Below are 57,671 nucleotides of genomic sequence, written 5' to 3' on the forward strand. Positions count from 1 at the left end.
TAAACTTAATATACCCACCTTTATACCAATTCTTACTAGCTTTAATAAAAGCTTCTCCTAATTTATAAGTAAAACATTCTTTTTCTTTTAAAGCTTCTTTGTAATCTGGATAAGATTCTAAAGGAGGTAAAGCTAAATTTGGATTTTCTTTTATTTTTTCCTCATAGGCTTTTTGTTCAAATTTGTGTTTGTCTTTTATATATGATAATACAAAAGGCATTCTTATATAGCCTAATATGCTTTTTGAATTTGTAATTAAGGCTTGTCCTAGTTTATAAGATAAATGATTTTGGATACGGGATTTAGCTGTACCATATTTAGTTTGGAAAGATAATTTAGATTGGATTTGATTAAGTTGAGTTGATTTTTCTTGTATATTACTTTGTAATTGATTGATATGGTTTATATTGGATTTTATAATACTATCTTTTTCTTTAACAGCATTGTTAATAGTATTATTAGAAGTTTGAATTTGTAAATTCACTTTAAATTTTAAAATATGCATAGCAACATATGCAATATAAGGATATTGCAAACAACTACTTTTTAAATATATATCAAACAAATCAGAATAAACAACCCCTATCCACCCCTTTAGAAATAAAGTTTTTAAATACTCGCCCTCTCTTGTCAATAATATTGTTTTTAACATCTCATTTGCTTTTGAAATTTCATTATGATTTAATAAAATATCAATAATATGTATCCTATATTTATCATTTTCATAATCATATACTAATGCTTTTTCCAAAAATTCGATTAAATTTTCTTTAGAAATATTTATTTTTTTAGACACTATAAATAAATGAAAATAGCTAAATGCTTTTTGCGAGTTAGATGTATTAAATTTTTCTATATTTTCTTTTATAATATCATATAACTCTTTTTCATTAAAAACAGAATAATTATTAATAAATTCTTGATTTCCTATATAGTTAGCTAATCTTACAACAGCAGAATTTGTTCCATACAATATTTTAGCATGCGACATAAACATCACATCGTAAAAAAATAATTCCATATTCGAAAGTTGGTTTGAATTTCTAAAATCTTCCATCACAAAAACATTTTTAAAGTTACAAAATTCCATAATTTGACGAATGGATAGCAAGTCATCCCCAACTAATACAATATTTTTATCTTTATTTTTTTGTATAATCCCGATAGCTATTTCGCATGGTGTTGCATGATAAATAGACTGTAAATTAAATTTCCTAAACTCAGCATAATCATAAATAGCGTCGCCGCTTCTAATATGAATACATATAAAATCTTTAAATTTCATACAGGTTTGCTTTGCTCTATAACTATTTTTTTTACAGATTCTGAAAATTCAATATCATTCCAAATATTTTGCATATATTTTCTATACTCTAAATCATCTATATCTTTAAAAATTCTTGTTGATAGATCAATAAGAGGTGCTGAAATATAATCATATTTATTAAATTTTAATTCTTTTAAAAACAAATCAAAATTTGTATAAACTTTGTCATCAATTCTAAAAATTGAACCATTTATACTCTCTAAAAAATATTTATCGATAAAATTTTTAGAAAATATTTCAGTATGCGACTCAACACATAATCCTAAAATACTAACATTATCATTTTCAACTTTTCTAAAATTATTAGTATCAGAATCTTTAGTAAAGGGAATATAATTTTTCCATGTAAATTTAACTTGTTTATTTAATATTTTAGCAAGATACATAGCATTCATCAAAGATATTAATCTAGAACCAGTACCATCTGTTCTGCTAGCTATAATCAAGCTCATACAATTTCCTTAAAAAATTTTTCAAAACAATTATATTTTTTACTATTATTTTGCTCGAATGCTTGACTTATCAAAGATGATTGAAATAACAACAATTTCTCAAAAATACTTTCTTTACTTTTTGCAAAATCATTAATTAATATTTTATAATTTTCATAAAATAATTCTCTATTATCAATATATAAAGAATATCTTAGTTTAAATTGAATAATTACTTCACCTTCCAATAACTGTTCAGCCAAAATAAATACATTTTTTACATCTTTAATCTCCACTAAATTTTTAAGTATTTCTATCTTTGTCTTAATGCAATATTTCTCTATGTCTTGTTTATCTTCAATAAACTCTTTAACAAAAATATAACAGTTGCTATTATATGCACAAAGGGCAAAATTATACACTACATCTTCCGATATAAAACCGTTTTTTATAATATTTAACCATTTTTTAAATGCTTCATAATATAATTGTTTATCCTGTGCTAATAGAGCTTTTTCTTTTGCAGCAAACGCTTTGCCATGTTCTTGTTTTGACATTTTTATTATAGAATTATAAATTCTAGAACAACTGCCCATATCTCTATGTATAAAAGTTTGTGTAATATTTTTACTATAAAAATCATCTAACTCGCATTTGTTATTAAGCAACTCATCTAATTTTACCATCAATTCTGACTCATTATTAACAACTGGTCCAAATCCATTTCTTCTATAATCAAAATTATAATCCCTTGGATGATGAACACCTTGCAAGTTTTCCTCTTCATCAAATTGATAAAAAATAGTAGGTTTATTTTGTATAGCCATTTCACTACATGCTGTACTATAATCAGTTATCATAAGATCTACACTGGCAAAAATATTTTGCAAACTCATACCATTATTTCTTACATCCACTTGAATATAAGAAGGTGCTTGAAAATAAGATAGATATGGACGGATTTGAAAATGAGGAAAAAAGTAAATTTTATAATCATATTTTTTTACAAGCTGCTCAAGCTGAGAACTTTGTATAACACTTTTCCATTTTTTAAAATACTCGCATTCTAAAAATTCCAAATTTATTTCTCTAATCCCTGTATTAGGAATTATATTGCCAACTATATTTTTTCTCCATGTTGGCATTATAAGGATTTGTTTGTTTTCTTTTCTACTTTTTTTTAAAAGAATATCATGTCTTGCAAAACCTGTTAATAGTACTTCTTTTTTTCCAAATTTATAGCGACTATAATTACTTGCTATATTATGGTGTTCTAAAGTATTTGCAGTGGTTATCATTTTAATCCAAGGATTACAATTAAACCAAGCATGCACATCACTTGCAAATGTTACCCCATGTTGTAAGAAGATGAAATCCTTATTAAATTGTTTTAAATATCTTCCAAGATAAGCATCTAAATGAGAGCTAATGACTTTAGAGGCTTTTTTTACAATCCTTTCAAATTCAAAACTTCCAAATTCTATTAAATTAAATCCTTCTTTTTCTAATCTTTTCCAGTCTGAACTTTCTTTTCTTAAAGCAAATATTATTTTTTGCTCTGGGTGATTTTGCATAATGTATCTATATAAATGCTCTGCATTATCATCAGCTTCATAGTCTCTATCCATTAAAAGCCAAATATTACTTTTTGGTAATCTTTTTTGAAATTCTTTTCGGATGTCTTGGATGTTTACATTTTGAAGTTGCGTCTTATTAAAAGTTATTCTGGTCTTTACTCCATCTATAAAAAATTCCAATTTACCCTTAATATCAACAGGTATAGAAACCCATAATCTTTTTTGATAACAAAATACTCTATCTAAAAAATCGTATTTAACTATCTTTTCATAATCTGCATATATTTCTTCATTATCCATCCTAATACTTTCTATATCTTTATCATCTCCAGTGTAATAAGTAATTAAAATTTGCTCTTTATAAGGGTCATAATCTTCTATATAAGCTATTTGAAATGGTGGTTTTTCATTTTTAAAGCAATTTAAAATTCCTACTTTCTTATCAAAATATAAACCTGCTAAATTAAAATCAAGAATTGTTTTAACGTCTATATAAGAAAAATTTTGTTCTAATAATTTTAAATATCTTTGTTTTTCGCTTTCACTCATAAAAGATAATTTTTCAGGAGAATTAATAAGATTTTGAATATTAAAAACCAAATGCGCTAAAATAGAATTTTGAACATACAATGGTATTTTGTTTAATTTGGAAATTTTACAAAAAACATTAGCTGTTCTAATCAAAGAATCAATATAATAATGAATTGTTTTAACCTGAAGATTGGTTGTCGATCCTTTTCTCTTTCTTGCTATATATAATGCATCTCGAAGAATAGCTATATTTTTTGTATTATTTGCTACTAAGTACATCAAAACAAATTGCGCATCTTCAAAAGAACTAAAACCCTCTTCAAATAAATGATTATTTACTAAAATAATACTATAATCAAAAAAAGATCTTGTTGATGTTGTTATACCCCATCTCATAGAAGATATTTTTTCATACAAATTTGAAGTAAATTGAAAATTCGTAAAATGCTCTTGAAACACTCCTGTTTCATCTTGATATATTTTTATATTACAGCCTATCATACAAACATCATCATCTTGATGAGTTAATAAAAATTTATCAACCTCATAAAAATAATTTCTATCTAAAAAATCATCAGGGTCAGTACAAGTAAGCCAAGTTATATTTAAATCATTTTCTTTTAAATATTTTAAACCTAAATTTCTAGCACTTGCTTGTCCGCCGTTTTCTTTGTATAAATAAATTATATTTTTAGGATACTTTTTTTGATATTTCTTAATTATTTGTGCTGAATTATCCGTTGAACCATCATCAACACAAATTAAATAAATATTGTTTTTAAAATCTAATCTTTGATTGATTATTGACTTAAAAAAATCATCTAAATATTTTTCTACATTATAAACCGCTGAAATAATTGCGTATTTGCTATAAGCTTTGTATTTTTTTGCTTTAAAATTATTTATAAGCTTATTTGCAATTCTGTAATTATTTAAAAAAGCATCCTTAAAAAATAATTTTGGTTCACGCATTAATTTTTTTATTTTTCTAGAACTATACAAGTAAAAATCCTTAATATGAAAACTAATATTTTCAATATTAATATTTTGAATAAAAGTACTTGTTTATATAAAAATAAAAACTGTTATAAAAAAAATCTAAAATTACTTACCATTAACTACATTAATTTTATAATGTTACATATTGTAAATATTAGTTTTCAAATTTAGACTAAAAGCAAACAGAGGATAAAAATTAAAAGCTAATCTTTATAAAAAGTTAGCTTTTAAAGTAATATAAAAATAACAAATAAATTATCTTGTTTATTTTTTCTCTTTTAAAGAAATGTGTAATTCATTAAGCTGGGCAAAACTAACTGCGCTTGGTGCATCAGTCATTAGGCATTGCGCTCTTTGAGTTTTAGGGAATGCTATTACATCTCTAATTGAACTTGATTTTGTAACTAACATTAACAATCTATCAAGACCTATTGCAAAGCCACCGTGACTAGGCGCACCATAGCTTAAAGCGTCTAGTAAAAAGCCAAATTTTTCTTTTTGCTCTTCTTCGCTAATGTTTAATAACTTAAATACTTTTTGTTGGATATCGCTTTTGTGAATTCTAATACTTCCACCACCAAGCTCAACCCCATTTAACACTATATCATAAGCAACTGAGCTAATTTCATCAATTGGTGCATCAATATTTTTTGGCATTGTAAATGGATGGTGCATCGCTGAATAAGTGCCATCATCATTTTGTTCAAACATAGGAAAATCAACAACCCATAAAAACTCAAATCTATTTTCATCAATTAATTTTAGTTCATTTGCTAAAAATAATCTAAATCTTCCCATATAATCTAAAACTGTTTTTTTAGCACCAACACCAAAGAATACTACATCTCCTACGCTAAAATCAGCTTCTTTTTTAAGAAAATCTATTAATTCTTTACCTTCATCATCAAAAAATTTAGTTAAAGGTCCTTTAGGTCCATCTTCTTTCATTTGAATGAAAGCAAGTCCTTTTGCGCCAAATTTTCTTACATATTCTTCAAAACCTTGCATTTGGCGCTTTGAAAAAATATTATCACCATTTTTTACAACTATTGCTTTTACACGATTTTTTTTACTATCTTTTGCTGGCTCACTAAAAATAGCATTATTAGACTTTGCAAAAATATCTGCTACATCAATAAAAGGCATATCAAATCTTAAATCTGGCTTATCGCTTCCATAATTTTCCATTGCCTCATTATAAGTCATTCTTCTTACATTTTGCGGCATTGCTATCCCAACACTTGCAAAAGTTTTTCTTAAAAATTGCTCAGCATTTTGCATAACCATTTCTTGGTCACAAAAGCTCATCTCAACATCTATTTGAGTAAATTCAGGCTGTCTATCTGCTCTTAAATCTTCATCTCTAAAACATTTTGCTATTTGAAAATATTTATCAAATCCTGCAACCATTAAAAGTTGTTTAAATAATTGCGGACTTTGTGGCAAGGCATAAAATTCGCCCTCATGTACACGAGAAGGTACCAAATAATCTCTTGCACCTTCAGGGGTAGCCTTAGTTAAAATAGGAGTTTCTACTTCCATAAAGCCAAGTTCTGTTAAAGCATTTCTAGCTGCAGTTGTGATGATTGAGCGTTTTTTAAAATTATCTAATAATTTTGGATTTCTAAGGCTTAAAAATCTATATTTTAACCTTAGTTCTTCATTTACATTTAAATCATTTACATCAAAAGGCAATGCTTTTGCGCTATTTATTAATTCAACTTCACTGCAAACTACTTCAATTTCTCCTGTTTTAAGCTTAGAATTTACTAAACCTTCTCCTCTTAAACGTACCTTACCCTTTGCACAAATTACATATTCATCTCTAAATGAACTAGCAAGTTCGTGTGCTTGTTTGCTTACTTCTGGGTCGCAAACTAATTGAATTAAACCTTCTTTATCTCTTAAATCTAAAAATATTACACCACCGTGGTCACGATAGCTATTTACAAATCCTGCTAGGCAAACTTCTTTACCTACTGAATTTTTATCTAACTGTGTTGAATAATGAGTTCTCATTTTTTTCCTTAAAAAAATATTTTGTTAAATTATAAAAAATTAAATTAATACCAAGTTAAAATACATCTTCGTAAAACGAACCGTTGATTTGATTGGTATTTAATAAATAACTTTTGTACTTTTCATAAAGTTGTTTATCTACATTAAATTTTAAGACATTTGACCAAAAACTGTCTAAAGTACCCTTATAAACTAAACCATCAATATTATAAATAGCTTTAGCTAAAACAATTGTAGGGCAAGAATATGCAATTGAGCTTAAACCTACGGTAGAATTTGCAACCACACAGCCACTTGCATTTGTAAGTAAGGTTGGCAAATGCCCTGAATGTAAATAAATAATTTTATCTTCAATATTAAATTTTTTTGCAAATTTTTTCATAACTTTTGAATAATCAACATAACCAATATCCATTGGATGATGTTTAAAAACTAAATATGTGTTATTATCAGCATTTTTTATAAAAGATTTAATAACGCTAATAATAAATTTTTTTATACATTTTTTTTCATAATGAATTTTTACTTGAGTATCGTTAAAAACTTGCAAAACACATAAAAAATATTTTTTATTTTCTAAGGAAATTTTTGCATCACTTATTTTATATTTTTTTAACCTTATATAATGTCTAATCCAGTAAAAACTCTCACTTGGCTTTAGGGTTCTATGATGATTTTTATTATTAAAATAAAAAGAAAAAATAAAAGAAAAAAGGTAATAAATAAAGGTATAAAAGCACATCTTATAAAAAGAATATTTTAATAAATTATTTATTTCTTTATTTTTAAAATTATATTTTTTATAAAAATTAGCATCTTTGCTCATTTTTGAATTTGCATTTACCCCATCTTTTTCTAAAGTTATAAAATTTGGTCTTAAATAGCCTTCTTCAAAAACATAAACTTCAATATCTAATTCTTTTGCGATTTCTATTGCACATTTATGAATTTTTCTTGTATCGTTGTAACAAAAAATAATTTCAATATTATTTTTTAAATAAAATTCTTTTATAAAATCTTTATAATTTTTAAAAGATTTTGTGTAATTTACACTTTTAAATGGATAAAAAATAAAATCACCACCATTAAAATTAATTTTAAAAATTCTATTATTTTGTAAAGATAGTTTTTTTGCAAAATAATTAAAAAAAGGTCCTATTGGACCTTGTAGCAATAAAATATTCTTATTCTTAAAACCCGATATCGCCTTACTTAACTTCATTAAATATCCAGTACAACCTTAGTAGTAACAGCAATTTGATATAAAATTTGACTTAGCAAACTAACCACTTGAAGATTATAACTATCAATCTTAGGCAAAACTAAAATAGAATCTCCTTTTGCTAATTTTACTTTATTTGTTAAAAAGCCGCTGCCTTTAAATTGCTCTGCTTTACCATTAAGATGGATTATTAAAATTCTATTTTTATCTGCTCTTTGAGAAAAGTCCCCTGCTATTTTTATGTAATCTTTTACCTTATATTTATCTAAAAATACAAAAGCACCTGGAACTTGTACCTCGCCTGAAACAACTACTAGATTATTTTTTGATGGAATATTTATAACATCTGCTTCTTCTAAAATTATATCTTTATATAAAGATTTGTCTTCAATAACAATTTGTCCTTTAGGTTGCACTTTTTTTGCCCTATCAATAAAGGCTAAAACATTTTGCGTCCAAGTAGCTTTGATACCTGCTTCTTGCGGAGTTTGAGAAGTTGATGTTAGGGCTAAAGTTTCAAGTTCTTTTAATGAAGCTAATAAAAGATTTTTTTGCAGAGAAGAAACACTTTTTCTAAAAAGCTGCACCGATGAAAGCTCACTCATATCGGTAAATTCTAATTTGTCTAAAACATCTTGCAAGCTTGTACCTTTACTCACAACCATATTATGCAAACTTTTATGCTCTCCATTTATTGTAATATTTATTTTATCTGCATTAAAATCTGGATTAAATTCAATCTCATCAGCACTTTTTAAAATAACATCTTTAAATTCACTTTTTTTATAAGTATTTATTGAGATTTTATTATTTTCATCATAGCTTTTTACTAAAGCTGTTGTTGCTGTTGGTTTTATATTTGCAACTCTTGCAATATCCGCTAAGCTTACAATATCGTTACCAAGCTCAAATCTGTATGGTTTATAAACCTCTCCGCTAACGCTTACATAAGATTTTATTGAATTAACAAAAATTACATCGGAATTTCTAAAAGTGATGTTTTCAATCCTACCATTTAATAAAAAATCATACAAATCAAGCTCTTTAATAATTTCATTATTTCTTAGAATATTAATATCTCTAAAAGAGCCATAATTTAAATTAATACCACCAGCCTTATCAATAAATTGAATAACACTATCAGAGCTTAGTCCAGCGTATAAGCCTGGCTTTTTTACATTTCCACTTACAAAAACTAATACTTCTTGATAAGTTTGCATATTTGCATAAACAAAAACATTATCTTTATAAATTTGCTTTACCTTATCTTGAATTATTTTTACTAAATCTTTATTATTAACGCCTAAGACATTTATAACACCAACTTGTGGAATAAAAATATTACCCTTTGAATCAACCTCAGCCTTTAAGCTAAGTTCAACTGCTCCCCAAATCTTAATATCAATAACATCAGCAATATTTACTTTATAATCAGGGTTGTAAATATTTTTACTTACTTGTTTAAAATTTCCAGAAAATAAATGCTCTCCAAAAACAGCTTTATTTTCTTTTACTTCTAGTAATTCTTCTTCACTATTATTGCTTGGTTGAATATTTGAAACATCAAGTGCAAAAAGCATTAAAGCACAAAATAAACATATAATTTTTTTCATTAGTATCTATGCTCCTGTATTATAGTATTTGTAATTTTTATACAAGCAAAAATTAAACTTAAAATTACAAATAAACTTAAAATATCATAAGTATAATTCGGGTAAACTGATTTTAAAAATATTTGCGGATTTGTAATTTTAATTAATTGTTTAACCTTTTTTAAAGCATCAATTCTTGCTTTTTCATACGAGGTTAAAGCTAATTTGTAAGCATCTGTAGCGAATTTTAATTTAAAAGTTAAATTCTCAAACTCAAAGGCTAAATCATTTAATTTTTCATCATTTTTGCTTGAGGCTATTTTATCTTGTTCTAATTTTAATTGTTCTTTTAAGGCTAAAATTTCACTTTTTAAATTCTTAATTTGTGGACTATTGTCATTTAAATAAGTTTTTAAGGTATTAATTTCTATTTGTTTTTTACTTAAATTACTTTTTAAAGTAGCTACCAATGCCCCTTGTGCTTGTGCTTCATTTGTTGGGTCAAAAATATTATTTTTATCTTGAAAAGCCTTTAGATTATATTGAGCTTTAAAAAACTCATCTTGAATTTTTTCTAACTGTTCTTTATTAAATTTTACCTCTTCGTTTGCTATATTATGAGAAATATCATTTATAAATTTTTCACTTTCGCTTAAAATTAAATTATTTAATTTTTGTGCATATTCTGGGCTAAAAGCTTCTACACTAATAGTTGTTAATCCTGTTAAATCATCATAATTTACACTTACAAGACTTTTATAATAAGATAAAAAATCTTCGTCATAATCAAAATTTTTAAACCATAATCTATAATCTTTGTGCATTAAAATATTTTCTTTTAATTGCAACTTATTTTCTAAAATTCTTAACATATCAAGAGATAAAATATACTCTTTTAAATACATTATATCTTCTTTAGATGATGTTGCAACGGTAGCATTTACTAAAGATAATAAAGATGAAGTATTTTGAGCATTTGTTGATTTTACAGCAATTACAGCGCTACTTTTATATCTTGCATCAGCAATAAAAAATAAATAAAAAGCATATAAAAGCGTTAAAAGTAAAACAAGCTTAAATGAAAACGCCTTTTTTAAATATCTTTTTGTTTTCTTCTTTATTAAATGTGAATATATTTTTATTTTCTTCATTAACAACTTTCTTTATAAATTTCAAGACCTTCATCTACATCATATATTTTAGCCTCATTATTTGCTAAAATTACAACCTTATTACACCATCTTTTAATTTCATCAGCACTATGAGATACCATAATAACCTTTGATGTAGATAATTTTTTTTCGTATAATTCTACACTTTTTTGCTTAAACGAAGGATCACCTACCGCTCCTGCTTCATCAATTAAATAATAATCAAAGTCAAACGCCATACTAATTCCAAAAGAAATTCTTGATTTCATACCGCTAGAATAATTTTTTACAGGTTCATCAAAAAAAGAGCCAATTTCAGCAAATGCTCTTACAAATTCTATTTTTTCTTTAATTTCATTACTATTATAACCATAAACCCTAGCTATAAAATTAATATTATCTCTAGCACTAAGAGAGCCTTGAAAGCCGCTTGAAAAGCCAATTGGCCAAGAGATTTTTTGATTAGTAATTACCCTACCTTTATTAGCTAATTCTAAACCGCCTAAAATTCTAAGCAAGGTGCTTTTACCAGCTCCATTTTTGCCCAAAAGCCCTATAGAACAATCATCTGGAAAAGAAAAATTAAGATTTTTAAAAATATAATGTCTTTGCTTATTTTGTAAAATATAATATTTTGTAATATTTTCAAGTCTAATCATGTTTATTGCCCTGCTAATTGCAATCTTTTATGATAATACATTGCTAAAGAAAAAAATAATAACACTAAAATAAACATTAGTGAATATGATAAATTTACAACGCTTATTACAGGATATTGTACATAATAATTTTCTTTTAAAGTTTCAATTATGTGCAAAAGTGGGTTTATAGCCATATATTTTGCATATTGAATTGGTAAAATCCATAATGGAAAAATAGTTGCGGAAGCAAAATAAAAAACCCCTGTTAATGCAGTACATAACATTTTTAAAGATGGCCTATTAAAAGAAATTATCGCCATAAATAAACCTAAAGTAAAGGCAAATAAAATCACTAAAAAAAATGAAAAAATAACCATTAAAAAATTATTTGGTATAAAATTATAATCTAATATAAAACAAAAAAAAGACATAAGTAATATAAAAATTACAAAATAAATCATACCTTCTAAAATAGCTCTTGCTAAAAAAACATGGATTGGTTTTACTGGCTTATAAACAAAAAGAGATTTATTCGCATCAATACCATTTATTATATTTGTTACAATATTTCTAAACATAAAATAAGGCACCATCCCCATTATTAAAAATAATGAATATGGAAGCTGTGGCAATACCCTATTTCTTATATAACTTAAAAAAACAAGTAAGCAAAGTATATGCAACATAGGTTCAACAATAACCCAAACATAACCTAAGGTAGGGTTTTTACCAAATCTTGTTTTTAATTCTCTTAAAATTAATGCTAAAATTATATTTTTCATTTACACCTGATTATTTTTTTAATCATTGTAAAACTTTTTTTATGCTATAAAGTAAATCAACATCGTTGCTATTTTTAAGCAGCCAATCTAAATACGACCTATCTTTGAGTGCTACATCGCTTAATTTTAAGCCTTTGTACTTGCCGAATTTTAACTCATCTATAAAAATAGCTTCTTTGCTAAGTAAATAAAGTTCATTAGCATTTTTTACTTTAAGCATTTCATTAAATAAAAGCATAAGTATTAAAACATCACCCATTGCATCATGAGCCTTAATGTCAATTTGTAATTGTTTAGCACTTTGTTCTTCTAGTAAGTAAAGTTTTAAAGCATATCTTAAATACTGCAATCTATGATGGGCTAAATCTTTAAATAAATGCCTAGCACATCTATATGTATCAATTAATTTATATTTTGGCTCAAAGCCTTCTTTTTTAAGCATAGTAATATCAAAATCAATATTATGTGCTATTAAATAATTCTCATCACTATTTAGCTCGCATAAATTTTTATAAAAATCAGTATCTATAAAATATTTTTTATTAGCAAGCATTTCAGGCGTAATGTGATTTACTTCCATTGATTCAATGCTTGGCATTTTATCACTTTTACATAATTCATAATGTTTTTTATAATCAAGTAAAAAATTTGCACTAAGACAAGAATCATAATAAGTAGCATCAAAGCTAAGCGATGCTACTTGAATTATTCTATCTTCTGGCAAAACACCTGTTGTTTCTGTATCAAAAAATATATATTTCATTAAATCCTCTTAAGGTAAAAACTTAATCTTTCTTGCATAATTTCACTTTTAAAAATTTCATCTTCAAAATAAAATTCTTTAATATCAGCTAATTTTAAAACTTTTACAATCACTTGTGCAATACTATCAGCAATTCCATAATAAATTGCAATATCGTCTAAACCACCAAGTTTGTATATTAATACAAGTCTTAAAGATTTTTGTACATCAAGTTTAAAAGGGATATTATTATTTAATTTAAAATCAAGACCGCTAGCAATACCAATCTCGTAAGAATTTGCTAATTTAAGTATCTCATCTAAACTTTTAAACTCTTTATTTAAAATAAAACTAGCAGCTAGAAAAATATCGCTAAATTTACTTGCAATTTTGCTATCTGCTTGTAAATTTATATTAAATTCTTTTTCATAATTTGCTAATAATTTTTGCCCTAATTTATTTGTACTAAGAAAACTTGCAATATTTTGCATTTCAAATTCAAATGAAAGAATTTTTTCATTATCTTTATAAATACCATCATCCTTAATACAGGTTGTTCCTTTTTCAAAATTATTTATTATATTTTGCGCTCTTTTTCTTTTCCCTTGCGCATATGAACTTGCCATTGATAGCTCATAAACTCCGTAATTATCCCAAAAATCTCTTTCGCTACAAGCAATACACCCGTGTCCTGCTGCAACCGGCCAAGAAGTTTTAGAATTAAACTTAGTTTTAGGACAGTTATTAAAAGTATAAGGTCCTTTACAGCCAACCTTAAATAAACAAGCACCGTTTTTAGCTGCTTCATCGCCAAATTCTTTTACAAAATCTCCACTTTCAAATGCTACCTTTCTTTCGCACATATCATGTAAGCATTTTGCATAAGCAAAGGCAGGACGATTATTATTATCTAAACTAGGAGCACTATTAAAAAACACAAAATGCATAATACTAGCAATAATATTACTCTCGCTAGGCGGACAACCTGGAATTAAAACTGCATCTTTAAACTCATCTGCTATTCCATAAGAAATAGTTGGATTTGGTGCAGCAGCTTGAATACCACCATAACTTGAGCAAGAACCTACCGCATAAATTGCTAGGGCATTTTTTGCTAATTCTTGCATTTTATGCATTGCACTATGAGCAAAAGCACCAGAAGTATAATATTCATTAGCACTAATAGCACCTTCTACTATCAATAAATAAGGTTCTTTGCTTTTTAATAAACTTTCTGCTAAAAAGCCGCTTGATGCCATATAAGTTTCGTGATAAACAAGGTCAATATAATCAAAAATTAAATCATCAAGACCTATGCTTTCACTTCTAATAAAACTTTCACTACAGCCTGTGCATTCACTAAAATGTAACCAAATTACCTTTAATTTTTTATCTTTAATGCGTTCATAAATTTCATTTTCATCTGCTTTTACACCTAATGTTTTTAATACATTTTTAATTTGTTCTAAATTCTTGCTCATATTTATCCTTTTATTTAGCTTAAAAATTATAATTAATTCTATTTTAGCAAAAAATTATAAAAATTAGTAACTTTTCTACACATTTTTAACTTTTTAAAAAGCTAAAAACGGAGAAACACATAATAAAATTCCAGTTAGAATTATAAAATATAAACTAAAACCCTTTAAATCGTTTAAACTTGGAATTTTATAAACTAAAAATGCAGGTATCAAGCATCCTATTAAACCAAAAATTGGAGAACAAATACTTGTAAAAAACAAAATTGGAAAATTAAGTACTATTGCAAACCAGCAAAGTAAAATACCTATTAAAATGCTTAACATATCTATGCGTTTTTTCATATTGCTTGTATTTGTAAATCTTGAAATAATATTATTTAAAATGCCATTTGTTGCTTCTCTAAAAGCTAAAAACACTCCAAAAAACGAGGTTAAAACCGCAAAAACATTTAAAAGCATACCAAAATAAATATGCCAATTGCTTTGATTTGAACTAAAACTTTTTGCAACTATTGCTAGGGCTGAGATGTTTTCTTCTTTTGCTTTTAAAGCACTTTCATAATCAATTGCTAAGGTAAAAGATACTGCATAAAAAAATACAATAACAAACAATAAAATAAAAGAAATATTCATAGCTCTTAAAGCTTTTTTTCTTGCTATTTCAATATCCTTAAAATGCGCTCTATAACTAATTACCATTGGCGATAAAGATTGTAAAAATAATATTGAAGTAAGTGTAAAAGGTAAAGTAACTATAACATCCTTAATTAAAATTTTATAATCTCCAATTGCCTTTATGTTAGAAAAATCCCACATAGGTATCATAAGTAAAGCAAGTACAGCAATAACAAGCAATACACTAACTGCCATAAAACCTGATAATTTAAATAAAACACTTTCAGCGCTCATAGCAATAAAAGTTAAAATTAATACTATTACTAAACCATAAATAGGATTATTTGCTAGATTTTCTTTACTGATATTAAAAGTTTGCAAATAAGCTGCACTATCATTATTAACAGCCGTTGTATAAACAAACATCCAAATAATTATCATTAAAAAATATAAAATGCTTAAAAAAATAGCTGCATTTTTTCCTAAATAACTTTCTATTGCATCAGGATAAGAACTTGCGTTTTTTGCCCTTGCAAGAGTGTTTATAAAAAGTTTTTGAAATAAATACATAGCAGGATAGCCAATAATAGATGAAAATAAAAACACCCAAAGTCCCACAACGCCAACTTGAACAGGTAAAAACACAATTCCTGCACCAATAGCCATACCAATACTCATTACAATCCAGCCTATATCAATTCTATCAAATTTCATACGCTCATCTTTCATATTCTCCCCTTTTTAAATAAGTTAAGAGTATTTTAGCTATAAAAATTGTAATTAAATTAAAAAAATTAAAAATATTTATTGTCTTCAAATAACAATTTTGCAAATTCAGCTAAACCCAAAAAATCAATCTTTTGACTATTTGAAGATGCTATATATATTGAATTAGGGATAATCTTGGCTAGCTCTTTAAATAAGGTATGAGTTTCTTCTATTTTGCTATCACTTCTTAAATAATCTTGAATGTAATTTTTAAAATAATAATCTTGATTTTTTCCTATAATGCTATACGCTAATGCTTCTTCTTTGCTTAACATTACATATTTATAACCAATATAGCAAATGCTTTTAGTGGCATCTTCTTCAATTAAAATAGGAATATTTGGCTTAAAAATGCGAGTGTATATTTCTAAATCTAAACTATTTAAGCTATAAGATAAAACTTTTATAGAATCTTGCTTAAATTGCTCAAAGGCTTCAGGGCTATTACAACTATAAGAAAATAAATAAATGCAAGTAATTAATAATAAAACTATCTTTTTCATGGCCTACCCCCCCCCTATCAACTAATTTAGATAATAAATAAATCTTAATTTAATTAATATTTAAAAATAAAGTATGTAATTAATAAAAATTATTATTTAAAAAAATATAAAGCAATTTAGTTAATGAAAAGATAATAATAAAAGAAAAAGAAACTGTAATTTAAATTTTACTAAGTAAATTACAAAATTATAAATTTTTATTAAATATTTCTTTCTTAAATAAAGAATATTTAAGAAAGAATTTTTACTTTAATGTAAATCTTTATTTAGTTGAATTAATTTTTGATTAAAGCTTACAATCATTGCACCGCTTATGCTATCTTGTCTAAAATGCAAGCCATTTAAATTGCTTAATTCTCTTGCTTTAAAATATTCTTTATCAAAAGAAAAATTAGGATTTGCTTTTTGTAATTGCTCACTAAAAATAAGCTTAAATTTCATACCAGATAAAACAGCTACTGAAGCATCTACAACACAATCATCTCCTAAGCAAATTCCAGTAACGCTATTTGCCCCTAATAAACATCTTTTTCCTATGCTAATTGCACTTCCATCAGTTCCACTTAAAACGCCTAAAATACTTGCTCCACCGCCAATATCAGTATCTTCTCCTACAATTACGCTTGATGAAATTCTACCTTCAACCATCGCAGCTCCAAGAGTTCCTGCATTAAAATTTACATAAGAAGCACCTGGCATAATAGTGCTGCCCTTTGCTAAATGCGCCCCTAATCTTACCTTTGAGCTATCTGTAATTCTTACACTTTCTTGCGGGATAATACTTTGTAAAAATCTTGGGAATTTATCAATATAATCAATATTTGGATAAGTTTTAGAAAATTTTAATTCTATTTCATTTTCTTTTAAATATTCAAGCTCATAAGCTCTATTATCGCTCCACGCTAAGCAAGGCATAATTGCAAATGCCTTTGTAAGATTTAATTCTCTTGGCTTTTTATAATTTCTTGATAATAAATGTAACTTAATATAAACATTACTTAAACTTTGTGGATTTTCATCTTTATTTAAAACTACTAAAAAAAATCTCTCTTTATCAATATACTTTAACGCTGTTTTAAATACTTCAATATTTGTATGTTTGTTAGTATCATTTTCAAAACATTGAAAATAACTTAAAATTTTTTCTAAGTCTTCTTTTTTTAACTCAAGCTCAAATTCACTTTCATCTTTAAAGCGTGCAAGTTTTAAAACATCAAATAAAATACTAAAAGTATTATAATTTTGCATATAATTTACATTTGCAAAATCTATATAAATCATCTTTTTACTAATTTGCCCAAAACTAGCAACGCCTAATGCAAAGGCAAGTGGCTTAAAAAAATCCTTATTTGCTTGGATTTGTTCACAATGTAAAGTAAATTCACTAGTGTTCATTCTTTCTCCTAAATAAAATAATTTGTCTGATATAAAGAAGCTAAATCAATATAAAATTCCTCTTCGCTTCTGCTTTTAATAATACCATTACTTGGAAACACTCTGCTATAAAAACTATCAATATTTTTGATTTTATCTTTAAATAAATAGCTTAATAGCTTTGCTGAAATTTCTTTTCTAACCAATACAGTTGGTGGCATAATTCCTAATGTTAAAAGCTTTCTAATACACTGCATATCGTATTTTATATGATGATGCGCTCCGTGCGGACAGGATTTTACACTAACCATAATATTACATTGATTGCAAAATGCAAATTCTGGTAAAATTATTAATTCTAATTCTGTTTTTTTGCTTAATTCATTTAAAAAAGAATTAAAAGTAAAATTATCATACAACAAACCTATACCTGGATGATTTTGTTCAATTACAAATTTATTTGCACCAAATGACTTTACAAGCAAACATTCATAATTTGGGTCTTTTGAAAAAAGTTCTAAATTTTCTAAATAAATAGTATAGATTTTATCAAGTGGCAAATAATTTTTAGTGAAAAAATCAAAACATTCTTTTTTTATTTGCATACTAAATTCATCTTTAGCATCAACAACAAATATCAAAACTAAATCAGCCTTATCTATAGTCCATCTAAGCATACGCTCGTGCGCTCTTGTAAGCGGACTTGCATCAAGCATAATTGCAGTGATTTTCTTTGCGTTACTTTTTTTAATTTTATTTTCAACATCTTGTTTTATTTTTTGATATGGATTATTGTAAATATTAACTTTTGCACAAAGTCCAGGATTATTATTTTCAATATAACAAAGATTAGGGCTAAAAATACTAGCAATTTTTTTCTTACTACTAAATGTACTAACATCTTCTAGGCTACCTACTATCTCATCTTCACATTTTAATAATAATTTTTTACTAAATTTTTTATTACTTAAATCACCATTTAAAGCAAAACTAGGGTAAAAAGAAAGACTATTAAATAAAAATTCTGAAAATTCGCCCTGCTCTTCATCATTAATAAGCCTATCAGTATTTGATAAAGCTTTTATTTGTATTAAAGATAAAATCGCTAATTCATTTTTATTTATATTTATGCAAGAAATTTTTTCACTTGTCAATGTCATATTTTCTCCTTTTTTCCCACAAAGTCTTTCTTGAAATACCAAGTTTTTTGCTTAAATCAGTATCTGTGTATGAATCTTGCCATTTTAAAATCATATTTTTTAAATAATCATCTACCGTTAAAATGCCTTTGTAATCATTATTTTCTTTATCTTCTAAACAAAGCTCGTTTAAACCTTCAAAATGATTTTTTGAATTTGTATGAAAAATAAAATTTTGCCCCTTGCTTAATTTTAAAATTTGTTCTAATTTTGAACCTTTTAAGACTTGAAAATTAGTAAAATATCTAATCTCACTTGCGCCAACTAAAAGTTCGTTTAAATTAAAAGATGAGCTTAAATCAGTAAAATGCAATAAAATATTATTTGAAAAAGCATAATTAAATACATAAGAATCAGCTAATATTTGATTATTTGTCTTAATCAACAAAGGAAAGGTTATTTTTTTTACTGGATGGATTTTTAAATCAATTACTGATTTTACATAAGAATTTAAAGCCTGATTTTGTAATTTTAAACGATTGTAGTTGTAAAAATATTTAATCTTTCTTAAAACCTCTTCAATCATAAAAGGTTTTTGAATGTAATCATACGCACCAGCAGCAATAGGAGTGCTAACAGTATCTGAACTAACATAAGAAACTAAAAGTAAAATCATACTTTGTTTGTGATTTTGAATAATTTTCATAAAGCTATCAACATTAGTTGAAAGCAAAATCACATCATAAAAAATATTTTTTATATCATTAAAAGAAGTTGCAATATCACTTTCATAACCTGCTTCATTTAATTTAATAGCAATACTTTGAGCTAAATATACTTCATTTTCAACAATCAATATCTTCATAACAACTCCAATCAAATAATCTCATATTACAAACAGCACTAACGCTTATGCCTTCGCACCTTCCTACAAAACCTAATCTTTCTGTGGTGGTTGCTTTTATGTTTATATTTTTACATTTTAAAACTTCTTGTAAATTTTTTTGGATTTCTTTTTTAAAGGGGTTAATTTTAGGTACTTGTGCAGCAATGCTTATGTCTAAATTAGATAAATAAAACCCATATTCTTTACACTTTTTATAAACTATTTTTAAAAGCTCAATTGAATCAGCCTTTCTATAGCTTAAATCATCAGGGCTAAATAATTCTCCAATATCGCCTAAATTACACGCTCCAAGCATAGCATCAATTATTGCATGGCTTAAAACATCAGCATCAGAATTTGCTTTTAAAGCATATTTGCTATCTGCACAACAAATCCCACCTAAAATAAGCTTATCATTAATATTTTTTTCACTTAACTTCTCTCCAACATTTGAAGAGCAAAACTCATGTACATCATATCCGTATCCAATGAAATTATCTTTACTAGCACTTGCGTAATTTAGGTTTTTTAGCTTTTTTAAATCGCTTTTAAAAGTAAGTTTAAAATTATTATAATCTCCTTGAACCCATTTGCATTTATAAGCTGCAGCACAAAATGCGGAACTTTCATCACTATAATTTTCTAAGTTTAATTTTTTTAATATTTCTACCTTAGAGATTTGCGGAGTTTGCACTAATAAAAAATCGTCTCTATTTTCGTATTTGTTTTCTTTGTAATTATATAAGGTATCTACAAGCTTTATTGCACTAAAAACACAATCGTAATTTTTATATTCTAAAAGTAAATTATTTAATACTTCTTCTTTTACAAGCAATCTTGCAACATCACTAATCATTACATATTGGCTAGTACATTCTTTTAAAGCATTTTTAATACTAGCTCCTCTTGTATTAGCGCCTTTTACAAAAATAAAATCATTAGATAATTTTTCATACTGATAAGGCTCATTGCAAGTAATAATAATTTCTTTAAAAGCGTACATTTTTTTAAAATTATTTGCTACATAAAGCCAAAGTGGAACTTTATCAATATATAAATTCTGTTTTTTAAACTCACAATTAAAGCGTGTAGAATCACCAGCTGCTAATAATATTAAACTTAAATCATTCATTTTTCTTTCCTTCTTGTGTTATTTTGTAACATTTTTGAGTTAAATATAGTAATTATTAGCAAAAAAAAGAAAAAAAATAAAAAAAATATTACAATTTGTAACATTTATAAAGACAAAATTATCTTATCTGCTTTAATTTTACTTAAAATTTCATCGCCAATTTTATATTTTCTCTTTAGCTTTTCAACTTTTACACTAGCTTGTAAAATATTATCAGCAAAAGCAAGGTCTAAATGATAGTAGCCATCAATAATTTTCATATCAACTATTTTAGCTTTAAAAGAATTTTCCCCTTCTTCTTCTAATTCAATAAAATTAATTTTAAATATTAAAAACACATAATCATTAACTTTTAATTGTAAATCATACACAGCAGAATTTGAAATTAAAACATTTATTTTAACGCCATTAAGCTCACAAGTAACTTTTGCACAAAGTTTGCTTAAATTTATATTAATAATCTTGGCTTTTATAACATTTCTTGCCGATAATAGTGGTCTAAAATCATCATTTAATTTACTTTTATATTCTGTGAATTCATCATATTTTTCTATTAATTTTAAAGCAAAAAGGCTTAATTTTGCTCCTTCTTTTTTTGATTGATTATTAAATAAGGGCATTATAGAATTTTGATTAATTAAATTAAGGCTATCCCAAGCATTTTTATAAGAAATATTAAGATTTTTTGCTGCTTTTAAAATACTTTTATCAAGTAAAATTTGTTTTAGTAATTTTATATGTTTAGCGTTTATTTTTACATCATTGTTTAATATAAATTCTAATTCTAAATTAATCTTCATTATCTCTCCTTATTTATTATTTTCTGCAATAATAGTAATTTAGATTACACTTAAAAAGGCAAAAAATGCGTAAAATATTAAGCATTATTATATTAGTTAATTCATTATTTTGCAATGAATTTGACTTTTTTGAACAAGAATTTAATAAAAAAGAAAAAATAGATAAATTTTATTCTTATAATGTTTTTATGACTAAATTAAATTATGCATTTTACAATATGAGTCTTAGACCGATTACAAATATTTATAACGCAAGCACCCCACCTTTAATAAAAAAAGCTTTTGCTAATTTTTTTGATAATATTAACGCACCTGCAAGGTTTTTAACCTTATTGCTTAGTGCAAAATTCAAAGAAGCTAATGCTACTTTTTGGACATTTTTAGGCAATAGCACCTTAGGTTTTGCAGGTATTTTTAAACCTTATAAATATAAAAAAGAAAGTGATTTTGGTTTAATGTTTGCTAGATGGGGCATTCCTGCTGGAGAACATATAGTTTTGCCCTTTATTGGACCTAGTAATATAAGGGATATGTTTGCTTATGGTTTAGATTTTTTATCAACTAGTAGATTTTATTTAAACGAAAATACTAGAATTAGCCTTTTTGCTCTTGAAGTTATTAATAAAACTAGCAAAGATTATAAATTAATAAATGAAGCTTATAAAAGTGTAAATCCTTACATTGTGATAAAAGACTTTTATGAAGCTAAAAGAAAGGCCTTAGAATGAAATTTTTAGCAATATTTGTATTTTTAAGTACTATGCTTTTTGCATACAATATTAAAACTTTTTCAACAGATTATGAAAATGATATAAACAAAATAACAAAAATTTTACAGCAAAAAGATTTAAACAATAAAGATGAACTTATTTTTAATGTCTTAAAAGATAAATTAGATGAAGAATTAATGCTTAGATTGGTTTTATCAAGTAATTATAATCTTTTAAGTGAAGAGAAAAAAAATGAATTTAAAAATCTATTTTTTAAAAAACTACAAGATGATTTTTTAAGCAAAATTAATTTATTACAAGCTGATAGCATTAAGTTTTTAGATGCTTATATTGATGAAAAAAAGTGCATTGCAAAAGTAAGCGCTAAGTATGATGATAAAATGCAAGAAGCGGTGTTTAATTTTAGAAAGATAAAAGATGATTGTAAGATATACGATATAGCAGTTTTAGGAACTTCTTTAATAGCTTCTTATAGAGCGCAGTTTTTAGATATTATCAATCAAGATGGTATTGATAAATTATTTGAAAAATTAAGATAAAAATGCAAAAAATAATTACTTTTTTAATTAATAAGGCGAAAAATGTTTTTTACTTAAGCTTATTTATTTGCTTATTGTTTTCATTTTTTGCTTTTAAAATACAAATTGAAGCAAAATCTACAAGCTTTTTTTTAGAAAATGATAAAGATTTAATTAAATTTAATAAAAGCATTCAAACATTTGGGGAGCAAGACTTTTTAGTACTTGCTTATAAAAATAACGATAGTGTTTTTACTCAAAAAAATATAGATTTTTTAAAAAAAATTAAAAATGAACTTGAGCAAATTAAGGGTGTTGATTCTACTCTTAGTATTTTAAATGCTCCGCTTTTTTTAAATGACGAAAAAAATATTTTAGCAGGTGCAAACATAAAAAAAGCTCAAGAAGAAATTATGCAAAATAATTTTTATGTAAGCAACATAATTAGCAAGGATTTAAAAGTAGCTGATTTTTTAATTTATTCAAAAAACCCTAATGCAATTTTAAGTGATTTAAGACTACTTGCAGAGCAAAATGGGCTAATCTTAGGCGGAATAAGTGTTATTGCTGATGATATGGTATCTTATGTTAAAAGTGATTTAAAGTATTATGGCATAGGGCTTGTAATCTTGCTTAGCCTTGCTGTATTTATATTTTTTAGGTCTTATTATTTTGTATTTATTTGTATGTTTATTTGTCTTATTTCTTTATTTACAAGTACAGGAATTTTGTATTTGCTTGATTATAAAATAACAGTAATTTCAAGCAATTATGTAGCTTTAGTTTTAATAATCACAATTTCTGTTGTAATTCATCTTTTATCACATTTTGCAGAATTACAAAATTATAATCTTTTTAGCGATAGAAAACAAAAAATAAGACATACTTTATTAGCAAAAGCAAAACCAAGCTTTTATGCAATACTCACAACGGTTGTGGGTTTTTTATCTTTAGTATTTTCAGGGATAAAACCAATTAGCGAACTTGGTGTTATGATGAGCATTGGCATTTGCATTTCCTTGCTTTTAGCATATTTATTTTTACCTTATTTACTATTAGTAAAACAAGATTTATCATCTGTATATTTTTCTAAAAAAACAAAATTCCTTGCTTTTTGTGCAAATACGGCTATTTATCATAGAAAAATTATTTATTTTATTTGTGTTTTAGTAGTTTTTAGCGCCTGTATTTTAATACCAAAGCTAAGTGCTGAAAACTCTTTTGTAAATTATTTTAAAGATAGCAGTGAAATTAAAAAAGGCTTGTTATTAATTGATGAAAATTTAGGTGGAACCTTGCCTCTTGATGTAATAATAAGCTTTAAAAATGATAATAATAGCTCTTTAGAAGATGATGAATTAAGCGAATTTGAAGCTGAATTTAACAATAATAAATATTATTTAACACCAGAAAAAATTTCAATTATAAGTAAAATTCAAGATTATTTAAAAAATAATAAATACATAGGCTCAAGTCTTAGTCTTGCGAGTTTGAGCGAATTTGCAAAAAATATAAATAATAATAAAGAATTAGATACTTTTTTAATGAATGCTTTATTAAACAATCTTGATGAAGATACTAAAAAACAAATCATCTATCCTTACTACAACGAAAAAACAAAAGAATTTAGAATAGCCTTAAGGATAATTGACAGCTCAAAAGAGCTAAGAAGAGCAGAATTTATAAAAGAATTAAAAAGTGATTTAAGCAAAATAGCAAAAGAAAATAATTTAAATATTGAATTAAGCGGAGTTATGATTTTATACAATAATATGTTAGCTTCGCTTATTTCATCGCAAATAGATACTTTAAATGTAGTTGTATTAAGTATTTTTGTATTATTTTTAATAATATTTAAAAATATTCGTTTTAGTATAATTGGAATTTTAGCTAATGTTATCCCATTATCTTTACTATTTACTATAATTGCTTTTTTTGATTTAAAATTAGATTTAATGTCTATTACAATAGCTGCTATTTCAATTGGAATTGGAGTTGATGATATAATTCATTATGTTCATAGATTTAAACAAGAAATTAAACAAAATTCCTTAGAAAAAGCTATAATTAAATCGCATCAAAGTATAGGTAGTGCTTTATACTTTACGACTTGCACTATTTGTTTAGGATTTTGTTTGATGGTTAGTTCAAACTTTATTCCTACAATATATTTTGGGCTTTTAACCCTTATGGTTATGATTTTGTTATTAAGTGGGTCGCTATTTTTACTTCCATCGCTTATAATTACATTTTACTTTAAGGGATATTTTAAAAATGAAAGCAAAGAAGGAAGGCAAAAATAAATGCAAAAATTTGAAAATATAAACTGGATTTTTAAAAAGAATTCTTTTGCAGTGGTATGTTTATTGATTTTCATTGCTTTATGCAGCTTTTATATAAACTATTTAATTATCACTGAAAAACTAGCTGCAAATAATGATATTGTGGCAAATAAACTTAGCGGACAACTTGCTCAAAGCGTAGTAGAATTAGAATTAATTGCAAGCTCAAAAGATAGCTCCAATCCATATTATGAAAAATATTTAAAGAATTTTAATGCAATATATATCGTAAATGCAAATGGTGATGTAATTGATAATATTAAAAAAAATGAAAACGAAAGTTACATTAAAAAATTTATAGAAATTAACAAAGATAACATAAAAACTCAATTTTACCAAAGCGAATTATTATATTCTCAAGATATAAAACCAAGCTTTTTTATAGCAATCAAAAAACAAATTAATAATTCTAGTTATTTTATTGTTGGACAAATCACATTAAAAACACTAATAAACAACATAAATACAAATACAACTGACTTTGTTATTATTGATAAACATTCTAATATTTTATATAGTAGTAGTGAGCAATCTATAAATCAATTTGCTAATTTAAATGCTCTTGGAAGATTTTTCTTATGGCAAGATATTTTATATTTTAAAAACTACACATTTAAGCAAAACACAAATGCGATGAATGGTTTTTTTATACTTTCATTTATCCCAAATTCATCTTATTTAAATATTAATTTTTTAATTTCTGTTTTAATTATAATTTTAATCTTGCTTTATTTGTGGAATATATATTTAGATAAAATGTATTTAAAAATAGCACTTTATGATAAGTTAAATAATATCTTAATTTTACAAAAAAGTGCAAATTTAGAAGAAGAAAAATATAAAGATAAATTACTTTTTAATGACCTTCAACAGCTTGAAGAACAAACAAATAAACAAATCTCGGACTTAAATGAAATTAGAGAAGAGTACAAAGAAGCAGAGCAAAGAATTAGTTCTATGTTTAACAACAACTCAATTCCAATGCTAAAAATAGACGCTTACACAACTAAAATTCTAGCAGCAAACGCAGCAGCATTAGATTTTTATAATATAAAGTTAAATAACATAATAAAATTTAACCTTTATATGCTTGGTAAAAAATCATATTCTAATCAAATTGACCCTATTAATTTTGCTTACAATATGCAAAATAATATTAAAAATCAAGGTTTATTTATTACAACCACTCACTTTGTTGATGAAAAAATACCTAAAAATATAAGAATATATCCATTTATAATGCGTTCATCTCGTGTTAGTTATGATTTTTTAATGATTCTAGATAGCGAATACCAAGATAATATGAAAAATACGATGTTAGCTCTTGATAATAGCTTTGTTGTAAATATTAATTTTATTTTAAATTCAAATATGCTAAAAATAACAAGCTTTAGTCCTAATTTAAATAAAATTCTAGGAATTCAGCCATATTTACAAATGACTTATAAAGAATTATTATTTGAAGACTGTGAAAATTTATATTTAAATTTATTGTTACATATTAGACAAGTTAAGCAAAATAAAACAATAAATAATCTTGTAAAATTAGAACAAATTGTGTATTTAAGACAAAACAATAAATCTTATTCTCAATTTAAAGCAAGTTATTATATTTATAGAGAAAATACTCACGATACAAATATTCATATAATAAGCCATCTTGCTTTATTAAAGTCTAACTTAAATCCTGATAATATTCGCTCTGTGCTTCCTTATAATGATGTGTATCAAAATATAAATACTAAAATTGGGGTTTTTGATGAAAACTTTAATTGTATTAGTACGAATAAAGAATTAAGAAATTTATTAAGAACACCAAGCAATGTAAAACCAAGCATTAAAGAAATTATTAACAATGAAAATATTGAAGAAATAATAGGCAAAATTAAAAACAATACAATAGACGATGAAACAACGGTATATTTAAAAGATTTAAACAACATATTACACCCTTGCACTCTATTTTGCACTCAAAGTAAGAATTCAAACAATGAAATAATCTACTGTATAGTATTTAGACAAAATGAAGAAATACCTGATTTGGACAAATTTATAAATAAAATGCTTACAAATAATTTTATAAATCAAGATTTTTTCTTAAAATATTTAGATTGTTATATAAATAATATAAAATACAGAGTTTTAAATAAAATATCTTTTGGGACGATGGATTTTGAAAATTTATTAAAAAACATAGATTTAGCATTTAATATCTTTGATGAAAATACACAGGAAAAAATGAATTTATTAAAACAAATATGTAAAAACATAAATCTTCACGAATATGAAAATATAGAAGAATACATTTTACAATATTCACAATTAAATTAGGAGAAAAGATGAATAAAGCAGATATTTTAGTAGGAATTCAATGGGGAGATGAAGGCAAAGGTAAAATAGTAGATAGACTTTGTGCTGAATATGATTATGTTTGTAGAAGTGCAGGCGGGCATAATGCTGGTCATACAATAGTTGTAAATGGAGAAAAATACGCTCTTCATATTATGCCAAGTGGGGTTTTGCACCCAAATTGTAAAAATATTATCGGTAATGGCGTTGTATTAAATCCTGAAGTTTTAATTAGCGAAATGGCACAATTTGACAATTTAGAAGGAAGATTGTTTATAAGCAATAGAGCCCACCTTAATCTACCACATCACGCCTTAATTGATAAAGCAAAAGAAAAAAGTAAAGGCGAAAACGCAATAGGAACAACAGGCAAAGGTATAGGACCAAGTTATGCTGATAAAATTTCTCGTACAGGGCATAGAGTTTGTGAATTACTTGAGCCTGAAAAACTTTGCTATGATTTATTAAAAGATTATGAAAATAATAAAAATTTATATGAAGCTTTAGAAATTAAAGCCCCAGAACAAGGTGAATTGCTAAATAATTTAAAAAGATATAAAGAGATTTTAAGCCCTTATATTTGCGATACTACAAGATTAATATGGCAAGCATTAGAAGAAGATAAAAAAGTATTATTAGAAGGTGCGCAAGGTAGTTTATTAGATATTGACCACGGAACTTATCCTTATGTAACTAGCTCAAGTACAATCTCTGCTGGTGCTTTGTGTGGAATGGGCTTAAACCCGCACCAAGTTGGTAAAGTAATAGGAATAGTAAAAGCTTATACAACAAGGGTTGGACACGGACCATTTCCTAGCGAAGATAAAAGCGAAATTGGAGAAAGAATAGGAGCTGTTGGAAAAGAATTTGGCGTTACAACAGGTAGAAAAAGAAGATGTGGCTGGTTTGATGCAGTTAGCGTAAAATATACTTGCAAACTAAATGGTGTAGATGAGTTAGCCTTAATGAAGCTTGATGTTTTAGAAAATTTTGATGAAATTAAAATATGTAAAGCTTATGAATATAATGGAGAAATTATTGATTATGTGCCTACAGATTTGCAAAATTGTACACCAATTTACGAAAGCATAAATGGTTTTTCAAAACTTGCAGGTATAAAAAAATACGAAGACCTGCCAATCAATGCAAAAAAATACATAAGCAAAATTGAAGAAATAGTAGGTGTAAAAATAAAAATAATCTCAACTTCACCTGAAAGGGAAGACACAATCATTTTATGAAAGAAATCCTTAAAATAAAAAAACAAGCTTTGCAAAATGCAGAGCTTGAACTAAATAAGGCAAAAAAAAGACAAGAAAAAATAATTAATGATATTTTTTTATGCGATGAAGAATTTAAAAATGTAAATACAGCAAAAGATTTAACTCAAATTCTATTGCAAAATGAAGCTTTAAAAAACAATCTTAGCATTAAACAAGCTTTGCTAGAAAAACTAGAATTAAGTAAAAAAGAAATAGTACATTATGAGCATTTATACAAAAGAGCTAATTTAGAATATGAAAAAATAAAAATTCTGCACGAAGAAGAATTGCTTAAAATAAAACAAGAAAAAGAAAAAAAGTTAGCTTTGGAGTTAGACGAAATTGCTACTATTAGATTTTTTAATTCTTTAAAAGAACAAGAGCTTTAACGTAAAGGAAATAAAATGTATGAGTATAAACTTTATTACCCAGCAGGAAATACAACCGCTTTAGTAAAAAACACAAAGCAACTTGATTTTATAAAAATAAATAACGATATTTTAAATAAACATAAAAATGTTGAGCAAGTAGGCTTTGTTGCAAATAATGAGCTTAAAATGGCTGGTGGAGAAATATGTTTTAACGCTTTAAGATGTGCTGCTAAATATTTTTTAGACCAAAGTAATCAAAGTACAGTAAGAGTTAAATTAAATAAATGTGAATACGAATGCGGACTTCATAATTCATCTTTTATAAATAACAATCTTTTAAAAGAAAAATATAAAAATGATAACTTTTATTATGCAAAAATTAAAAATAATTATGAAATTATTAAAATAAATGATAATGAATATTATGTGGATTTAGGCGATATTTTTCACATTGTTTATACAAAAAAACTTGACTTAAGAAAGGTTAATTTAAAAGACTTTGCCTTTTCTTGTTTTCAAAAAAATAATTTGTTAAATAAAAAAGCTTGTGGTTTTATGTATGTACAAAAAAATGTTTTAAAACCTATTGTATGGGTAAAAGAAGTGCAAACTTTATTTTATGAAAGTGCTTGTGGAAGTGGTAGCTTTGCTACTTTTTTATATTTTAATAATTTTTTAAACAAAAGCCAACTTGCTTTAAGGCAGGTATCTAAAGAATATTTGTTTTTGTACAAAGAAAATAATGAAATAATATTAACTTCGCCGATAAAGGATATCATTTTAGATTAATTATTATTAGCAGCTTTCAAAAATATATAATCACATAGCTAATTTCAAATATTATAAATAATAAAATAATTAAAAATTAATTAAAATTTTTATTTATAAAATATTTTAAAATTAAACACAATATTTTATATATATTTTTATATTAAAGTTTAAATCATTCTTATAATTATACTTTATATTATTATATAATAATTATAATAAAATTATATATTTTTATTATAATATTTATATTATTTTAAGTTTATTTTAGTATAATTCTTTATATATAAAAAGGAGAAAAAATGAAAAATTACCAAGAGTCAAATTCACTAAAAGAAAGCTTAGAAATTTTAAAGAGATATAAAAATGATGTGAGCAAAGAAGATTATGAGAATATAAAATCTACCATTTGTTCTCACGCAATTGAAAATATTTACGCAGATGAGCTAAGTATTATTATAATGATTAAATCGTGCGTTTTTAATTTAAACAATGGTGAGATTTTAGATGAATATAAAGAGAAAGGTTATGTAGATTATGAAAGAAAATAAATTAAGTTTTGAAGAACTTGTAACTAATAATAAATTAGGTATAGAAGATTTTAAGGAGCTTGATAAAGCATCAAGAATTTATACTTCACAAAGAACCGATGAATTATTGTTAAATCCAGTTAAAGGCAATTTTAATTATGAACATTTAAAAAGCTTTCAGCAAAACCTTAAAAAAGAGCAAAACATTTCATACTAATAAATTTTATTAAAAAGGAGAAAAAATGAAAAATTACCAAGAGTCAAATTCATTAAAAGAAAGCTTAGAAATTTTAAAAAGATATAAAAATGATGTGAGCAAAGAAGATTATGAAGATATAAAAGGGATTATAGGAAACCACGCAATAGAAAATACATATATGAATGAGTTAGATATTATAGCACTAGTTAAACAATCTGTTTATGGTTTAAGTGCTGATGAAATAATAGCAGAATATAAAGAGAAAGGCTATGTAGATTATGAAAGAAAATAAACTAAGTTTTGAAGAACTTCTAACTAAAAATAAATTAGGTATAGAAGATTTTAAGGAGCTTGATAAAGCATCAAGATTTTATACAGGAATCAGAGAAAAAGAATTATCAAAAACACCCATTAAAGGCAATTTTGATTATGAACATTTAAAAATCTTTCAGCAAAACCTTAAAAAAGAGCAAAACATTTCATACTAATAAATTTTATTAAAAAGGAGAAAAAATGAAAAATTACCAAGAGTCAAATTCACTAAAAGAAAGCTTAGAAATTTTAAAAAGATATAAAAATGATGTGAGCAAAGAAGCTTATGAGAATATAAAATCCAACATAGGAACACACGCAATAGAGAATATTTATCTTGATGAATTAAGTATAGTAATGCTAATTAAGAAAAATGTATATGGTCTTAGTGCTGATGAAGTTTTAGCAGAATATAAAGAAAAAGGCTATGTAGATTATGAAAGAAAATAAACTAAGTTTTGAAGAACTTCTAACTAAAAATAAATTAGGTATAGAAGATTTTAAGGAGCTTGATAAAGCATCAAGAATTTATACTTCACAAAGAACCGATGAATTATTGTTAAATCCAGTTAAAGGCAATTTTAATTATGAACATTTAAAAAGCTTTCAGCAAAACCTTAAAAAAGAGCAAAACATTTCATACTAATAAATTTTATTAAAAAGGAGAAAAAATGAAAAATTACCAAGAGTCAAATTCATTAAAAGAAAGCTTAGAAATTTTAAAAAGATATAAAAATGATGTGAGCAAAGAAGATTATGAAGATATAAAAGGGATTATAGGAAACCACGCAATAGAAAATACATATATGAATGAGTTAGATATTATAGCACTAGTTAAACAATCTGTTTATGGTTTAAGTGCTGATGAAATAATAGCAGAATATAAAGAGAAAGGCTATGTAGATTATGAAAGAAAATAAACTAAGTTTTGAAGAACTTCTAACTAAAAATAAATTAGGTATAGAAGATTTTAAGGAGCTTGATAAAGCATCAAGATTTTATACAGGAATCAGAGAAAAAGAATTATCAAAAACACCCATTAAAGGCAATTTTGATTATACACATTTAAAAACTATTCATAAACATATTTTTCAAGATGTATTTAGCTGGGCTGGTAAAGATAGATTTGAACTTAATTTATTAGGACCTATGTTTAAAGGCGATAGTATGTTTTGTAACGGACAATTTATACCAAATGAAGCAAATCGTATGTTTTCCAATTTAAAAAAACAAAACTATTTTAAAAATTGTAAAAACATTGATGAACTAGCAAAAAATTTAGCTGAATTTATGGGAGATTTAAATGCCTTACATCCATTTAGAGAAGGTAACGGAAGAACACAAAGAATATTTATAAATCAATTAGCACAAAATGCAGGATATAAATTAGACCTAAGATTAATTGATAAAGATAAAATGATAGATGCAAGTATAAAAGCTATGGATTGTGATTATAAAAAACTCCAAACCCTTATTAAAGTTAATTTAAAAAGCTTTAAACAAAACCTTGAAAAAGAGCAATCGCAAGGAATATCATATTAATATATAAATTATATTATTTTGTAATAAAAACAATATATAATTTATATGAGAATAATTAAAAAAAATGAAAAAAAATTATAAATCAATAATAAAAATTATTAAATATCTAATACTTAGCTTAGCTGTGTTTATTTTAATAGCTACACCTTTGTTTTTTTCTTTTGGTTTAGTTATTAATACAACAAAATCAATGCCTATAGGCTTATATAAAAAAGTAGATAAACCATTAGTTAAAGGAGATTTGGTTATATTAAAAATTCCTACTATAAATAAATATCTTATAAAAAAGATTGCAGCTACTAAAGGAGATTTGATTGAGATTAATTCTAATGGCGTTTATATCAATAATATTTTACAAGCAAATACAAAAATATTTAAATACGACACCTTTAATCAGCCACTGCATTTTAATCCATTAAAAACAGTATTAAAAGATAATGAATTTATTGTTTTAGGAGAGCATATAAGAAGTTATGATAGCAGATATTTTGGTATAGTAAAAGAATATGAAAATAATATGAAAAAACTTATAAAAATAATAAGTTTTTAATATTATATTTATATAAATATTATATAATATATATTATAATTTATAAAATAAGGAGAAAAAATGGCAACAATTATGGAAAAAGATGTTTTATTAGAATATGCAAGTTTTGGGTATTTGATTGATGATGAGACTGAAGAAGGAGAACAAGATTTAAATAAAATGCACGAAATAAAAGAATATTTATATGATACAAATTACATAGATATAGATTACGAAAGCATCAAAGAAAAAATAAAAATTTTAAGGCAAAAATATGAAAATTGATGAAAGAATATTTAATAAGATATGGAAAAAAGAATGTACCAAATTTAATGTAATATCTACAGATAATCCAAAAGCATTTGTTTTAGGTGGTCAGCCTGGTGCTGGTAAATCAAACTTAATAGAAACCGTAAGAAAAGAATTAAGTAAAAATGTTATCGTAATAAATGGAGATGATTATAGAAAATATCATCCAGATTATGCTAATTTACAAGCTACCTATGGCAAAGATTCTCCTAAACACACTGCCGAATTTGCAGGAATGATTACTGAAATGATTTTAGATAAAGCTATCAAAAATAAATTAAATGTAGTAATTGAAGGAACTTTTAGAACAGCTGCTACACCGATTAAAACACTAAAATTATTTAAAGATAATGGTTACAACACAAATGTATTAATTCAAACTTGCCATAAAGATATTAGTTGGAAATCTTGTCTTGAAAGATATGAAAAAATGTTAGCTATAAGTAAAGCTGAAGCTAGATTTACAGATAAAGCTCATCACGATATAGTAGTTAATAATCTAGCAGAAAATATTAAAGAAGTTCAAAAATCAGGCTTAGTGGATAATATGAAAATATATTCAAGAGTTTTAGACAAAAAAACTAATAAATTTAATCAAGTTGAAATCTATAATAGTGATTTAAAACCTAAAGTTAATATTGCAACCATTAATAAATATTTAGGTTTGCAAAGAAAACTAAATTTAGAAAATTCATACAATTTTAATTAGTTCATACATAGCAAAAAAGAGTAAAAATGGATAAAAAGCAAATTATAAATGAAATAGCAAAAAAACATCATCTAATATTAGATGAAAACGACCCTATTTTTGCAATTATTACAGCTAACGAAATTATGTTTGATGATTATATAAAGCAGCTTGAAAAAGCACAAATAAAAATCAAAGCTGATTTAGAAAGTTATAAACAAAGTTTAATAAGTGATATACAAGAAGAATATAAAAAATATCATCAAGTATTACAAGAACTAAAATTAAACCAAGTTACTAATTTAAAATCTAATCAACTCCAAAACGAAAAAAATATAGACTTTAATAAAAAGAATATATTTACAGCCTTTATTATAGCTCAAATTATATTTTTACTTATTGGATTAATAATAGGCATATTACTATAATATAATTTTAATATATATTTTATATAATTTTAAGTTTATTTTTATACAATTTTGATTTTATTTTACAAAGGATAAAAGATGGTAATTTCAATAATAAATGAAAAAGGTGGCAGTGGTAAAACAACATTAGCTGTTAATTTAGCTGCTAAACTTGCTTTAGATGGTGATAGCGTTTTGTTAATTGATGCTGACCCGCAAAAATCAACTGAAGTATTTTCAAATATGAGAAGTCAAAATAATCTTACACCAATATTTAGTAATGTATGTAAAACTGGTATAAGTTTAGGAGATGAAATAAAACTTATGAAAAATAAATTTGATTCAATTATTATTGATACTGGTGGTCGTGATAGTAAAGAAATGAGAAAAGCAATTTTAAATTCTAATATAGTTATTATTCCAACGCTGCCTAGTCAATACGATGTAAGTGTTTTATACCATATGTTTGAATTGATAATGGAAGCTAAAGAATTTAATCAAAACTTATTAGTTTTTGTAGTAACAAACAGGGTTTCTCCTAATCCATTTTTACAAAAAGATTTACAAAATCTACAAAATTATATAAAAGATTTAAAAGAAGAAAAAAATATTAATGATATATATTTACTTGATAGTGTAATTTATGAAAGACAAGCATATAGAAAAGCTGTTGTTGAAGGCAAAAGTATAAACGAATTTGATAATTCTAAAGCAAGTGAAGATTTTGAGCAATTTTATCAAGAATTATTAGATAAAACAAAAAAATTTATGAAAGGATAAAAAAATGGGATTTAAAAAATTAAATGAAAATGATTTTGTAAATGCTGCTAGGGGAGAAACTTCTAGTATAGATATAAATACAAAAAGAAAAAAAAGCATACTTATTCATTTAACAGAAGAAGAAGTAGCCGAGCTAACACAAGAAGCAGCTAGATTTAGAATGAGTAGAAGTGCTTATATTAGATTTAAATTATTTGTAAAAGAAAAATAGAATAAAAATTATTTCAATTAATTAAATTTAAAATAAAACATATTTACCTTTTTTAGTATATAATTACAGTACTTGGAAAGAATAAAGGCTTCTAGCCTGAACCACATATAAAAGATATGTGGTTCTACTTTAGTATTATCTTAGTTGCTTTTTTAATAAATAAATATTTATATTTTACAATTCTAGGAATTTTAAACCATACTTTTTTTTCACATTTCTTAAAAATTTACATATATCTTTTTTGTTATATTAAATATTGCCTATTGTATAGCATAAAAATCATTTTAAAAAAAAGATAACTTAATATTACAACCAATAAAAGAGAAAAATTTGTTAAGCTTTATTATAAAAAATATTTTACTTTATTACATAAATTGCGTATTGCTTTATATATTTAAAATAAATAAAAATTTTATAATCTATTCTTCGTTTTCTTCGTTTTGAATTATTATTTCTTCATCAAAGCTATAATTGCTTTCGCTTTTTAAAGCTGAAAACGGTGCAAATTGCGCTGCTCTATTTTCAATAGGCATTGGGTTAAATTTATTTGATTTAACATAAGTTATATTTATAATATCATCATAATTATGCATTATGCCCACCTAGTTGGGAATTAATATTTAAATATTGTAACTCTTCATCTAAATTACTTGCTTTTATTATTGTATTTTTTCCAAATTTGTTATTTAATTCTAACCTTAATTTTTGTATTTTTTCTTCTTTTTGTTGCTTTATGTTATCTTTATCATCAAGAACATCAAATAAGCTATCATTATAAATCATTTTGCTATCTTTTACATTGTTAAAAGTTAAATTAATTTGCCTAATAAATAATCTTGAATCAACTATAAGGTCAAAAAGTTCTAAAGTTTTATTCATAATAATATGAAAAGATGAAGTATGCTTATATAAATTTATACTTGAATGAGCATTTTTTAATATTTCTTTTTTTTGTATATTAAATTTTTTTACATTTGTATATTTATTATTTAAACTTTCTTTATCATATTTTATATCTAAAACAATTTGTTTAGTTTTTAAATCTTTTTCAACCAATTCAAGCACTAACATATCAAGCATTTCTTTTAAAACAAGCCTTGCTCTAAAAAAGCTAAATGGCTCGTATAAAACCTTAGCCATTGTTTTAGAGTTATTTTTGCTTTTATAATTTTTAATATCTTGCATAGTGCAAGGCTCATAAGCCCAAGCGTGGTCAATTAAAAGCTCTGCATTAATACCAAAAACTTCATATAATTTTTCTTCATTTTTCAAAGAAAATCTAGCTAAATCTCCCATTGTTTTAATGCCTAATTTTTCTAACTTTAAAGCACAAGCTTTACCAACTCGCCAAAAATCACTTATAGGGCTATAATTCCAAAGCAATTTCTTATAATTTTCTTCATCAAGTATTGCAATATTATTATCTTTTTGCTTTTTTGCAAGGATATCCATAGCAACCTTTGCTAAATAAAGATTACTTCCTATTCCTGCACTAGCACTTATTTTTGTACTATGCAAAACATCTAAAATAATTTTTTTCACCAAGTCATAAGCGTTTAGTTTATAAAGTTTAATATAAGGGCTTAAATCAATAAAAACTTCATCAATTGAATAAATATGAATATCTTTTTTATCAATATATTTTAAATAGATATTATTTATTTCTGAACTATATTTAATATAAGTTGCCATTCTTGGCTTAGCAATAATATAAGTAAGCTCCAAAGAATAATCATTATCAAGCTCTGTTTTATCGTAAGATTTTGCAGTAAAAATACGATTTTTTGCCTTTAATTTTCTACTAACATTTATAGAATTTACCCTTGCAATAAGTTCAAATAAACGCAACCTACCAGAGATATTGTAAGAACGAAGAGCCGGACTTACTGCAAGGCAAATAGTATTTATACTTCTACTTTCATCTGCTACAACTAAATTAGTTTTAAGCGGGTCTAAACCTCTTAAAACACATTCAACTGAAGCATAAAAAGATTTTAAATCAATAGCAGCATAAAGCTTATTGCTCATTATTATACTTTAAATTCCAAATCCAATAAATGACAAATACTATGAATAACAAAAATATGCACTTCTTGTATTCTTGGCGTATCAAGGCTTGGAGCTTTTATATTAAAATATTTATCATTTGTTGCTTTATTTGAGCTTAACATAATGTTTACACAAGCTAATTTCTCACCTTCTTTAAAAGCTTCTAATACATTTTTACTGCTGCCGCTTGTGCTAATTCCAAACAAAATATCGCCTTTTTTTGCAATAGCTTGCACTTGTCTTGAGAACACAAACTCGTATCCATAGTCATTTGCAATTGCTGTAAGTGCTGAAGTATCTGTGCTTAGTGCGATTGCGCTTAAGCCCTTTCTTTCAACCTTATATCTACCGCTAAGCTCTGCTGCAAAATGTTGTGCATCAGCAGCTGAACCACCGTTACCAAAAATTAATAATTTATTATTATTTTTTAAAGCTTTACTTATAATTTCATAAGCTTTATAAATATCATTTAAAAATTCTTCATTAATTTTTGCGTATGTGTTTATGTGTGAGTTTAACTCATCTTTTAAAATATTCAACATTGTGTTTCCTTTATTTTATTTATAATATTTGTACTTGAATAGCCATCAACAAAATCAATCAAGCAAGTTTGTTTAGCAAAATTACTGCCTACAATTTCTTTGTCTTTATAATCAGCACCTTTTACTAAGATATCTGGCTTTAACTCTTTTATAATTTCTAGTGGAGTATCATCGCTAAAAACAATTACCGCATCAATAAATTCTAAAGCACAAAGCATAGCTAAACGAGTATTTATATCATTAATTGGTCTTGCTAAACCTTTTAATCTTTTAATGCTCTCATCAGAATTTAGCCCAATTACCAATAAATCTCCTAATTGTTTAGCCTTTCTTAAATAACTTAAATGTCCTAAATGTAACAAGTCAAAGCAACCATTTGTAAATACAATTTTTTTATTTTTATTTTTTTGCACAAATTCGCTTATATTTTTTACTTGCTTTTTATAAATATCATCTTCGCTAAATTCATTAATTTCATCAATACTAACAGCATATGAGCCTATTTTACTAACTACAATAGCTGCTGCTTTATTTGCAAGTTTAATTGCTTCATTTATATCTTTTTTTCTTGATAAAAAATAAGCTAAAGAGCTAATTACACTATCACCCGCTCCTGTAACATCAAAGACTTCTTTAGCTAAAGCAAGATGTCTTGTTAATGTATTGTTATTATATAAAGCTATTCCATTTTTACCTAAGGTAATTAAAGGATATTTAATATTTAATTTTTCTTTCATTAATATTAATTTTTTACTTAAATTATCATCATCTTCATCATCAAAAAGGCCTAAAAATTCTGTTGCTTCTTTATAATTTGGAGTTAAAATATCAATATCTTTAAATTTTAAAAAGTCTTTTTTAGGGTCTGCTAGGGTTAAAATATTTTTATTTTTTGCAAAGGAGATAATCTTTTTTACCAAATAAGGGCTTAAAACACCTTTATCATAATCACTAAAAACAATAGCGTCATAATTTTTATCTTCTATATTTTTAAACAAGCAATCAGCCATATCATCGCTTATTACCTCGCAGCTTTCAACATCAATTCTTACAATTTGTTGATTTTGTCCAAAAATCCTAGTCTTTTTTGAACTTTTTTTATTTTTATCACTTATAATTTCATAATTAATCTCGTTTTCTTTAAGCATCTTTTTAATAAAATTAGCACACTCATCATTACCTAAAACACTTAAAACATCAACATTTGCTCCAAGTTTTTTAATATTTAAAGCAACATTAGCACATCCACCTAAAGAAAGTTTATTGTATTTAGGATTAATCACAGGTACAGGTGCTTCAGGGCTAATTCTAAGGCAATCACAAAATAAATATTCATCTAAAATTAAATCGCCTACTACTAAAATGTTAAGCATTAAAATCCTTTATTATTTTATTAAAATCATCAATTATTTTACAATTTTTTTGCTCTAGTTTATCCTTTGTAAATAAATAAATATTTTCAATATTAGCTGCAAAAGCTGCTTGAACATCGCTTATTTTATCGCCTACAAAAACACAATTATTTTCATCAATATCATATTTTTTAATCGCATCAAGTATCATTTTTGGCTTTGGTTTTCTGCATTCACAGTTATCATCTGGAGTATGAGGGCAAACAAAGAATTCTTTAATTTCTATATTGTGTTTTTTAAATTCGTTTTGAATTCTTAAATGAAATTCTTGCATTTGTTCTTTAGTAAAATAACCACGCCCTATTCCGCTTTGATTGGTAATAACTATTATTAAATAAGCCTTATCATAAAAATATTTACATAAATCAAAAATCCCATCAACAAATTCAAGCCTTTCATAAACATAAGAAAAATCAACATTAATCACACCATCTCTATCTAAAAACAAAGCTCTTTTTTTAAGTGCTTGTTTTTTTCTATTTTCTAATGTAATTGCATCATTTAATGCTTCTTCGCTATCGTTTAAATTTAAAAAAGCATCTTTATCTAAAAACTGCTTATTTTTTAAACCCCAAATAAAAGCAAGTAGTGCTATAAATGCTAAAATTATTGAAACTGCTATCATTAAAAAAATCACAAAAGTCATTTTACTTCCTTTGTTAAAAAATTATTTAATCTTTGTGCATTTAAAATTACACAAATTGAGCTAAAAGACATAAACAAGGCTGCTACTAAAGGATTAATATAACCATTAAAAGCAAGTGGTAAAGAAATTAAATTATAAAATAAAGAAATAAGTAGATTTGTTTTAATAGTAAAATATGTTCTTTTTGCTAATCGTATAGCGCTTTTAATTTTATTTAAATTATCATCTAGGATTATTATATCGCTTGTATTTTTAGCCAAATCACTTGCTTGTTTAAAAGATATTGAAACTAAGGCTTGTTTTAGAGCTAAAGCATCATTTATCCCATCTCCTATCATTAAAATTTCTTTAGAATTTAAAGAAGTTAAAAAATCAATCTTATCAGTAGGTAAGCATTCTGCTTTATATTTTGTAATATTTAAACTTTGTGCAGTTTTTTTACATTCTTGTTCTTTGTCGCCTGAAAGCATTATACATTCAATATTTTTACTCTTTAAAAAATTTATTAATTCTAAGGCTCCATCATTTATTTTATTTTCAAACACAAAATAAGCTAAAAGCTCTTTTTCATCAGCAAAAAAGACTTCAGTTTTATCAAAAGACTTTACATTCACACCATTTTCTTTTAAAAATTTTGCACTTCCTAAAAAATATTTTTTATTATCTTTAATATAAATTACACCTTTACCATCTATTTGCGTATAATTTTCGTTACTTATTATATGTTTTGTTAATTTTAAATTATCTTTTATGTTTAAAGCTAAAATATGATTGTTTAAACTCAAAAGCTCTTCTAAAATATCTTTTTTTGAATAAATTTCATAAGAACTAAGCTTTAAATTAAAGCTGGTTAAAACTCCTGTTTTATCAAAAACCGCATATTTTATTTTACTTAAATTCTCAACATCATTAGCATTTTTAAACAAAATACAATGTTTTAAAGCTTGATTAATAGCACATAAATTACAAACAGGAGCGCTAAGCGCAAGTGCGCAAGGACAAGCTATTATTAAAACACTAACACTTCTAATAATAGCTTCGTTTATGTTTTCAATATTAAATAAAAAACAAATAAAAGCTAAAAACAAAATAGCAAAACAAAAGTACGAACTTATTTTATCAGTAAGCTTTTGAAGATTAGATTTTTTTGTATTATTTAAAATATTTGCTATTTTTTGAATGTAACTATCTTTAAATTCACATTCAGTTTTTACATCACAACTTCCGCTATAAACTACACTTGAGCTAATTATTTTTGAATTTAAACTAACACTTTTTAATTTCGCTTCTCCTGTTATTGCACTTGTATTTAGTTTTGCTTTACCGCCAACACATAGCCCATCAAATAATATTTTATCCCCAGTAAAAAACCTTAAAACATCGCCTTTTTTAATCTCATAAACACTACTTTTTACAACTTCGTTATTTTTAATTAAATTAACCTCAGCATTTATTAAATCACTTAAAAAATCTACATTTTTTATTGCATTTTTCTTGGTTAAATTTTCTAAAAATTTTCCTGCATAAACAAAGCAAATAATCATAGCTACACTATCAAAATACAAATATTCAAGCCTTAAAAACATAGCACAAAGGCTATAAATATAAGCAAGCAAAGCTCCGCCAACTACTAAACAATCCATATTTAAACTTTTTAACTTTAAAGCATTTTTAGCACTATTAAACATAGGCAAGGCAGTATAAAATAATACAGGGGTGCATAAAATAAACTCAGCAAAATTAATAATATCCTTAATATCAGCATCCATACTAGAAAAATATCCAGCATATCTAGCAATGCTAAGCCACATTATATTCATAACGCAAACTACTGCTACTATTAATTTTGAATATGATTTTTGATGATTTTTGTAAGCTTTATTATAATCAGCGCTTAAGGGTAAAACTTTGTAGCCAAGTTTTGTAATTTGATTTAGAATTTCTTGAACACTTGTTTTATCATCTATGAACTCAACTTGCGCTCTTTTACTAAAATAATTAATATTAATACTAACAATAGCCTCATTTTTAAGCAAAAATTTTTCTATTAACCAAACACAAGCAGAACAATGAATATTAGGGATATTAAAAGTAATTTGGCTTATATTATTTGCAATTTTTTCTTTAAAAACTACACTTTCATCAACATTACTTATTTCTACCTTGCTTAAATTATTTGCATTTTTATAAAATTCATCTAAATTATTGCTTTTAATTATTTCATAAACACTCTTGCAGCCATTACAACAAAAATATAAATTTCCTGCCTTAATTAACTGATTTTCTTGGTATTCTAGGGAACAATGAGCACATTTCATCTTTTTCCTTATTGACAATTTTATTTTTAATTTATACAATAATTTTAAACACTTCTTACTTTTATAAGGAAATCAATGGAAAAAGAATCAAATACAAGCGTGGAAAAATCTAATCATACCAACGAAAGAAATGAAAAAAGCGAAAAGAGAAATCAAAAAAAGCACATTCCCGTAGATGGTTACAAAATAGAAGAATTAAAGTTGCTTACACTAGATAAGCTAATTGAAATTGCAAATGAAGTTGAAATTGAAAACCCTAGAGAATTTCGCCGCCAAGAATTAATGTTTGAAATATTAAAAGCTCAAACAAAAAAAGGTGGGTTTATTCTTTTTACAGGTATTTTAGAGATAAACCAAGAAGGCTACGGATTTTTAAGAGCAATGGATGCAAACTTAAGCGACAGTGCAAACGATGCTTATGTTAGCAATTCTCAAATAAAAAAATTCGCTCTAAGAGTAGGCGATATCGTTACAGGACAGGTAAGAGAACCTAAAGAACAAGAAAAATATTATGCTTTATTAAAAATTGAAGCGATTAATTATATGCCTTATACGGAAGCAAAACAGCGTGCTTTATTTGACAATTTAACACCTATTTTTCCTACGCAAAAATTAAAACTTGAATATGACCCTATGAAATTAACAGGCAGAGTGCTTGATTTATTTACACCTATTGGTAAAGGTCAGCGTGGGCTTATTGTTGCTCCACCACGCACAGGAAAAACCGAGCTTATGAAAGAACTAGCAACCGCTATTGCTAAAAATCACCCTGAGGCTAATTTGATTGTTTTATTAATTGATGAAAGACCGGAAGAAGTAACAGATATGCAAAGATGTGTAAAAGGAGAAGTTTTTAGTTCAACATTTGACCAACCTGCACTAAATCATGTGCGTGTTGCTGAACTTGTGATTGAAAAGGCTAAGCGTTTGGTTGAAATGGGAAAAGATGTAATTATTTTACTTGATAGTATCACAAGACTTGCACGTGCTTATAATACTGCAACTCCTAGCAGCGGAAAGGTTTTAAGCGGTGGTGTTGACGCAAACGCTCTTCACAAACCAAAACGCTTTTTTGGTGCTGCAAGAAATATAGAAAACGGTGGAAGTTTAACCATAGTTGCAACTGCATTAATTGATACAGGCTCTAGAATGGATGATGTTATTTTTGAAGAATTTAAAGGTACAGGAAATAGCGAAATAATCTTAGATAGAAATATTTCAGATAGAAGGATATACCCAGCTATTAATATTACAAAAAGCGGTACAAGAAAAGAAGAATTATTGCAAGGTCCAATAAATTTACCTAAAATATGGGCAATTCGTTCAGCTATGAATTCTATGGAAGATGTTGAAGCTTTAAAATTCTTATATTCAAAAATGCTTAAAACTGCAAATAATGATGAATTACTACAAGGATTAAACGAATAATGCAAGCAATTACATTAAAATATAGACCAAAAAGTTATGATGATTTAATCGGTCAAAGCACGGTTAGTAAAAGTTTAAAATTTGCTCTTGATAATCAGCAAATTGCTAATGCTTACTTGTTTTCTGGCTTAAGAGGAAGTGGAAAAACAAGCTCGGCTAGAATTTTAGCAAGATGTTTAAATTGCAAAGAAAAAATAAGCTCAAGCCCTTGTATGCACTGTGAAAATTGTTTAGCGCAAAACCCAAGCGATGTTTATGAGCTTGATGCTGCTTCTAATCGTGGGATTGAAAGTATTCAAGAATTAATTGAAAATACAAAATTTACCCCAATGCACTCAAGATTTAAAATTTTTATAATTGATGAAGTGCATATGCTTACTAAAGAAGCTTTTAATGCTTTGTTAAAAACCTTAGAAGAACCACCTTCTTATGTTAAATTTATTTTAGCAACAACAGACCCAAATAAAATTCCAGCTACGATTTTAAGTAGGGTTTTACATTTTAGATTTAAGGCTATTTCTAGCTCACAAATTACAAATAGAATGAAATTTATTCTTGATAATGAAAAAATAAATTACGAAGAAGAAGCACTTTTTATAATAGCAAGAAGTGCTAATGGCTCTTTAAGAGATGCTTTAACTCTTTTAGAACAAGCAATTATTTATTCGCAAAATAATGTAAATACAATAAATGTAAGTACAATGCTTGGAATAATTGATACTAATATTATTAAAAACTTTTTTGCTGATATTTTAAGAGCTAATGATGATGGAATTTTTAAATTCTTAGAACTTGCAAAAGAATATGAAGTTAATATGATTTTAGATGAAATGAGTGCTTATTTAAAACAAGCATTTTTTAATAAGGATAGAAATTTCTCTTTACTTTTATATGAAAGATTTTTTGCTATTTTAAGCAAGGCTAGATATATGGCAAAAATTAGCGATGATGATGAATTTAATCTTTGCGTTATGGCTTTTATGCTAAAGGAAGCTTGTTATTTAAAAGAAGTTGATGAAGAAATAGTAAAAATTCAAAAAGAAGAAAATAAAAATACTTTGTTTGATGATTTTGTAAGGCAAATTCAAAAAAGAGATTATAAATTAGGTTTAATTTTTACAAATAATACCACTTTTGTATCTCAAAATGAAAGTGAATTTGTAATTAAAGTTAATCCTAAAAATGAAGAAGAAAAAAACTATTTTAAACAATTATTTACAGTTGTAAAAGATATTTTTGCTAGTTTAGATAATAGCAAAAAGCTAGTAATTACAAGCGATTACAATCAAAATAATACACAAAATAACAATAGTGATGATAAAGACCTTCAAGCTAAGAACAAAATAGCAAATATACAAGCAAATCTTAGCATAAGTCCTAAAAACTACGAGCAAGAAGAAAAAGAACAAATGCCTGAAATGCAAAGCGATGATTTTTTAAGTGATGATTATGAGCTTGAATTAGACAATATTGACGAGCTTATGATACCAGAAGAAGCTTTGATTAATTTAGATGATAATGTTATTGATATAATTTTATCAGCTGTAATTAGATTAGAAATAGAAAATAATACCCTTTTAGTGTATGTAAATCCGCCTTATGATGAAGTTGAACTAAATATACTAAGAGCTAATTTAATTAATGTAATTAAAAAAAGTATTATTACTTTAAAACTGCAAGATTTTAAGGTAATAAACATTCAAAACGAAAAAAAAAAGTAGATAATAGTGAAAAAATTGCTCAGTTTGCAAAAGAAGAAATTAAAATGCAAGATGAGCAACAAAATATTTTTCCAAAAATTGAAAATAATTTAAGTGAAGATGAAATAAAAATTAGGCAAAGATTAAGATTATTAGAAAAAGAATTTGGAAGTCTTGAAATAAAATAATTTTTTGATATAATCAAACTTTTTTTCTTGGGGCTGATTGGCATCGACAGGATTAAAAAGGAAATTGTTGCATACCGCATTGCTGCGTTAAAAGCAAAAATAAAATTAAACGCAAACAAAAATAAATTAGCTCCTGCTTACGCTTACGCTGCGTAAGTTCAGTTGAGCCTGATATCTGCTTAAGCTTGTACGGCGGAATATCGGTCATCTTTCAAGCTAGTTTTAAACCTTGGCTAAGTTTAAAGCGAATTTTTGCCTTTGCTTTATAAACTTTGTAAAAAGCGAGTTTATAAAAGCGAGATTAAAGCTTTTTACTAAGTATGTAGAGACAGTTTTTGGACTAATTTTGGACTGGAGTTCAAATCTCCACAGCTCCACCAAGTATTTACTATTATTAAATTATAATTATTTTTTTGCCTGAGTGGTGAAACTGGTAGACGCGCTAGACTCAAAATCTAGTAAGGGCAACCTTGTGTCGGTTCGAGTCCGACCTCAGGCACCACCTTAAAGTTATTTATTTTCTTCTTTGTTGTAAAAATCTTTAATTTTTTTATTGATTGTGTCTTTATTTTTTGTAATAGTTGAGTTTTCCTTACGCTCATTACCTTCGTTATGAAGATAACTTAACCAATTAAAACTACCATTTATTATAAAATCATTGTCACAAATTATAAATTTTTCATGAGAATTGTCTTTGTAAGTCTTAAAATTTGCATAATTATTTTTTAATTCAATAAATACCTCTTCAGCTTTTTTATCAATTATTGCCTTATTATCACGCTTACTTTTATTTTCTATTCCATATTTTATATGAATATTCACCTTTCTTGATAGGGCAGATTTAATATAATCTAAGTATTCATTTAAAACTTGAAATCTAATCCAAGGAGATTGTATGTATATATCATTTTTAGCATTTTCTAATATATATTTAAAATATTTTTTATGTGAGCATTCATCTATTATTTGCCCATCTTTAATATCTAATGTAAAAGTATAATTTTCAAATCTATTAGAATTATCTTTCGTAGCTTGATTTTCCTTTACTTTAAAATCTTCTTTTTCTAATAATTTATCAAACAATCTTGAAATACCTTCATCAGCAACAATATCCTCACTAGCTATATTTAATGCTACTATTTTCTTTTCATTAATACTATTTTTATAAAAACAACATAAATGTTTTTTATAAAACATTGATATTTTACTAAGGTCTTTAACACTATAAAGCTTTAAAGTTTCATTATTTTCAAAATTTTGTATATTTTCAAAAATGACTTGTTTTAATGTTTTATCATCTTTATAAATATTATTTAAACAATTATTATCAGGTCTTAATGTATTGTTACGCTTTAATTCAATTGCATCTTTATCAACCTTATGTTCTAATCTAATATCACTTTGAGAAAGCTCTATAATATCTGCACTAATTGCATCAAAAATTACACAAAACTCTTTTTCTACCATTTTAGTACTTTTAATATTATTTAAATAGTCTTTTGCTTTTTTACTTAAGTTTAAGTTATTATCTAAATAAGCTTTAAATATAAGCTCTGATATTATGGTATTTAATACATCTTTATCAAGACAAGTAATTTTTTCTATAGTGCTAATTTTACTTTTTGTAGTGTCTATTAATCTTAATATAAATACTTCTATTTGTGTTAATTGTTCGTCTTCTTTAAAAATACAATTTACTATACATTTATATACTGGATAAAACACATATTTAATATCATATAACTCGTAATTATTATCTTCTCCAAAATAAGTAAATTTATGTTGTATTAAGTTAAAATTAAGCTTCATTTATTTCTCCTAAATTTCTAACTTCATATTCGCTTTTGTTTTTATATATATATTCAATTATTTCTTTAAATGGATTAAAACCATTATTTGTACAAGATTTATATAAAAAATCAATATCACCAACTATTAAAAGTAATTTTTTTGCTCTTGATAAGGATACATTTAATCTTTTTTCATCAGCTATAAAATCAATTTTACTCTTTTTACCACCACCTGCTCTTACACAATCATAAAAAATAATATCTCTATCACTTCCTTGAAAACTATCAACCGTTCCTATATCAATTTGAATATCATCTTGTTTATATTTTTGAACAATATCTTTTAAATAATTATCTAAATAATATTTTTGGTCTTTATAGGGGGTTATAATTCCGATACTTAAGTTATTATTTTTACAATAATTTTGTAGAGTATTTAACTCTTGTTTAATAATCTTTGCATTACAACGATTAATCTTACCTGTTCCTTTTTGTTCATCAGCCCTATCTTTTAAATTACCTGTATTTAACCACACTAAATTTGCAATATAACAATCAATATTATGCTGTTTTAGCTCATTTATCTCATCTTTTGTTTTTAAGTCTCCTTCATAAAAAACATTGCTATATATATTGCAAATACTTTTATGCGCTCTGTAGTTATAAGTTAGCATATGTTTTAAGTTATTAAATTTTGTATTAGAATTAAATAATTGCTCAAACAATGATGTAATAACTTCTTTTTTAGAATAACTTTCTAAATTATTAGCAATATCATCATCAATTATTGGTGCAAGTTGCTTATGGTCTCCTACAAATATAATCTTTTTTGCCTTAATACAAGGAACTAAAAGCTCACTTAAGGTAGCTCTTCCTGCTTCATCTACGATTACTAAATCAAATACAATTTCTCTAAAATTATTCCATGATGAAATTCCTATAAGTGTTCCAAAAATTATTTTAATATTTTTAATAAAAAACATTTCCACATCTGTATTTTTAACACTTTTTGAAGTAATACTTTGTAATATTTCTTTAAATTCATCTTGATTTTTCTTAAATTCTTGTATTTCATTCTCTTGTAAATCTTTAATATTTTTACTAACTATGGTGTTTATTATTTTATTTGGAGTATATTTTCTTGCAATTTCGCTCATTTTACTTTCATCGTTACCTATTCGCAAAATTTTTTGTTCTTCTTCACAAATTTTTTCTAACACATTATCTACTGCTTGATTACTTTGAGATGTAATTAGCATTTTATAACTTGGGTGCAACTTTAAATATTGTTTTATTATTTCTACTATTGTTGTTGTTTTTCCAGTACCAGGAGGACCTTGAATTAGTAATATTTCACTTCCATCTTGCAAACTTAATGCTTTTTTCACTGCTAATTGTTGATTTTCATCTAAATTTTTATTAAAAAATTCGTCTATTTTAATTAAATTATTTTCAGTAAAATTTAAATTAGGTTCGCATAATTTACTAGCTAAATTATTAATATATACGTTACTTTTTTTAAGTTCATCAAGCGCTCTTTCTTTTTTCTTAAATACTATTTCTTCTGCTTGATAATCATAATTAATACTATATTTAATTAAAATCTCATTCTTGTCATATTGCTTTAAATTTATTTTTGAATATTCATCTTCGATATTAACATAAAGTAATGATTTTGTACTTACAAACTTATCAACCACGCCCTTTAATTCATCATCATCTTGTGTATAATTTAATTTCTTTATTATTACTTTATGATTTTGCTTAAAATGTCTATTTGCATTCTCAATTACAAAACAAAGCTGATTATTTTTAGTATTACTAATGGTTCCTATTTGGCTTAATTTTTTACTTTGAATGTAATCATTTTCAGCCTTTAGTAAATCTTCTTCCATCTTTATTGATTTTTCACTATAAAGTATTGCATTATCATCACTACTTGAGTGTTGTTTTATCTCTTTAAGTAGTTCATCTATACTTTTACAATCAAAATTATTATTTTTATTATTTACTTCAAGTAAAAATTCTATATTATCTTTAAATAATCCATTTTTATAAATTTTATCTAGCAAAATTTCATTATCACAATGTATAGCAAAACATTCAAAACGTCTTTTTGATTTTTTTTCACTACATAAAAATACATAATCTCTTAAAGCTATATATATATTGTCTTTTCATTGTTTTTATTATTTTCTAATAAAAAATATGCGTTGTTAGCATTAATATATTTGTTTAATTCTAGTCTTAACTCAAACTCATTTTTTATGTTTTCAGTATCAATAAATTCTTTATAATTTTTAATTGCTGATGGAAAAAGATTTATTTCGTATTTGGATATATTTTTTACTAAAGAATTTAAAAGATGCTCTTTAATTGAAATTAAATCATCAAAGTTATCCAAATTATCATTTTTAAAGGCAGGAAAATATCTTTTATAAATTGTTTTAAAAACTTCTATATTACTCTTACAATCTTTATCACCAAAAAAAAAATGAACATAAATAATCCAACAAAAGCTTGCCATTGCTATCAATAATTTTATCAGGCAAACAACCATTTAATCCTAGTTTTTCAAGCTCTATAAACAAATCTAAAATTTTAAATAAATTTTCTTTTATATATGATGATATAGGCAAAAAACAACTAAAATAACTGCGTATATCTGTAGATGTTTCATAATCTTTTGTAATAAAATAATATTTATTTTTATCTTCTATAAATTCACATTTCATTAAATTATCATATTGAATATTACATAATTTAGGAGCTAATTCACTTATATAAGTATTATTTTCATCCTTATTTAAAATATATGCCTTAAATCTTTTTTTATTTTTTTCAAGCATTAAAATATTATCTTGTTTATCAACTATTTTATAAGTAAAAAAATTATCATCCATTAAAGTCCCTTAAGTCTTATTTTATAATCTGGTATATAAAAGAAAGTTGTAGTTTTATTGTAAAGCTAGTATAAAACCAGCTTTACAATAAAGATTACTTTTTATTGTTTGGGTTTAATTGAGCGCCACGATTTCCGTGAACTTGAGAATGTGCTTTATTTTGTCCAGCACTACCTTTGTTTGCATTTGCTTGATTAGCTTTATGGTTTGCATTTGCTTTATCCATCTTTTACTCCTTTCTTTATATTTCATATCATTATACCCCCCCCCACGGTTAATAAAGACACAGTATTAATAAAAAAAATTAAATTTTTTTACAATATTAATCCTTATTCGTATTTGTTTTTTGTTACTAACTTTCAAAGCTATATATAAAAGTAATAAAATGTTAAAAACTCTTATCTAAGGTAAGTTGCCTAATTTTTTAATTATTTATAAATATAAAAATTAATAAATGTGCTAATAATATTAGAAACTAAAAAATAAGTGTGGTGATTTTGCTTATAACTTTTTATCATATTTATTACTTTTTATATTTTAATAGAAGGCATATTAAGCTTTTAAAAACTTTAAATAAATAATTCTTTTAATAACATCATTTAAATAGCTTTAAGAAAATATTATATCCCAAATGTAACAGGAACCTTAATCCCCTAAAGCGGGGCAATCTTCTTAAACAAGGGGAGTGGATAATAAAGGACACACGCCGTGCGGTTTCAATCCCCTAAAGCGGGGCAATCTTCTTAAACAGCAATACCATGAAGAATTTAAGCCTGATTACAAGTTTCAATCCCCTAAAGCGGGGCAATCTTCTTAAACAATGAGGTTAGTTTTAATATGAAAGCCTTATGGGTTTCAATCCCCTAAAGCGGGGCAATCTTCTTAAACTTCATCGCCACACAATACGCCGTTGAGGCAGGTAAAAGTTTCAATCCCCTAAAGCGGGGCAATCTTCTTAAACCCATTATTTTTAACAATGTTAAGTAAAATAACTCATAAAAAAGATATTATAATTATTTTTAATTAATCTGTAAAATAATATTTTAAGATTTAATAAAAACAAATATTAGCAAATGCTAAGGAAATTAAAAAATATAAGCTTTAAATATCTATTTTGCTATTAAGAATTTTAATTTTTTAATCATTTGCTTGTTTTAAGATTATTTTAATATTAAAAAGTGTTATTTATTAATACTTTTATAAATACAAAAAGCAAAAAAGTAGCAAATGTAAATATTAAATTATAATAATTAGCAAAATTCACTTTGTTTTAGCTTAAATTCAGCATAAATTAAGCTTAAAAGGTGGTAAATGCAAATATGTAAATCTTAAATATGTTAATATAAAAGTATTTTTTATTGTTTTAAAAAGTTGTAAAAGGGATAAAATGCAAGAAAATTATCAACAATCATTACAAAAATTACAAAAGCAAAAAAGCTTAAAAGAAGTTTTACATATTAGCAAAGCTGGTCTTAGCTTGAGCAAAGAGCAAGAATTTTTTTGTGTAAAAAATAGCAAAGAAACTGTTAGTAAAATCCATGCAAATAAATTAAAATCTATAATTATTAATGTAAATATTACTTTAAATTCTGAAGTGCTATTTTTAGCTAAGAAGTATAAAATAGCTGTGCTTTTTGTAAATAAAGAGCTTGAAAGTATAAATATATATACAAGCTCAACAAGTTCTAAAACTTTTTTAGCACAAGCAAAACTTAGCGATGAAAAAAGATTAAGCCTTGCTAAAAGTATAATAATTGCAAAATGCAAAAACCAGCTTAATTATATAAAAAGAATGAATAAATACCATAAAAAATACGATGAAAACATACTTAAAATGATGAAAATAATTATTAAACTTAAAAAAGCTAAAAATAATCAAGAAATTTTAGCTTATGAAGGCGGTGTGGCTTTATGGTATTATGAATGTTTGTGCGATAGATTTAATAAATATAACTTTAAAAAAAGATATAAAAAAGGTGCAAAAGATGTAGTAAATATGAGCTTAAACTATCTTTATGGCATACTTTATAATAAAATACTAAAACTTATTATTGATAATGGTTTAAGCCCTTATGTGGGATTATTACATGCTAATAATGATAAAAATATTAGTTTTGTATTTGATGTAATAGAAGAATATAGGACTTATGTGGTAGATTTTGTGGTGTTTGGGTGGTTTTCGTATAATCCTAACGTTAATGATAAAGACGAGCTTAGCAAGGAATTAAAAGAAAAATTATGTAAAAGATTTAACGCAAGATTACTTGATAAACTCTCTTATAAAAATCAAAAAATCAGCATAGAAAATATCATAACATTGCAAATTCAAGCACTTAAAAAAGCTATTTTAAACGATGATAAGTACAAAGGGTTTTGCCCAAGATTGTAACTAAATATAATTTGTACTAATTGGATTTGTGCCTATTGTTATGGTGTTTAAGTAAGTTTTTGTAGGTATTTTGTAGATTTTTATTGTGTCTGTTTTTGGGTTTATTAATAAATTTAATTTTATTATAAGCGAGTTTAGTTTGCACTCTTTTAAATCCAATTCAAATACACTTAAATTTACCTTTTCTCCTTGAGTAATAAGGGTATCGTGAATTATTTTTCTAGTTTTATTAGATGTAATATCATAACAAATAATATACGGCATATAATCTCCTTTAACAAAAGGATTTTAATACTTTTTTGTCCGTGAATTGGAGATTGTATTAAAAAGTTTATATAAACAAATAGCTTTTTTGCTTTTGCAATTTTTGTAATGATTGTTGATAATTTTCTTGCATTTTATCCCTTTTACAACTTTTTAAAACAATAAAAAATACTTTTATATTAACATATTTAAGATTTACATATTTGCATTTACCACCTTTTAAGCTTAATTTATGCTGAATTTAAGCTAAAACAAAGTGAATTTTGCTAATTATTATAATTTAATATTTACATTTGCTATTTTTTTGCTTTTTGTATTTATAAAAGTATTAATAAATAACGCTTTTTAATATTAAAATAATCTTAAAACAAGCAAATGATTAAAAATTTAAAATTCTTAATAGCAAAATAGATATTTAAAGCTTATATTTTTTAATTTCCTTAGCATTTGCTAATATTTGTTTTTATTAAATCTTAAAATATTATTTTACAGATTAATTAAAAATAATTATAATATCTTTTTTATGAGTTATTTTACTTAACATTGTTAAAAATAATGGGTTTAAGAAGATTGCCCCGCTTTAGGGGATTGAAACGACAACTTAATATTTTTTAGCAGCTGATCTACCGTTTAAGAAGATAGCCCCGCTTTAGGGGATTGAAACATCAGAAGGCTTCATTTCATATCTATTATAACTTTTGTTTAAGAAGATAGCCCCGCTTTAGGGGATTGAAACTTTTTGTAGATGGTATCTACTCATAAATGCTTTTTTGTTTAAGAAGATTGCCCCGCTTTAGGGGATTGAAACATAAGCCTTGTTTTGCTTTAGCTATTTTTTTATTCGTTTAAGAAGATTGCCCCGCTTTAGGGGATTGAAACTGCAGTCTGCCATTGGCATTCCGCACTCGTCTAATGTTTAAGAAGATTGCCCCGCTTTAGGGGATTGAAAACTTAGAATACTTTGGGATAAGATAAAAGATATTAAAAATCCTATGTCGCACTGTACTACTGAAAATATCAAATTTGATGTAAATAAAGAACTTCAAAGTTGCTTAGATGTGTATCAAAATTATATTATAAAAAATGATGTTTTAGCTAAGTAGTTTTAAGGCTTTTGCCCTAGCCTACTTAACTTTTTGTATTAAATAGTTATTATAAACTATATTATCTTTAAAACTCCCTAAATTTTATATGCTTAAAAATGCTTTGTTTTACACCGTTTTCATCTTTTAAAACCTCTCTTTTTGTGGTGGCATAAACGGGTTTTAATGATTTTGCTTTAGCATAATTTATAAGCTTAAAGCATAATCCAAAATCACCGCTAATAAGCAAAAAATCACCTTTTTTAGTATTTTTATCAATGTATTCATAAAAATCCTTTGCGTATTCATCTAAGCTATCAAGGCTGGGCGGAACATTTGAAAACCTAGTTTGTAAATCCTTTGGCAAGGCTTTAAATTCTGTTATATTTAAGCTAGTTTTTGCATCCTTTATTTGCTCATCACTTAGCTGATGTGAGAAAAATAAGTGCATTGAATTCATTTTGTTTTTTCCTTTGCATCTAAAATTAACCTATCTTTTAACTCCTTGCTAAAGCTTAAATTATTACTAAATATCTCATCATAAAAGCTAAAAAAACCTTCAATTCTTGTTTTATAATTATTTTCATAATCATCACTAAAGGCATCACAATGAGACATTCTATGTCTTAAATCCGCTATTTCACGAGCTAAATTTATTAAAGAATTAAATAATTTTATATCATCTGGATACAAATCTTTATATTTTGTATATTTATGATTATTTTGATTAACATTTGGCTTAGTTTCTTCAAAGCTAAGTAAAAAATCTCTAATCACTTTATATTCTGAGTAACAATATTCGTTTTCAGTTCTGTTTAATTGCTGTTTGAACTCATTGAAAATATGTAAGTATATAGATTCAAGTAAAAACTGAACGCAGTTTAAAAAATAGTCGTGTTTTTTATAAAGCACTGCTAATTCATAATAAAATGCTCTTTTAGGTTTGATTTTGCCATTACCTGCTGATTTAATATTTACATTATTAAGTCCTTTTAACTCTTGCATTATTTCATCTATTAATGTTTGCAAATTAGCTAAGCTTTGAATTGGATTTCTATCGTAATAAAAAAGATTTTTTAGATTTTTGTTTATATCTTGAATTTGATTTTTAAAAAGTGCATTGCTAAAATTTTTTAAAGCTAGATAAAGTGGGTTATCAAGATTATAATCAGGCACTTTTAAACATTGTTTGAATGTGCTTAAGACATTTGACATAACCATATTTTCAATATACTCATCAAGGCTTATAAATTCATATTCTTGAAATGGAACTATCTCCTTTGCCACGATGAAATTTATTTTAAAATCTTTATTAATATTTGTTTGGATAAGCCCTGCAAAAATAGCTAAAATAGTATTGTCTCTAAAGCCGTGCGTAATATCTACTATGATTTTTTTATATTTATTTGAATTAAAATCACTTTTTAAATCATTTATTAAATCCCCTAAAAATTTAGAATATTCTTTCTGGTCAAACTCTTTTGGGGTTAATGCACCATAAATTGGCTTTTGCATTAGGATTGACTTTTCTGTACCATACAAAGTAAATTCAAAATTATCATTATTAAATTCTTTAAGCAAACACTCCGTAGCACTCCACATATCAAGATCTTGTGTATCTTTTTCTACGCCAAAAACCTTGTAAAAATCCCTTGTTAGGATATATTTTGCTTGTTTTGGCGCTTTTATTTTATCTTGCGTAGAATCTTTTTCGCATTTTTGATTAAATTCTTTTAAATCTTTGTCTGTTTTTGTCATCCCTAAAAAACTAATAATTTTTATTTTACTTTTTTCTTGTGTTTGATTAATATTTGTGTTATTTTGTGTATTTTCATCTTGCATTATATTATCCTTATCCTTTTTATTGTTAGCTTTTTTAATAATTTGAAGACCTTTTTTATTTAGCATTTTTACTTCACTCACTTTTACACTTTTTGCAAGGCTTTTTGCCTTGCTGGATTTAGTTTAACTGCTTAGTTTTTATAAGAAAAAGCTACTTTATTCTTTTGGCTCGTAACTTAAATATTCTTTAATTATAGCTTTAATATCTGCTCTAATTAAAGCTAATTCTTCTATTTTTATTTTTTGAATTAGTATAAATATTTTCTTTAGTTCTTCTAAAATATCTACTTTTTTACCATTTTTGTCTTTCATATTTGGACTTATGTGAGACATATCATTTCTATATTTTGCAACACTTTTTCTATACTCTAACAACTTAGAAAAAAGTGTTTTTTCTTGTTCGTTATATTTATAATTTGCTAGTTTGTTTGCTAGTATTTTTTGCTTTTCATCTTTGCCTTTGTTTTCATCTTTTAAGCCATCTACACATACAAATAACATATTTTTTACTCTTTGAAGTTCAGCATAATCATAAGCAATATTTGGCATAAAATATTGCCATAATCTAATTTGAAAACCTTCTAGCATAAAACCAGCTGCATTTAAAGCATAATTTTTTTTAAGATAAAGATTACATAAAATAAAATAATCTTTATAATCACTACCATCACTAAAATTATCAAATTCTTTCAATTCATTTAAAATATCTTCAATCATAGGAAGTAATGCAAAAAATATATCATTTGGATTTTTGCTGATATTTTCTTTTTCAACAACAAGTTTTTTATAAGCTTTTTGAATTTCTTTTATATTATTTTCAAAAACACTATCTGATAATTTTACTAATTCTTTATAAAAATTATGTTCTACATCAGATTTTATTATCTTTAAAGTATTTTTAAATGTATTTAATATAAAAGATAATTTCAAAACATCTGCATAGTTATTAAGAGATGTGATTGTATAAAACTTAACACCATCATTGTCTTTAAATTCTTTAGCAAAAATAAAATTCATTTTATTATCTTTTTTATCTTCTCTTGAAAAACTATATTCAATAAGCCCAGCTAAAAGTCCAACAGAAGTAGTGTCTCTAAACCCGTGAGTTATATCAATTATAATATCTGTTCTTTCGTGGTTTTTTTCTATATCTTGGATTTTTTTAATAAGTTTATTTAATAATTCTTCATGCTTTTTTTCATCAAAAATAATAAGTTCATACTTATCTTTTTTAAAATCTTTTAAAATATCTAATTGATTATTTTTAGCTGCTTCTGTGCTAAAAAATACAAATTCAGCATTTTTGTTTTCAAAATTTTTAAGATAAATATCAGTCATATTCAAATATTTATCTGTTTTTATATCTAAAGATAATGCATTTTTTAAGTTTTCATCTAATTTATATTCGGTAGACTCTGCATATTTACTTTTAAACCCAAATGATGAAAAAATAACCCTTTTTCTTTGATTAGTTACTCTTAATCCCATTATTTTCCTTTTGCTTTATTCTTATCTTTCTTACTATTTAAACACTCATCATGCCTTGCTTCTAGCTGTT

General features: G+C 25.2%; 58 protein-coding genes, 1 tRNA gene, 1 other RNA gene, 1 pseudogene and 2 CRISPR repeat arrays (2 of these 63 cut by a window edge). Of the genes and pseudogenes, 27 read left to right on the forward strand and 34 right to left on the reverse strand.

The genetic code is table 11. The features are described 5' to 3' along the window. The 18 genes from CCANL266_RS09590 to CCANL266_RS06110 form a co-directional block, all read right to left on the reverse strand. Positions 1-1,285, reverse strand: the 5' portion of a protein-coding gene (locus tag CCANL266_RS09590) for a hypothetical protein (RefSeq protein ID WP_224316250.1). It extends 53 nt beyond the left edge of the window; the window shows 1,285 of its 1,338 coding nt (coding positions 1-1,285); its start codon is at positions 1,283-1,285; its stop codon lies beyond the left edge, outside the window. After that, positions 1,282-1,779, reverse strand: a complete 498-nt coding sequence (locus CCANL266_RS06030) for a hypothetical protein (protein ID WP_172232810.1) — start codon at positions 1,777-1,779, stop codon at positions 1,282-1,284. Before CCANL266_RS06030 ends, CCANL266_RS09590 begins: the two co-directional genes overlap by 4 nt. Beyond that, positions 1,776-4,838, reverse strand: a complete 3,063-nt coding sequence (locus tag CCANL266_RS06035; RefSeq protein ID WP_172232813.1) for a CDP-glycerol glycerophosphotransferase family protein — start codon at positions 4,836-4,838, stop codon at positions 1,776-1,778. The genes CCANL266_RS06030 and CCANL266_RS06035 overlap by 4 nt, the downstream gene beginning before the upstream one ends. 291 nt (positions 4,839-5,129) lie before the next feature. Beyond that, positions 5,130-6,884, reverse strand: coding sequence for an aspartate--tRNA ligase (gene aspS, locus CCANL266_RS06040; RefSeq protein WP_172232816.1), 1,755 nt, complete (start codon positions 6,882-6,884; stop codon positions 5,130-5,132). Positions 6,885-6,939: 55 nt separating this feature from the next. Continuing rightward, positions 6,940-8,106: a capsule polysaccharide modification protein KpsS gene (kpsS, locus tag CCANL266_RS06045; RefSeq protein WP_172232819.1), complete on the reverse strand. Its 1,167-nt coding sequence runs from the start codon at positions 8,104-8,106 to the stop codon at positions 6,940-6,942. Beyond that, on the reverse strand, positions 8,106-9,719 hold the full coding sequence (locus CCANL266_RS06050) for a polysaccharide biosynthesis/export family protein (RefSeq protein WP_172232822.1): 1,614 nt from the start codon (positions 9,717-9,719) through the stop codon (positions 8,106-8,108). The genes kpsS and CCANL266_RS06050 overlap by 1 nt, the downstream gene beginning before the upstream one ends. Continuing rightward, complete coding sequence (locus CCANL266_RS06055; RefSeq protein ID WP_172232825.1) at positions 9,719-10,849, reverse strand: KpsE/RkpR family capsule polysaccharide export protein; 1,131 nt, start codon at positions 10,847-10,849, stop codon at positions 9,719-9,721. The genes CCANL266_RS06050 and CCANL266_RS06055 overlap by 1 nt, the downstream gene beginning before the upstream one ends. Next, positions 10,849-11,508 carry an ABC transporter ATP-binding protein gene (locus tag CCANL266_RS06060; RefSeq protein WP_172232828.1) on the reverse strand — a complete coding sequence of 220 codons (660 nt, stop codon included), beginning with the start codon at positions 11,506-11,508 and terminating at the stop codon, positions 10,849-10,851. The genes CCANL266_RS06055 and CCANL266_RS06060 overlap by 1 nt, the downstream gene beginning before the upstream one ends. Before the next feature lie 2 nt (positions 11,509-11,510). After that, entirely contained in the window at positions 11,511-12,272 is a 762-nt protein-coding gene (kpsM, locus tag CCANL266_RS06065; RefSeq protein ID WP_172232831.1) for a capsule polysaccharide transporter KpsM, read from the reverse strand. Between the two features lie 22 nt (positions 12,273-12,294). After that, complete coding sequence (locus tag CCANL266_RS06070; RefSeq protein WP_172232834.1) at positions 12,295-13,035, reverse strand: 3'-5' exonuclease; 741 nt, start codon at positions 13,033-13,035, stop codon at positions 12,295-12,297. Then, positions 13,035-14,495, reverse strand: a complete 1,461-nt coding sequence (locus CCANL266_RS06075) for a hydrogenase small subunit (protein ID WP_172232837.1) — start codon at positions 14,493-14,495, stop codon at positions 13,035-13,037. The genes CCANL266_RS06070 and CCANL266_RS06075 overlap by 1 nt, the downstream gene beginning before the upstream one ends. Before the next feature lie 93 nt (positions 14,496-14,588). Further along, complete coding sequence (locus tag CCANL266_RS06080) at positions 14,589-15,839, reverse strand: aromatic amino acid transport family protein (RefSeq protein WP_172232840.1); 1,251 nt, start codon at positions 15,837-15,839, stop codon at positions 14,589-14,591. A 65-nt stretch (positions 15,840-15,904) separates the two neighbouring features. Then, positions 15,905-16,381 carry a hypothetical protein gene (locus CCANL266_RS06085; RefSeq protein ID WP_172232843.1) on the reverse strand — a complete coding sequence of 159 codons (477 nt, stop codon included), beginning with the start codon at positions 16,379-16,381 and terminating at the stop codon, positions 15,905-15,907. A 249-nt stretch (positions 16,382-16,630) separates the two neighbouring features. Continuing rightward, a complete protein-coding gene (locus CCANL266_RS06090; protein WP_172232846.1) occupies positions 16,631-17,776 on the reverse strand; it encodes a tetrahydrodipicolinate N-succinyltransferase N-terminal domain-containing protein in 1,146 nt (381 codons plus the stop codon). A gap of 8 nt (positions 17,777-17,784) precedes the next feature. Next, entirely contained in the window at positions 17,785-18,915 is a 1,131-nt protein-coding gene (locus tag CCANL266_RS06095) for a sulfate adenylyltransferase (protein ID WP_172232849.1), read from the reverse strand. Next, complete coding sequence (locus CCANL266_RS06100) at positions 18,899-19,759, reverse strand: response regulator transcription factor (RefSeq protein WP_172232852.1); 861 nt, start codon at positions 19,757-19,759, stop codon at positions 18,899-18,901. The genes CCANL266_RS06095 and CCANL266_RS06100 overlap by 17 nt, the downstream gene beginning before the upstream one ends. Then, the gene (ispF, locus tag CCANL266_RS06105; RefSeq protein WP_172232855.1) at positions 19,740-20,912 is read right to left on the reverse strand and encodes a 2-C-methyl-D-erythritol 2,4-cyclodiphosphate synthase; all 1,173 of its coding nucleotides are present in this window, start codon (positions 20,910-20,912) and stop codon (positions 19,740-19,742) included. Before ispF ends, CCANL266_RS06100 begins: the two co-directional genes overlap by 20 nt. A 104-nt stretch (positions 20,913-21,016) precedes the next feature. Continuing rightward, complete coding sequence (locus CCANL266_RS06110; protein ID WP_172232858.1) at positions 21,017-21,712, reverse strand: TOBE domain-containing protein; 696 nt, start codon at positions 21,710-21,712, stop codon at positions 21,017-21,019. Positions 21,713-21,777: 65 nt separating this feature from the next. On the opposite strand from CCANL266_RS06110, the gene CCANL266_RS06115 reads away from it, so the two are divergent. The 21 genes from CCANL266_RS06115 (at position 21,778) to CCANL266_RS06215 (ending at position 35,560) form a co-directional block, all read left to right on the forward strand. Continuing rightward, positions 21,778-22,440: an MlaA family lipoprotein gene (locus tag CCANL266_RS06115; RefSeq protein ID WP_172232861.1), complete on the forward strand. Its 663-nt coding sequence runs from the start codon at positions 21,778-21,780 to the stop codon at positions 22,438-22,440. Continuing rightward, positions 22,437-22,982 carry a Tgt2/MlaC family protein gene (locus CCANL266_RS06120; RefSeq protein ID WP_172232864.1) on the forward strand — a complete coding sequence of 182 codons (546 nt, stop codon included), beginning with the start codon at positions 22,437-22,439 and terminating at the stop codon, positions 22,980-22,982. The genes CCANL266_RS06115 and CCANL266_RS06120 overlap by 4 nt, the downstream gene beginning before the upstream one ends. Positions 22,983-22,984: 2 nt before the next feature. Further along, positions 22,985-25,264 (forward strand): efflux RND transporter permease subunit, encoded by a 2,280-nt coding sequence (locus tag CCANL266_RS06125; RefSeq protein ID WP_172232867.1) that lies wholly within the window; start codon positions 22,985-22,987, stop codon positions 25,262-25,264. Further along, on the forward strand, positions 25,265-27,634 hold the full coding sequence (locus CCANL266_RS06130) for a hypothetical protein (RefSeq protein ID WP_172232870.1): 2,370 nt from the start codon (positions 25,265-25,267) through the stop codon (positions 27,632-27,634). It abuts the gene before it with no gap. Positions 27,635-27,642: 8 nt separating this feature from the next. After that, entirely contained in the window at positions 27,643-28,893 is a 1,251-nt protein-coding gene (locus tag CCANL266_RS06135; RefSeq protein WP_172232873.1) for an adenylosuccinate synthase, read from the forward strand. Beyond that, a complete protein-coding gene (locus CCANL266_RS06140; RefSeq protein ID WP_172232876.1) occupies positions 28,890-29,303 on the forward strand; it encodes a hypothetical protein in 414 nt (137 codons plus the stop codon). Before CCANL266_RS06135 ends, CCANL266_RS06140 begins: the two co-directional genes overlap by 4 nt. A gap of 15 nt (positions 29,304-29,318) precedes the next feature. Further along, positions 29,319-30,074: a histidine racemase CntK family protein gene (locus CCANL266_RS06145; RefSeq protein ID WP_172232879.1), complete on the forward strand. Its 756-nt coding sequence runs from the start codon at positions 29,319-29,321 to the stop codon at positions 30,072-30,074. A gap of 281 nt (positions 30,075-30,355) precedes the next feature. Further along, a complete protein-coding gene (locus CCANL266_RS06150; protein WP_172232882.1) occupies positions 30,356-30,604 on the forward strand; it encodes a hypothetical protein in 249 nt (82 codons plus the stop codon). Next, positions 30,591-30,800, forward strand: a complete 210-nt coding sequence (locus tag CCANL266_RS06155; protein ID WP_172232885.1) for a hypothetical protein — start codon at positions 30,591-30,593, stop codon at positions 30,798-30,800. Before CCANL266_RS06150 ends, CCANL266_RS06155 begins: the two co-directional genes overlap by 14 nt. Positions 30,801-30,825: 25 nt before the next feature. After that, positions 30,826-31,074: a hypothetical protein gene (locus tag CCANL266_RS06160; RefSeq protein WP_172232888.1), complete on the forward strand. Its 249-nt coding sequence runs from the start codon at positions 30,826-30,828 to the stop codon at positions 31,072-31,074. Next, positions 31,061-31,270, forward strand: a complete 210-nt coding sequence (locus CCANL266_RS06165; protein ID WP_172232891.1) for a hypothetical protein — start codon at positions 31,061-31,063, stop codon at positions 31,268-31,270. Before CCANL266_RS06160 ends, CCANL266_RS06165 begins: the two co-directional genes overlap by 14 nt. A gap of 25 nt (positions 31,271-31,295) precedes the next feature. Further along, complete coding sequence (locus CCANL266_RS06170; protein ID WP_172232894.1) at positions 31,296-31,544, forward strand: hypothetical protein; 249 nt, start codon at positions 31,296-31,298, stop codon at positions 31,542-31,544. Beyond that, entirely contained in the window at positions 31,531-31,740 is a 210-nt protein-coding gene (locus CCANL266_RS06175) for a hypothetical protein (RefSeq protein WP_172232897.1), read from the forward strand. Before CCANL266_RS06170 ends, CCANL266_RS06175 begins: the two co-directional genes overlap by 14 nt. A 25-nt stretch (positions 31,741-31,765) precedes the next feature. Then, positions 31,766-32,014: a hypothetical protein gene (locus CCANL266_RS06180; protein ID WP_172232888.1), complete on the forward strand. Its 249-nt coding sequence runs from the start codon at positions 31,766-31,768 to the stop codon at positions 32,012-32,014. Next, the gene (locus CCANL266_RS06185; protein ID WP_172232900.1) at positions 32,001-32,636 is read left to right on the forward strand and encodes a Fic/DOC family protein; all 636 of its coding nucleotides are present in this window, start codon (positions 32,001-32,003) and stop codon (positions 32,634-32,636) included. The genes CCANL266_RS06180 and CCANL266_RS06185 overlap by 14 nt, the downstream gene beginning before the upstream one ends. A gap of 64 nt (positions 32,637-32,700) precedes the next feature. Beyond that, on the forward strand, positions 32,701-33,186 hold the full coding sequence (locus CCANL266_RS06190; protein ID WP_172232903.1) for a S26 family signal peptidase: 486 nt from the start codon (positions 32,701-32,703) through the stop codon (positions 33,184-33,186). Positions 33,187-33,246: 60 nt separating this feature from the next. Continuing rightward, positions 33,247-33,450 (forward strand): hypothetical protein, encoded by a 204-nt coding sequence (locus CCANL266_RS06195; RefSeq protein WP_172232906.1) that lies wholly within the window; start codon positions 33,247-33,249, stop codon positions 33,448-33,450. After that, positions 33,440-34,183: a zeta toxin family protein gene (locus CCANL266_RS06200; RefSeq protein WP_172232909.1), complete on the forward strand. Its 744-nt coding sequence runs from the start codon at positions 33,440-33,442 to the stop codon at positions 34,181-34,183. The genes CCANL266_RS06195 and CCANL266_RS06200 overlap by 11 nt, the downstream gene beginning before the upstream one ends. Before the next feature lie 26 nt (positions 34,184-34,209). Continuing rightward, a complete protein-coding gene (locus CCANL266_RS06205) occupies positions 34,210-34,590 on the forward strand; it encodes a conjugal transfer protein TraM (protein WP_172232912.1) in 381 nt (126 codons plus the stop codon). Positions 34,591-34,668: 78 nt separating this feature from the next. Then, positions 34,669-35,349: an AAA family ATPase gene (locus CCANL266_RS06210; RefSeq protein ID WP_172232915.1), complete on the forward strand. Its 681-nt coding sequence runs from the start codon at positions 34,669-34,671 to the stop codon at positions 35,347-35,349. 4 nt (positions 35,350-35,353) lie between these two features. Beyond that, positions 35,354-35,560: a hypothetical protein gene (locus CCANL266_RS06215; protein ID WP_172232918.1), complete on the forward strand. Its 207-nt coding sequence runs from the start codon at positions 35,354-35,356 to the stop codon at positions 35,558-35,560. Between the two features lie 419 nt (positions 35,561-35,979). Here the strand turns inward: CCANL266_RS06215 and CCANL266_RS06220 are convergent, their stop codons facing one another. The 6 genes from CCANL266_RS06220 to CCANL266_RS06245 are packed head-to-tail and all read right to left on the reverse strand — an operon-like array spanning position 35,980 to position 42,527. Further along, positions 35,980-36,153, reverse strand: coding sequence for a hypothetical protein (locus tag CCANL266_RS06220; protein ID WP_172229570.1), 174 nt, complete (start codon positions 36,151-36,153; stop codon positions 35,980-35,982). Continuing rightward, a complete protein-coding gene (locus CCANL266_RS06225; RefSeq protein ID WP_172232921.1) occupies positions 36,146-37,588 on the reverse strand; it encodes a Y-family DNA polymerase in 1,443 nt (480 codons plus the stop codon). Before CCANL266_RS06225 ends, CCANL266_RS06220 begins: the two co-directional genes overlap by 8 nt. A gap of 2 nt (positions 37,589-37,590) precedes the next feature. Further along, positions 37,591-38,151: an SIS domain-containing protein gene (locus CCANL266_RS06230; RefSeq protein ID WP_172232924.1), complete on the reverse strand. Its 561-nt coding sequence runs from the start codon at positions 38,149-38,151 to the stop codon at positions 37,591-37,593. Then, entirely contained in the window at positions 38,145-39,524 is a 1,380-nt protein-coding gene (locus CCANL266_RS06235; protein WP_172232927.1) for a PfkB family carbohydrate kinase, read from the reverse strand. Before CCANL266_RS06235 ends, CCANL266_RS06230 begins: the two co-directional genes overlap by 7 nt. Further along, positions 39,517-40,209, reverse strand: coding sequence for a cbb3-type cytochrome oxidase assembly protein CcoS (gene ccoS, locus CCANL266_RS06240; RefSeq protein ID WP_224316201.1), 693 nt, complete (start codon positions 40,207-40,209; stop codon positions 39,517-39,519). Before ccoS ends, CCANL266_RS06235 begins: the two co-directional genes overlap by 8 nt. Next, on the reverse strand, positions 40,206-42,527 hold the full coding sequence (locus CCANL266_RS06245; protein ID WP_172232930.1) for a heavy metal translocating P-type ATPase: 2,322 nt from the start codon (positions 42,525-42,527) through the stop codon (positions 40,206-40,208). Before CCANL266_RS06245 ends, ccoS begins: the two co-directional genes overlap by 4 nt. 75 nt (positions 42,528-42,602) lie before the next feature. Here CCANL266_RS06245 and rho point away from each other — a divergent pair, with 75 nt between their 5' ends. The 5 genes and pseudogenes from rho (at position 42,603) to CCANL266_RS06265 (ending at position 46,345) form a co-directional block, all read left to right on the forward strand. Then, positions 42,603-43,955 carry a transcription termination factor Rho gene (rho, locus tag CCANL266_RS06250; RefSeq protein WP_172232933.1) on the forward strand — a complete coding sequence of 451 codons (1,353 nt, stop codon included), beginning with the start codon at positions 42,603-42,605 and terminating at the stop codon, positions 43,953-43,955. Continuing rightward, positions 43,952-44,995, forward strand: a pseudogene (dnaX, locus tag CCANL266_RS06255) (DNA polymerase III subunit gamma/tau); the annotation flags it as partial. The gene rho and the pseudogene dnaX, both read left to right, overlap by 4 nt. A gap of 725 nt (positions 44,996-45,720) precedes the next feature. Beyond that, positions 45,721-45,843: a hypothetical protein gene (locus CCANL266_RS09680; protein ID WP_263449587.1), complete on the forward strand. Its 123-nt coding sequence runs from the start codon at positions 45,721-45,723 to the stop codon at positions 45,841-45,843. Between the two features lie 29 nt (positions 45,844-45,872). Further along, positions 45,873-46,223: a transfer-messenger RNA gene (gene ssrA, locus CCANL266_RS06260) on the forward strand. A 35-nt stretch (positions 46,224-46,258) separates the two neighbouring features. Further along, positions 46,259-46,345, forward strand: a tRNA-Leu gene (locus tag CCANL266_RS06265). Between the two features lie 8 nt (positions 46,346-46,353). Here the strand turns inward: CCANL266_RS06265 and CCANL266_RS06270 are convergent. The 5 genes from CCANL266_RS06270 to CCANL266_RS09445 form a co-directional block, all read right to left on the reverse strand. Beyond that, a complete protein-coding gene (locus tag CCANL266_RS06270) occupies positions 46,354-47,652 on the reverse strand; it encodes a phospholipase D-like domain-containing protein (RefSeq protein WP_172232936.1) in 1,299 nt (432 codons plus the stop codon). Beyond that, entirely contained in the window at positions 47,642-49,705 is a 2,064-nt protein-coding gene (locus CCANL266_RS06275; RefSeq protein ID WP_172232939.1) for an AAA domain-containing protein, read from the reverse strand. Before CCANL266_RS06275 ends, CCANL266_RS06270 begins: the two co-directional genes overlap by 11 nt. Positions 49,706-49,791: 86 nt before the next feature. After that, positions 49,792-50,160 carry a hypothetical protein gene (locus CCANL266_RS06280; RefSeq protein ID WP_172232942.1) on the reverse strand — a complete coding sequence of 123 codons (369 nt, stop codon included), beginning with the start codon at positions 50,158-50,160 and terminating at the stop codon, positions 49,792-49,794. Further along, positions 50,114-50,536, reverse strand: coding sequence for a hypothetical protein (locus CCANL266_RS06285; RefSeq protein ID WP_172232945.1), 423 nt, complete (start codon positions 50,534-50,536; stop codon positions 50,114-50,116). The genes CCANL266_RS06280 and CCANL266_RS06285 overlap by 47 nt, the downstream gene beginning before the upstream one ends. A 94-nt stretch (positions 50,537-50,630) precedes the next feature. Beyond that, positions 50,631-50,762 carry an alpha-amylase gene (locus CCANL266_RS09445; protein ID WP_216657288.1) on the reverse strand — a complete coding sequence of 44 codons (132 nt, stop codon included), beginning with the start codon at positions 50,760-50,762 and terminating at the stop codon, positions 50,631-50,633. A gap of 416 nt (positions 50,763-51,178) precedes the next feature. Continuing rightward, positions 51,179-51,497: direct repeats of the CRISPR family, unit length 36 nt; unit sequence GTTTCAATCCCCTAAAGCGGGGCAATCTTCTTAAAC. Between the two features lie 426 nt (positions 51,498-51,923). On the opposite strand from CCANL266_RS09445, the gene cas1 reads away from it, so the two are divergent. Then, the gene (gene cas1 / locus CCANL266_RS06290) at positions 51,924-52,925 is read left to right on the forward strand and encodes a CRISPR-associated endonuclease Cas1 (RefSeq protein WP_172232948.1); all 1,002 of its coding nucleotides are present in this window, start codon (positions 51,924-51,926) and stop codon (positions 52,923-52,925) included. Here the strand turns inward: cas1 and cas2 are convergent, their stop codons facing one another. The 5 genes from cas2 to CCANL266_RS06315 form a co-directional block, all read right to left on the reverse strand. After that, on the reverse strand, positions 52,926-53,189 hold the full coding sequence (gene cas2, locus CCANL266_RS06295; protein ID WP_172232951.1) for a CRISPR-associated endonuclease Cas2: 264 nt from the start codon (positions 53,187-53,189) through the stop codon (positions 52,926-52,928). Between the two features lie 559 nt (positions 53,190-53,748). Then, a CRISPR array of direct repeats spans positions 53,749-54,139; the repeat unit is 36 nt; unit sequence GTTTAAGAAGATTGCCCCGCTTTAGGGGATTGAAAC. 220 nt (positions 54,140-54,359) lie between these two features. After that, a complete protein-coding gene (gene csx20, locus CCANL266_RS06300) occupies positions 54,360-54,731 on the reverse strand; it encodes a CRISPR-associated protein Csx20 (RefSeq protein WP_172232954.1) in 372 nt (123 codons plus the stop codon). After that, positions 54,728-56,194, reverse strand: coding sequence for a hypothetical protein (locus CCANL266_RS06305; protein WP_172232957.1), 1,467 nt, complete (start codon positions 56,192-56,194; stop codon positions 54,728-54,730). Before CCANL266_RS06305 ends, csx20 begins: the two co-directional genes overlap by 4 nt. A 75-nt stretch (positions 56,195-56,269) precedes the next feature. Next, a complete protein-coding gene (locus CCANL266_RS06310; RefSeq protein WP_172232960.1) occupies positions 56,270-57,601 on the reverse strand; it encodes a TM1812 family CRISPR-associated protein in 1,332 nt (443 codons plus the stop codon). Continuing rightward, on the reverse strand, positions 57,601-57,671 hold the 3' portion of the coding sequence (locus CCANL266_RS06315; RefSeq protein ID WP_172232963.1) for a TIGR03986 family type III CRISPR-associated RAMP protein. It continues 2,038 nt past the right edge of the window; only the last 71 of its 2,109 coding nucleotides appear in the window; its start codon lies off the right edge, out of view — the gene reads right to left on this strand; its stop codon occupies positions 57,601-57,603. The genes CCANL266_RS06310 and CCANL266_RS06315 overlap by 1 nt, the downstream gene beginning before the upstream one ends.

Source organism: Campylobacter canadensis (assembly GCF_013177655.1).
In the GTDB taxonomy this organism is placed as follows: Bacteria; Campylobacterota; Campylobacteria; order Campylobacterales; family Campylobacteraceae; genus Campylobacter_E; species Campylobacter_E canadensis.

Coding starts and splice junctions, on each gene's coding strand:
- CCANL266_RS06030 (WP_172232810.1), bottom strand. CDS start 1,779: ATGAGCTTGATTATAGCTAGCAGAACAGATGGTACTGGTTCTAGATTA.
- CCANL266_RS06035 (WP_172232813.1), bottom strand. CDS start 4,838: ATGCGTGAACCAAAATTATTTTTTAAGGATGCTTTTTTAAATAATTAC.
- aspS (WP_172232816.1), bottom strand. CDS start 6,884: ATGAGAACTCATTATTCAACACAGTTAGATAAAAATTCAGTAGGTAAA.
- kpsS (WP_172232819.1), bottom strand. CDS start 8,106: ATGAAGTTAAGTAAGGCGATATCGGGTTTTAAGAATAAGAATATTTTA.
- CCANL266_RS06050 (WP_172232822.1), bottom strand. CDS start 9,719: ATGAAAAAAATTATATGTTTATTTTGTGCTTTAATGCTTTTTGCACTT.
- CCANL266_RS06055 (WP_172232825.1), bottom strand. CDS start 10,849: ATGAAGAAAATAAAAATATATTCACATTTAATAAAGAAGAAAACAAAA.
- CCANL266_RS06060 (WP_172232828.1), bottom strand. CDS start 11,508: ATGATTAGACTTGAAAATATTACAAAATATTATATTTTACAAAATAAG.
- kpsM (WP_172232831.1), bottom strand. CDS start 12,272: ATGAAAAATATAATTTTAGCATTAATTTTAAGAGAATTAAAAACAAGA.
- CCANL266_RS06070 (WP_172232834.1), bottom strand. CDS start 13,035: ATGAAATATATATTTTTTGATACAGAAACAACAGGTGTTTTGCCAGAA.
- CCANL266_RS06075 (WP_172232837.1), bottom strand. CDS start 14,495: ATGAGCAAGAATTTAGAACAAATTAAAAATGTATTAAAAACATTAGGT.
- CCANL266_RS06080 (WP_172232840.1), bottom strand. CDS start 15,839: ATGAAAGATGAGCGTATGAAATTTGATAGAATTGATATAGGCTGGATT.
- CCANL266_RS06085 (WP_172232843.1), bottom strand. CDS start 16,381: ATGAAAAAGATAGTTTTATTATTAATTACTTGCATTTATTTATTTTCT.
- CCANL266_RS06090 (WP_172232846.1), bottom strand. CDS start 17,776: ATGAACACTAGTGAATTTACTTTACATTGTGAACAAATCCAAGCAAAT.
- CCANL266_RS06095 (WP_172232849.1), bottom strand. CDS start 18,915: ATGACATTGACAAGTGAAAAAATTTCTTGCATAAATATAAATAAAAAT.
- CCANL266_RS06100 (WP_172232852.1), bottom strand. CDS start 19,759: ATGAAGATATTGATTGTTGAAAATGAAGTATATTTAGCTCAAAGTATT.
- ispF (WP_172232855.1), bottom strand. CDS start 20,912: ATGAATGATTTAAGTTTAATATTATTAGCAGCTGGTGATTCTACACGC.
- CCANL266_RS06110 (WP_172232858.1), bottom strand. CDS start 21,712: ATGAAGATTAATTTAGAATTAGAATTTATATTAAACAATGATGTAAAA.
- CCANL266_RS06115 (WP_172232861.1), top strand. CDS start 21,778: ATGCGTAAAATATTAAGCATTATTATATTAGTTAATTCATTATTTTGC.
- CCANL266_RS06120 (WP_172232864.1), top strand. CDS start 22,437: ATGAAATTTTTAGCAATATTTGTATTTTTAAGTACTATGCTTTTTGCA.
- CCANL266_RS06125 (WP_172232867.1), top strand. CDS start 22,985: ATGCAAAAAATAATTACTTTTTTAATTAATAAGGCGAAAAATGTTTTT.
- CCANL266_RS06130 (WP_172232870.1), top strand. CDS start 25,265: ATGCAAAAATTTGAAAATATAAACTGGATTTTTAAAAAGAATTCTTTT.
- CCANL266_RS06135 (WP_172232873.1), top strand. CDS start 27,643: ATGAATAAAGCAGATATTTTAGTAGGAATTCAATGGGGAGATGAAGGC.
- CCANL266_RS06140 (WP_172232876.1), top strand. CDS start 28,890: ATGAAAGAAATCCTTAAAATAAAAAAACAAGCTTTGCAAAATGCAGAG.
- CCANL266_RS06145 (WP_172232879.1), top strand. CDS start 29,319: ATGTATGAGTATAAACTTTATTACCCAGCAGGAAATACAACCGCTTTA.
- CCANL266_RS06150 (WP_172232882.1), top strand. CDS start 30,356: ATGAAAAATTACCAAGAGTCAAATTCACTAAAAGAAAGCTTAGAAATT.
- CCANL266_RS06155 (WP_172232885.1), top strand. CDS start 30,591: ATGAAAGAAAATAAATTAAGTTTTGAAGAACTTGTAACTAATAATAAA.
- CCANL266_RS06160 (WP_172232888.1), top strand. CDS start 30,826: ATGAAAAATTACCAAGAGTCAAATTCATTAAAAGAAAGCTTAGAAATT.
- CCANL266_RS06165 (WP_172232891.1), top strand. CDS start 31,061: ATGAAAGAAAATAAACTAAGTTTTGAAGAACTTCTAACTAAAAATAAA.
- CCANL266_RS06170 (WP_172232894.1), top strand. CDS start 31,296: ATGAAAAATTACCAAGAGTCAAATTCACTAAAAGAAAGCTTAGAAATT.
- CCANL266_RS06175 (WP_172232897.1), top strand. CDS start 31,531: ATGAAAGAAAATAAACTAAGTTTTGAAGAACTTCTAACTAAAAATAAA.
- CCANL266_RS06180 (WP_172232888.1), top strand. CDS start 31,766: ATGAAAAATTACCAAGAGTCAAATTCATTAAAAGAAAGCTTAGAAATT.
- CCANL266_RS06185 (WP_172232900.1), top strand. CDS start 32,001: ATGAAAGAAAATAAACTAAGTTTTGAAGAACTTCTAACTAAAAATAAA.
- CCANL266_RS06190 (WP_172232903.1), top strand. CDS start 32,701: ATGAAAAAAAATTATAAATCAATAATAAAAATTATTAAATATCTAATA.
- CCANL266_RS06195 (WP_172232906.1), top strand. CDS start 33,247: ATGGCAACAATTATGGAAAAAGATGTTTTATTAGAATATGCAAGTTTT.
- CCANL266_RS06200 (WP_172232909.1), top strand. CDS start 33,440: ATGAAAATTGATGAAAGAATATTTAATAAGATATGGAAAAAAGAATGT.
- CCANL266_RS06205 (WP_172232912.1), top strand. CDS start 34,210: ATGGATAAAAAGCAAATTATAAATGAAATAGCAAAAAAACATCATCTA.
- CCANL266_RS06210 (WP_172232915.1), top strand. CDS start 34,669: ATGGTAATTTCAATAATAAATGAAAAAGGTGGCAGTGGTAAAACAACA.
- CCANL266_RS06215 (WP_172232918.1), top strand. CDS start 35,354: ATGGGATTTAAAAAATTAAATGAAAATGATTTTGTAAATGCTGCTAGG.
- CCANL266_RS06220 (WP_172229570.1), bottom strand. CDS start 36,153: ATGCATAATTATGATGATATTATAAATATAACTTATGTTAAATCAAAT.
- CCANL266_RS06225 (WP_172232921.1), bottom strand. CDS start 37,588: ATGAGCAATAAGCTTTATGCTGCTATTGATTTAAAATCTTTTTATGCT.
- CCANL266_RS06230 (WP_172232924.1), bottom strand. CDS start 38,151: ATGTTGAATATTTTAAAAGATGAGTTAAACTCACACATAAACACATAC.
- CCANL266_RS06235 (WP_172232927.1), bottom strand. CDS start 39,524: ATGCTTAACATTTTAGTAGTAGGCGATTTAATTTTAGATGAATATTTA.
- ccoS (WP_224316201.1), bottom strand. CDS start 40,209: ATGACTTTTGTGATTTTTTTAATGATAGCAGTTTCAATAATTTTAGCA.
- CCANL266_RS06245 (WP_172232930.1), bottom strand. CDS start 42,527: ATGAAATGTGCTCATTGTTCCCTAGAATACCAAGAAAATCAGTTAATT.
- rho (WP_172232933.1), top strand. CDS start 42,603: ATGGAAAAAGAATCAAATACAAGCGTGGAAAAATCTAATCATACCAAC.
- CCANL266_RS09680 (WP_263449587.1), top strand. CDS start 45,721: ATGCAAGATGAGCAACAAAATATTTTTCCAAAAATTGAAAATAATTTA.
- CCANL266_RS06270 (WP_172232936.1), bottom strand. CDS start 47,652: ATGAAGCTTAATTTTAACTTAATACAACATAAATTTACTTATTTTGGA.
- CCANL266_RS06280 (WP_172232942.1), bottom strand. CDS start 50,160: ATGGCAAGCTTTTGTTGGATTATTTATGTTCATTTTTTTTTTGGTGAT.
- CCANL266_RS06285 (WP_172232945.1), bottom strand. CDS start 50,536: ATGGATGATAATTTTTTTACTTATAAAATAGTTGATAAACAAGATAAT.
- CCANL266_RS09445 (WP_216657288.1), bottom strand. CDS start 50,762: ATGGATAAAGCAAATGCAAACCATAAAGCTAATCAAGCAAATGCAAAC.
- cas1 (WP_172232948.1), top strand. CDS start 51,924: ATGCAAGAAAATTATCAACAATCATTACAAAAATTACAAAAGCAAAAA.
- cas2 (WP_172232951.1), bottom strand. CDS start 53,189: ATGCCGTATATTATTTGTTATGATATTACATCTAATAAAACTAGAAAA.
- csx20 (WP_172232954.1), bottom strand. CDS start 54,731: ATGAATTCAATGCACTTATTTTTCTCACATCAGCTAAGTGATGAGCAA.
- CCANL266_RS06310 (WP_172232960.1), bottom strand. CDS start 57,601: ATGGGATTAAGAGTAACTAATCAAAGAAAAAGGGTTATTTTTTCATCA.